Raw genomic sequence first — 43,093 nt, 5'->3', positions numbered from 1 at the left:
TTTATTGAGAGGTAGTTATGACAAAATATGTATTGGCAAACTGGAAGGCCCATAAATCCATGTCCGAAGCTGAAGCATGGCTTGAAAAGTTCTGTCAGTTGTATCGTCCCAATCCCCAGGTAGAAGTAATCATCGCCCCACCTGCATTATACCTTATCCCCATGCAACAGGAATTACAGAAATATACAACTGAGCATCTAACCTTGGCAGCTCAGGATCTGTCGCCATTCCCCCTGGGCGCTTATACCGGGGCAATGGCCGCTGAAATGGCACGAGACCTGGTTGAGTTTGCTATTCTCGGTCATTCTGAGCGGCGTCGTTATTTTTATGAAACCAACCAGGATGTTGCTAACAAAGTCAGCGAGGCCAGGGCTGCCGATATAAAACCCATCGTCTGTGTCGACAAAACCTATGCAAGGTCTCAGATAGCGGCCCTGAACGAAGCAGATCTTGAGGATTTGATTATCGGCTATGGACCTGTTGATGCCATAGGTATTAATGTTCCCCAATCTCTTGAAAAGATAAAAGAGGTGATAGGGGAGATCAGGATAATCGCACCTGACAAACCGATCCTTTATGGTGGCTCAATTAATGAGGATAATGCTGGCGATTACCTGGCGATAGCGGGTTTGTCCGGGTTAATGGTAGGGACGGCAAGCCTGGACCCGGTGGCGTTCGCACGTATTTGCGAGAAGGCCTCCTGTGATGACTATGACAGTTAATCGTACGGGGAATCGAGCGGGCCAAAATTTTCAGGACCGATTCCGATCGTGATGATTTTTTAAACCGGTTTGGAAAGCTTATAATCGAAACCAAAAGCAGTTGTTTAGAATGGGCGCTATTATCAAATCATTTTCATTTACTGGTAAAAACCGGTGGTGTTCCGGTGTCAACTTTGATGAGGCGGCTGCTTACCGGATATGCAGTTTCATTTAACCGGAGATATAATTGATCCGGGCATCTCTTTCAGAACCGCTATAAATCCATTTTATGCCAGGAGGATGCTTATCTGCTTGAGCTGGTCCGTTACATTCATCTAAATTCCATCAGGGCAAAGCTTGCTGAAAATATGGGATTATCCTTATTCCGGGCATAGCAGCATCTGAGAAGATGAAATTCTTGATAATTCTAAAATAAAAGTTCTGGCAGATACTGTTTCAAAAAATGTGGATATAGATAAAATACGTTTACTTTCCGAAATGGATATAAAACAAACTGATTTGTTTTTATCCTCATTCACTAAGTTATCCAATCATATCCCATGTGCGGATGCCTCCCCTATAGTACTGTTATGAAATCAGGCCTTCAGTCACTTGGATTCAGTCACTTGGATACACCGAAGTAAAGCCTCTAAAGGATTTTCTTTTTTTAAAACAGGATACTCCGATACGAGGTCACTGTTTTCACTATTCACAAATGATAAGCAATGATAAAAACCTAATGGAAAATATTTATTCAGGAAATCCTAAAGAAAAAGCCAAAGGGGTTTCGCGTAAGAAATACTTTGGCGTCATATGTACATTTACACCTTTCTGCTTGTATAGAATAATAATAAAAACAGTATTATATAGTTTTTTGTTATCCCGGGCTTGACCCTAAATCCATAAAAGTAACAGATATTGCAACCTAGATACCGGATCGAAGTCCGGTACGACAGGATGAAAAAGCGCCCATTAAATATAATTATGACACAGTCTCCGAAGCGAGCAATCTTATTGGATATAGAACATGTACAAGATATTTCCATCCGGAGAACTTACCTTCATCTACTTTTTACTTTGATTATTTCCGGTTTTTTGATATAGTTACACAAATTCTTTGTTGAAATGCTGGCTGGCTTACATGAATCTAAGGTTTTAAAAATGAAAACCACACAATATTTTGATTATACGAGGAAACGCCCGGATCGTGCTCAAATCAGAGAAGATTGGATAAAATCAGTTATTGATAAACCTGATAAGACAGAAATTCAATCTGATGGCAGGATCAGAAAATGGGCCAAAATATCAGAAACAGGGAAATATTTGAGAGTTATTTTACTCGAAGATGGCGAAACGGTTCATAATGCGTTTTTCGATAGATCATACAAGGAGTGATAATCATGAAAGTGAAATATTTTTCCGATACGGATACTGCTCACGTCGAATTCACCGATAAAGAAGTAAATGAGACTAAAGAAATAAGTGAAAATATCTATGTTGACATCGATGCTAAAGGCAATATCGTTAGTATGACTATTGAGCATGCAAAAGATAATGCCGGACTTTGGGAATTTTCATATCAAGAGATGTCGCATCAAACTGAAAAGGAGTATAGAGCATCAATTTGATAACAGATCATTTGCCTGAATAAAAAACTTTCAGATAGATATTGGACAATGGGGTCTGCTTATGGATTTTGCTTTTATGTTATACTTCTCTTTGTGATTTGCGGGATCACTAATCTCCATATACTTCAAATTCTATCTATCATAACTTCTATGTCATGCAGCTTCAAGGGCTTAATTTGAGATAGTTCTTTGTGAAACCGCTGTTCGGAATCCCATAAATCCCAGGCATGTTGGGCATTCAGCCAAAATTCGGGGGAATTCCCGAAAAGACGGGATAATCTCAATGCCATGGCAGGTGTTATGGCCCGTCGTTCTCTTAAAATTTCATTAATAGTCTGGCGTGATACACCCAAAGCCATAGCCATTGAAGTAGCGTTCAGATCAAAATCCGGCATGAAATCTTCTCTGAGCATCTCGCCGGGATGTGTTGGGGGGCATTCTCTTTTTGCAGTGTTTGTAGTAGTCATGTTTCTATCCCTCAATGGTAATCAGTTATTTCAACATCGTAGGCATCGCCTTCAACGAAACTAAAACAGATTCGCCATTGTTGGTCATTGATCGATATTGAATATTGTCCTTTCCTATCTTCTTTTAGTGCGTGTAACCGGTTGATTGGAGGCATCATGAGATCATTTAAGGTTAATGCATAATGTATATATTCTAAGCGCCTTATGGTCCGTTTGATTAATTCAGGGGGCAGACGTTTTGATTTGCCTGTTATAAAAAGTTGTTTCGTTTCTTTATCGGCAAAAGATTTTATCATGAGCCTATTGTAAGCTGTCACGTTACAGTTGTCAATATTCAAACTCATTTTTTTGAGAATAGACATTGTTTGTGGTATCCGCTTCAGAATTTTGTCAGTTTACATTGATAATCTTGTAATAAATCCATAAACCGCCATTCCTCCTTCATCATATTTAAAAGAGAACGAAAACTGCCTGTTACAATTAATTTCTTCTTTGCTAATATATAGTTTTATGTTATAGCCACTTTAATTCGATTTATTTAAAATGAGTTGTTTGTGTAACTTTCAGGATTTAAAGAGGAAAAAGCCAAAGCTTGAAATTATGTTTTCAGATATTTTTAGCATTTGGAGTTATTCTGTTAATAGAGTAATTAATCGCTTTTGAGTGATATGCTGATCCATTATGGTGACAGTATTATTGAACGGGTTTAAAAAGCAGCTACAGGCAGTAAATTAGGGAAAGAGATTCAAACTTTAAAAGAAAAAGTAATTAAAGGTCAAATAAAGACTTGACCCAATTTGTTCTTCTTTTATTCAAATATAGCAATTTAGAGGTTCCTTTCTCCCTCTGAAACGAGAGGATATGGAAAACAAGAATTCATCAAAATCGGATCAAGAACAAAGAAGTATCTTATATCGTATTTTTGATCCTAGGCGCGAAGATGAGGTTGTAGTAAGAATATTTTTTTGGATATCTATACTCTCATGTGTGTTTCTGCCAAGTATCTTTGAGGTGTTAGCCGACAATAAGATATGGAATGTAATTGCTGTCGCATGGTTTGTGTTGGCCGTTTATATTCGTATTAAGGTTTTGAGAAACCGGTGAATTTAATGAAGGCAGGGGACGTGACCGAAATAATGGGGGTCGCATTGACGGACAACATGGGTGTAAGGCCTACACAGTTGGCAGCTCTGCCCTTTAAAATATTTTACAACCACGCCTTTCACAAAGACTTCGCTTGTGAAGGCGGCGTTCTGATAGTACAGATATCTCCTATCTATCAATCCAGAGATAGTGGAAATATGTGAACCCTGACATGGTGAGACCATGTCAGGAAACATCTTTACTAAGCCCTACTGGATGACAAGTGGGATAATATCGGCAAAGCAACTGAGTTTATGAAAACAAGGGGGAATCTGAAATTTCTGCGCCAGTTCCATGACTTCCTGTAGATTTCGGCATCTCACTATACCCTTGAACAGGAAAGCTCAGAACGGTTGATGCTAAAATATTTTGAGTACCTTCTCAGAGTCAAGGACTTCCTGAAAACCACGTATTCGCTTGATGTCCTTGGAAATCTTGATAAGTTTCCTCTCAACACAGATTCTACTCTTAATGAATATTACGAGAAAATTGCCGACAAAGTAAATCGGCATAGATTCACCGATCCAAAGAATGCAAGAGCCGACAGTTACTATATACAGAAGATCAAGCCGTTTTTTGTAAATCAGAGGATTTACTATGAGGTTACATTCACGCAACTTAATGCTATTGATTTTATCTATTCCAATTATCTGCAAAATAAGAGTAAAAATTCATGAGAAGAAAAGAAAAAGAAATTACTGAAAAATCGGAGATCGAAGCTGTTATTCATAATTCGATTGTCTGTCGTGTCGGATTGGCTGAGGATAATATTCCGTACATTGTGCCCTTATGCTACGGATACCGGGACAATACGATTTATGTCCATGGTTCTTTGGAAGGAAAGAAAATAAATATTTTGCGGAAAAATAATAATGTTTGCTTTGAGTTTGATATAGATGTTGAGGTTTTAAAAGGCAAAAATGCCTGTGAGTGGGGCATGAAATATGAGAGTGTAATTGGCTTTGGTAAAGCATTTTTTATTGATAATCCGGAGCAAAAAAGAAAAGCATTAAATATTATCATGAGCCAATATTCGAAAAACTTATTCCAATTCACAGATAGTACTATCGATAAAACATCTGTGATTAAAATTGAAATAGATAGTATGACCGGCAAACGGTCCGGGTTCCAATAATAAACAATATAATCACTGCTCCATCTATTGGGAGTTTAACTTCACCCCTTCCCACAGATGAAGGCTAAGTTATGAAAAAAGGCTAAAAATGAAAAATATATTTCCAGAACCAATAAGAAATTTGCCGGAAGCTGATATACCAATAGATGGTATCAAGGCGTATTTATCGCAGGCTTCTAATCATCAGTTGATATTTATGCAATTTGAAAAGGATGCTGACCTACCTGAGCACTCTCATGCTGCCCAGGTAGGATTTGTTCTTAGTGGGAAAATTGAATTGATAATAGATGGAGCCAAAAAAGAGTATAGTAAGGGTGATATTTACTTCATTCCTGAAAACACAAAGCATTCGGGAAAAATCTATGCCGGATATGCAGACATTACTTTTTTTAATGAGTCTGATCGCTATAAAGCGAAGTAATTGAGAATTTAAAATACCGCTATAAACTATATTTTCATACGCAACATCTATGTGCTAATTAAATACCGGCCTGAAGTGGGAAAGCCGATTTTCCCCATTCCATATACGCCATGACATCATTGATATCAGCTTTGCGGCCATCTGCAAAAATTGCCTGGCCGTTGATTAAACATGAATATGCATAGCGAACCGTAGTTCCTGTGTGTGATGCTACAGTAAATATGCTTCTTCCTCCCGCTGCAATTTCCAGGTCTACTTTACCATCTTTAGAGTTCAGCTTGAATTCCCATCTGGATGGAACCTGCATCCCTGTAAGCGGATCTATCCACATTTCCATATCCTTTACCGAAATATCTCCCAAGCCGAATGCAAGCTTTTCATCATTGATAGAGATTTGACCTTGCCCTATTTTTTCCTCTCCCGGTAAAACGAAGAAGTATATACGATATTTGTCATTCATGCCCAAAACCCAGTTGTATGGTTTACGCATTGATGTAACCGGGTCATATGTTTTTCCGAATGTTAATCTTTCATGAAGCCCGTAAGCATTTTTTAGAACATGTTTCTTGCCTCCGACAGTAATATCACCTTCAACCCAACAGAAATGGTCATAACCGGCGCGAAGCGTTTTAGGCAAGTCCTCCCAAAGGCCGCCACTTCTTATTGCTTTGCCAATACCTCCAAAAAGCATATTGTACTGAATGCCCATGTGATCGCCCTTAATTTCCCAAAAGGGAGGCCGGGAAATAAATTCCATTTTTTGTGTTTTCCAGACTATCGAATCTCCGACCTGCTTGATTGAAAAATCTGTGTCGACCCAATCTTTGGGGTCTAAGCGGTTGCTGATAAATTCGTTGTTATGCATTTTGCCACGTTTGTTTTTGGGGATCATCATAAAAGTTGTCTGGATCATCAATGCTTTATCCACTTGCCAATAGCCGCTCTTTCCTCCGCCGACATGCCATAAATTAGGTACGAAGCAAAGGTCATAATCCTCTGACTCTGCTATAACAAGTTGAGCAAAATCTTCCATATAGTCACCTTGTGGCATGTCAACATCATGGTTTAAGCCCTCAGACAACTGAACATCGCTCATAGCTTCTCTTTGCATAGTTACCTTCCCCTTTCTATTGCATTTGTTTGGTTCAAAGACATTTAAAAACTGTTGCTCAAAAATCACTTTTATAAAACTATAACTCATATTGTCCTGTTTTTACAAATATTAATTTTTCTATATATGCGATTCTATAATGATATTTTTAATGAATCTGATCGTTAGTGTCCATCCAGAAATGGTAGATTGCGGTTCAGATCAAGGCCGCAGCATTTTTGAAAACGCAGGCGTAATGGTCTTACGTCGAGTATTTCAAAAATGCGAGAACGCAGATATGGGTCGCAAGATGCCGTTTATGGATGGGCACTAGTTATAAAGTGAATTTTGGAAGATAATGGGAAAAGAAAACCGGCATGTTCGGATTAAACTTGTACCGCAAAAACGAGTCCTAATTCCGTTGCTTCAACTGTGAATCTTCAATCTTTACATTTTCATAATTATAAGTAAAATGTACATATAGCTGAGCTACGTTTTTAATGGAATAAACAGAAAGAAAAGGCTAAAATTAAAAAGTTTAGAATTATATCTGCCAGAAAAGCGGATGGCGATGAAGAAAAAGATTATTGGAGATACAGAAAATGAGAGACCATTATGATTTTTCCAAAATGAAGGGCCGTAAAAATCCCTATATAAAACATTTAAAACAACCGGTAACTATTCGGCTTGACCGTGATACCATTTCATATTTCAAGTCTATGTCGGAAGATTTGGGCATTCCTTACCAAAACTTAATAAACCTTTATCTTCGAGATTGCTCTGTTAATCAAAGAAAACTGCAAATGAAATGGCAAACTGAAAATGCCGAACAAAACAGTTGAGTTAGTCCGGGCTATTTATATGGCAATCATACAAGCAAAAATTACTGATGCAGAAGAAGTCTTGAGATTGCAGAAGTTGGCTTATCAAATTGAGGCCAAACGCTACAATGATTATAATATACCTCCACTTAAACAGACAATTGCTGAAATAAAAGAACAATTCAAAACATATATAATATTAAAAGCTGTTTCTGAAAAACAAATTATCGGCACTGTGAGAGCATATGAAGAAGATGGGACTTGTTTTGTCGGCAAGCTGGCAGTTCTTCCTGATATGCAAAATCAAGGCATCGGAGCAGCTTTGATGAAAGAAATTGAAAAGCATTTTACCCCAAAAAGATTTGAGCTTTTTGTAGGTTCTAAAAGCGATAATAATATACATCTTTATAAAAAATTAGGTTATAATATCTATAAAACGGGTGGTTATGATTGTGACCATATAGAAATTATATATATGGAAAAGGTTAATAAGAAATGAGAGAACATTTTGATGTCGGATCTTCAGTGATTATAGCGATTACTTTTGTGCTTTTTGTATTGGCATTGTTTACCAAAGGTCTTACTCACGATCTGCTTTTAGAAGCAGGTGTGTTTCTTGTTTCTGTAAAATTGATTATAATGGCGTATAAAAATAACATAACCACAAAAAAGTTATTAAAAGAGTTGCAAGATATTAAAGATGCCTTGGTAAAAAGAAAAGAATAAAATGTCGGGAGATGTAGAGATGAAAAAAATATTATATACAAAATTTTCATCCGCCTTGACCTTGACCAAACTGAAACGTTTTGAAAGTGGCTCTTTAAGCCTGAATTTATGTGGATTGCCTTTTAGTGAGAGATGATAATATGGATATATGTCCTTTAAAAACAAATGCAAAGCGAGTTGAATCGTCTGGCCAAAGCGGTATGAGCATTGTTACTTTAATATTATTTATCGCTCTTGTTGTATTGGCGGTAATTGCCTACCCGTTACTACGGAAGCATCCGGCCGAACAAGAATCAGTTTCTGCTGTAATTCAAAATACACCTGCTGCAAGTAAAAATGAACTTGCTAATATTCAGAAAACCGCAAATCAGCTTGCCATTGGCGACTTTGCATCAGAAGAAGAAATAGATATAAATCTGAATTCTGTTATGGATCTGGATTTTATGTCCAAATCGGAAGTGTACGATCTTAGGACAGATGCCGTTTATCAATATCCGGAACTCATTGAAGGCGACTATATTCCTTCACGGACAGTTTTTGGTCAGATTGAAGATGGCAGACCATGGTGGGGAACTATGGGAGCTTCCTATGGCCGTGGTAATGACAGTATTGAAGGCCCTTCAATGCAGTCAGTTTCCATACTTAATCCATATCTTCTGGCAGTACCTGACTTAATAATATCATGGAATATGGCGGTTGTGCCCGAAGAAGAACTGGGAAGCGATAAATTTCCGGTTTATTGTGAACCTTATGATCTGCGATGGTATCCTGCGCTTAAGAAAGCGGAAGTACACTATAGTAAAGAATGCGCTCAACTTAGCTATAAACAAAAATTCAGCTTTTTATTTTACAATGCCAGGGACTTTAACCTCAAATACGTATATGTGTCATATGATAATTCAACTAATATCTCAAAAGACATCCAACCCAATGCGCCTGTTGCTATAAAACATTATATACACAGAGGAGGCAGTTGTGGGTATCCGGGAGGATGCAATAATGTTAGTCCAAGCACCCCGCCAACAGATGATATCAGTATCACTGGCTGGCCGGCCAAGGCTGTTGTCTGGTTCTGGAAAGACAAACCTGCTTCATATAATAAAACGCCGGATATGGAATTTATTATTTATTTCGAATAGAATAAAAAAGAAAGATTTTACATCCGTTTCATATCCGGGTCATTTTGAGGAGGGTGGGTTTTTCTGTATTCGTGTTCTTTATCAAGGTGCATAAGATATTCCAGAAAATTCCATGTTCGGGCTGTTTCTGTGATCATAGCAATAATCACATCCTGCGGATCGGGCAACACCTGTTTATAACTTCTTAGGATCTGTATTACTTGCTCTTTATCTTCAGAATTTATCAGTACCATACGGTAATTGCCGGATGCGGGAGTTTTGCGGTTGCAATCGGCAGAAGGCTTTGCTGCTTTGTTTTCAGTTAATGTCTTAACCTTTTCTTCGATCACATCGCCTACAGTTTTGGTAAACAAATCTTCTGTGACAGGAATTACTTCCAGTGCATTTGATCCCTGTGCCATTTCAGCAAAGGCCGCCATTCCGGCCTGTATATCCGTTTGTGATAATCCAAGGGTAAAACATATTATACTGTCATCCATTAGCAGCAGGCCTCCTCAATGTTGCCATCAGTTTTGTAACTATCTATTAAGCGAGATTAGAATTGACAAAATCCCAGTTGATAAAGTTTTCGATGAATGCGTCAAGGTATTCATTACGTTTGTTTTGATAATCAAGATAATAAGCATGTTCCCATACGTCCACCGTCAATAATGGCTTTAAACCGTGAGCTATAGGAGTATCAGCGTTTGATGTTTTCATAACCTCCAACTTGTTATCTTTCAAGACCAGCCATGCCCATCCGCTGCCAAATTGTGTAAGACCGGCATTCTTTAGCTCTTTAATAAAGTTGTCGTAGCTTCCAAAATCGGAGTTGATTTTTTCTGCGATCTTTCCTGTAGGTAAGCCACCACAATCCGGTTTCATGGATTGCCAGTAAAAGGTATGGTTTAAGACCTGAGCGGCATTGTTAAAAATACCGATTTTGTCACTAGTATTTGCAGTTGTTTTAATGATATCCTCTAATGTCTTGCCGGCCAGATCAGTACCCTCAATAAGCTTGTTGAGGTTTGTAACATAAGCATTATGGTGTTTTCCATAATGAAAATCCAAAGTTTCCGAACTGATATATGGTTCAAGCGCATCTTTTTTGTAAGGAAGATCGGGTAGCATAATAGACATAATATTCTCCTTTTATTTTACGATTTAAGTTTAGTGCCGCTTTTAGCGAGTAGCGACACAATTAACCCTAATATAAAACCTCCTGCAGCCGTAAGAAACAGCAGTAGTATTACCGGCATTTCTGTGGTAAACCAAAGGAATCGAGCCTGGATGGGAGCTGTGTTTTGCACAGCCACCAGCACCAAGGCAATACTGATTGTCAAAACAAGAACTTGTTTTATTGTCTTCATAGTAGGTATGACCTCCTCTGCATCATTTGGTTCAATTTAGCCGCAATGCGGCAGTTAACCAGGCTTCCAGGGTGTTTTGCTTGCCCGTCAACAGCCAAGATGAGACGTTTTGTAAATGGCTCAGGTAATTTCTTTAACCCGTCCTACTATACCGCTTTCAAGGCGTACCTTTATCCCATGCGGATGGGTACCTGATTTTGTAAGAATATTCTTCACAATACCTTCAGTCAGATTGCCTGTACGCTGATCCTGTTTTTGCACAACTTTTACATGCGCACCCACTTTTATATTAGCGCGGTTATTTCCGTTCATACAACATTTCCTCTATTTCCTAAAAATATAATTTGTACAATACTATCATAAAAAATCTATTTATTGCAAGAGAGCCCGTTTCAAATTGAATGCTCCCCGACATCTTTTCTCAACGCATTCCTTGAAGCTTTATCCACAAGTGTAAAAAGCCTGTCTGTATCATCTTTTTTATTTGATGCCTGATGTCCATGCACTTTAACAAATTTACAATTTATTTGATCAGTCATTCTATAAAATTTCTGATAAAGCTCATAATTATTTATACGCCTGTTTTTCTTTGAACAATAATTGTTTTTTTCTAAGCGCTCACGCCTTCCCGGCAAACCCATGATGTTTTGGGAATCCGTATATATAATTACCTTGTTCCCCATTACCTGAATATCGTTTAGCGCCCATAATAGAGTTTGTAATTCAAGATTCGTTGAAGAAGTATGATCAAAGCGCTTCACTTTCACTTGCTTTCTCAAAGCATCCAACGAAAGTCCAGGTTCAGATACAGCGAGGTAAGCCCCATATCCAATCTTTGACTTAGTATTCACACTTCCATCTGTAAATATAATCAGCTCATCCACAAGCATATTATCAAACTTTTCGGTTTTAATGTCTATACAAATGTCTATATGGTTTGGAGTATTATGGTAAATACATATATCAGCTTGTTCCGATTAATTAAATCTCAAATTCCTTGACGAGCAATTACTTATTTTATATACAAATATTGTATAAAAAGATTTTTATATTTGTGGTTTAGCCGATTATTCATTTAAAAATCTATAAGGAGAATCAGATGGTCTCCAAAAAGCCCTCAAAAAGAGAAACCCATACACCCATGTTAGTTGTGCCGGATAGTATAGCAGAAGAAGACCGGATCGGACATCAGGAACATTGTGATGGGTTGGTCCAGATGATACGTTCCGTAGAATCCAGTGGTTCTTTTACAATTGGTGTCTATGGTCAATGGGGTTCGGGGAAAACCAGTATGTTAAAGCTGATCGAAAAGGCTTTGTGCGCTGATGCCACTGACAGTGAATGCCGGATACTGACCGTCTGGTTTAATCCCTGGCAGTTTGCAGGTGAGGAGCACCTGATTATTCCGTTTTTTCATACCTTGGCCGCTTCATTAAAACGGGTTCATGAAAGACAAAAAGGTGATAAAGGGGAATTTTCTAAAAAAGTCTCAGTTTTTTTAAAAAAACTCACAAAGGTGCCAATTGCCCTTGCCTATGGCTTAGAAGGTGAAATCAAAATTCCGTTGCTTCTTAAGTCGAAGTTTAAATTTAAAGATATGATTGATGAATCGCGAAGAGCTGAAAAGGAAATTGATAATAAAGAGAAAGAAGCCGGTATTTTGGATTCTGTTCAGGAATACGAGAGTCTTTATTATAATCTTCTTCAGGAACTACAGAAAGCTGCTGAGGAGTTCGGTACAAAGATCGTAGTATTTATCGATGATCTGGATCGTTGTCTGCCCGAAAAGGCTGTCCAGTTGCTTGAGGGCTTAAAGGTGCTTTTGGATTTACCGAATTTTGTATTTGTGATCGGTGTTGCCAGGGAAGTAATAGAACGGGGTATTCGCGTGCGTTACAGGGAACTATACCTTACAAACCGCGAAGATTTGCCGGATATAGAAAAAGACTATCTGGATAAGATAGTTCAGTTTCCTGTTGCGATGCCACCGGCAGATCCAAAACACCTTTTAAGTCATATCACATCTTTAATGAATGACTTAAAAGATGCACAACCATTTATTAAAACGATACTTGAGACACTTGGCAATAATCCCCGAACTTTAAAACGATTCATAAATGCCATTTCCTTTTCCATGTGGGTGGCGGACCGCAAGCAAGTAGAGGATTGTGAACCTTTTCTCCCGGAACTCCTCATAAAAATGAGTTTGATTGCATTTTTGCTTCCAAATCTTTATCGTCAACTTGAAAATTACCCGCATCACCTTATAAAGCTTCAGAAAATAATCCGGCAACTTGTAGAAACAAAAAAAGAGAAAATTGAAGAGAGCAGGGAACAGCCTTATAAGCCGACCAAAACCGATATCCCGATAGTTGATCGATGGTTGGAAGAGCGGCACTTTTCAAAACTTGAAGTCATCTTAAGATGTGAGGAAAGGGGTACGTTTCATGATAAAGGGTTTGAGAATCAGGAGGAAGTAACTCGATATGTGTTTATGCTTGCGCCTGCCTTAAATCCGGAAACAAGGGCAAAGGCTATAAATTATGAGGCACAGGAAACTTCTTTAAAAGATGAATTAAATGGAAGAATGGTAAAGATTCCAGGTGGTACATTTACTATGGGCGATGAAAAAGAAGGGGAAGTCGAAACAACTGTGAGTGATTTTGAAATAGACAAGTATCCTGTAACACAGTTATTGTATTATAAAGTGACCGGTAAAAACCCCAGTCATTTTAGGGGGGTTGATAAACCAGTGGAGAGTTTATCATGGTTTGATGCTGTGGAATTTTGTAACAGTCTTTCCGATAAAACAGGATATAAGTCTGCCTATGAAATCAATGGGAAAAGCGTAAAGAGGATTAATGATGCAAACGGTTTTCGTCTACCTACTGAAGCGGAATGGGAATATGCTTGTCGGGTAGGGACTAAAAGGGATAGATATGAAGACAACATAGACAAAATTGCTTGGTATGCTAATAACTCTGAAGATGAAACCCACGGGGTTGGCCAAAAAGATCCTAATAAATTGGGACTGTACGATATGCTTGGTAATGTTTGGGAATGGTGCCAGGACTGGAAAGGTGATTATCCTTCTGATCCTGTGAAAGATCCAATTGGTCATCCAACAGGCTCTAGTCGCGTGGTACGCGGCGGCAGTTGGGGCGACTATGCGCTCCGATGCCGGATGTCTTTTCGTAGCAGCATCCCACCTGACGACCGATACAACGGTATAGGCTTCCGCCTCTCCAGGTCCGTTTCCATTGACACTTGAGCCCTTGGACCCTTGGCAAAATTTTTTAGCGGAGTGCAGAGAGTGAATAGCCGACGAAGCGAAGCCGGCGGCGTATGAATGAACGCAACGGAGTGGAATTTCGGGGATTGGACTTTTTGCTTGCGTAGGGCGGGGTTTCACACCCCGCCAAAATGATGTCTGTGGCGTAACTCAAGATGGTAGTTAGATGATGGAAGTTGCCGTCACATGGCGGCATATAAAATGCCGCCCTACGAGGGTATTGTGTTATGAACAAAGAATCATTAAAATAAATCATATTGGTACGATGCATGATCATACGATGGACACGATACATAATCGTAGGGGCGTATTGCAATACGCCCCTAAACAATATGCCCCACAAAACCCCATAGACTTTTCCGGCATTTGGAAACAGGATATTAACTTTTAGAGAAGAGGTCTTTATGCGAAAAACAATTATTGTGTTGGTGATTATTGCTCTGGTGATTTCAGCCGGGGCCTATTATTACTTCTATAAACCACTTGCCCGGCAAACTGCCATTGAAGCTGTGCTGCCAAAAGATACTTTAGGCATGATCAGGGTGTGCGAACTGAAAAAGCAGATCGAACGATTCAGGAAAGGTCGCATGGGGCAGTCTCTTGGCGGTATTGATTTGCCGCAGCTTATGGCTGCTATGGAGATACCGCCTAAGCAGCGTACAGAGATCACACATGCCGTGGGAAACTTTAAAACCGCTGTTAACAGTACCTGGTTTGATGCCTTTTTTGGTCAGGATGTTTCTTTTGCAATGTTAAATATAAATCTTGACCCCCGGCAACTGGAATCCGTTGATCCTGAAACCCTCCTTGATTCGATAGTATTGGTGGCAAGGCCCAAACAGTCTGTTAAAATTATAGAGAGCTTTGCCAGCATGTTTGGCTCAACACTTTCCGTGAAAACCCAAAAATATCAACAATGGGAGATAAGCGAGTTCTTTCTGAAAAACGGTCGGCCGGTTTACTATGCATTGACTAAAGGACTGATGATAGCCGGTTTTTCAATAGCGCCTGTAAAACGCTGCCTTAAACAGTCATTAGATGATAGTACTTCTTTATTACAGGCCGAGATCTATCAACGCCATTGTGCCGATCTTTATAAGTCAGGCCAGACAGATTTTCTTGCCTTTGCAAATGCCGATCATTTTATTACCTTTTTCCGGGAGGCTGTCAGCCACAAGGCAGATACTGATCCAGGTGCGAGAAAGCTTGTAACCCAGTTTGAGAATTTACAGGGAATTGAGACCATTAATTTTGTACAATATGATGACGGCAGCCCCCTGGTACGTTCAAAAATAATTGCAGGAATTGACAGAACAAAGTTGTCTCACAGGCTAAAAACTATTACCGATATTGATCCTGCTGCCAACCACATTTTAAAGTATATTCCGGTTGATTCATTGATCTATAACTGGCAGAACACCTTTGATCTGAAAGTCTATTGGGATGAGATTCAGCATCATCCGGAAATAACATCTGAAGCCGTGGCAAAGATAAAGCAAAGCTTTGTTAAGGAAACAGGTATGGAAATAGAATCTCTTCTGGATGCTTTCGGTACTCAGGCTGGAATGCTGATCAAAGATATCAATATGGATGGGCCGTTTCCCTATCCTGAACTTGCTTTGTTTATCGAAGTAAAACAACCCGATGTTATCAATCAATTGATCAAACAACAAATCAAGAAATTAAATATGCCTATACAGCATGAGACTTACCGGAAAACCGATGTTAAATACGTCATGCTGCCAACCGGAGCTAATATGAGCCCGGCTTATACTTTTATAGAAGAATATTTTGCCCTGACTATCAACCGCAACCTGCTTAAAAGTATGATAGATGCACCTGATAAAAAAAGTCTTGGCAGCAACTCCAACTTTAAAGCCCTTGGAAAGGAGATGACTGCTGAAAACAACCAGATCTTTTATTTAAACACCGAAGAAATGATTATCAAGACCCGCAAATTAATCTCCTGGGGTATAAGCTGGATGGCTATTGCTCAGAGAGACAAAGTGGAAAAAGCCTCAAAGATAGTCAATTTGGGCATCAACCCCTTGCTGGATGGACTTTCCATGATAAAAGCCATGGGCGGAAGTACATATATCGGAGAAGATTTCATCAAGAGCGATATGCAGGTGCTGATGGATCGTTAAAAATCTAACGGAACTTAATTGTTTACCGAAACTTTGGAGAATACTTATGAGCGATAAAAAACAAACAGATTGGGAATGCATTCAAACTGAGACAGGACCTGACCTGAAGCTTTTTCGTGTAAGATTTGATTGGATGAGAAACCCAAGGAATGCTCATACGGTAAAAGCCACAGTCCTCGAATCTTCTGATTGGGTAAATGTGATAGCGCTGACCCCGGAGAATAAATTAGTGATTGTCTATCAGCATCGTTTTGGAACCGGTGAAACAACAACTGAGCTTCCCGCAGGAATCGTTGAATCAGGAGAAACATCAAAAGAAGCGGCTATCCGAGAGTTGAAAGAAGAAACGGGTTACACGAGTGAAGAATGGGAGTATTTAGGATATGTGGAGCCCAACCCGGCATTTTTGGATAACCGCTGTCATCATTGGGTGGCAAGAAACGTGAAGCAGACAATGCTCCCTGAGCTTGATGATGGTGAGCATGTGGCAGTTGGCGTTATGAGTATAAAGGAGATAGGGCAAGAGATTGCCTTGGGTAGATTTCGTCATTCGCTGGCTTTTACAGCGCTTTGTCATCTATTTGACCTTAGAGGAATACTGATGAAAGCTTGACGGAACTTTAGTACTATACATATCTCAATACAGCGAATACAGTTTTCTTGCCTTTTTATTCTGAAAAAAAGTAATTTCTCCAGGTTTTAGATTGTCTGTTGTTTCCATAAGCATATTTTTTGCGACCTCGAAATTTTTTTGATACTTCTCCGGTAGAGGATGAGAAGGAGGCATCTTCAGCGCAAGAAAATTAACAAACGTTTTGCCATTCTGCAAACGGAAGTCAAGATGAGGGCCGGTAGCAAGACCCGTTGCTCCCACATATCCTATAACCTGGCCTTTTTTTACACGGGAACCCCGTAAAACTCCTTTTGCTATTTTGGACAAATGTCCATACCAGGATTTGTGGTTATTGGGATGCTTTATTATTATCGTTGTGCCAAGCCCATCTCTTCTTCTTCCAGCCGCAGTAATGACACCGTCACCTATGGCAGAAATAGGGGTACCCCTTGGTGCTGCGTAGTCAATCCCAAGATGAGGGCGGTATTTTTTTAATATGGGATGATATCTTTTGCGGGTAAAATAGGAAGATATTCTTCTGTAGTTAAGGGGAGCTTTTAAAAATACCGCTTCAACACTGTCCCCGTTTTCATCATAATAGTTACCGTTTCCATCAGGCGTTTTATAATAAAAGGCATTATGTGTATATCCTGATCTTGTATAGGAAGCAGCCAATATATTTATATCTTTTAAAACAACCCCATCTTTATCAACATAGGAATCCCACAGAATGCTGAATTCGTCATCCGGGCGGCAGTCAGTAAAAAAATCTATTGTAGAAGCAAAAATTTCAGCAAATTGCACAACCATTTCAGGATGAACATTTAAAGAAGTCATGCTTTGATACAATGAATTTTTTATTTTCCCCCGGGTTCCTCTTATTATTTTTTTCGCTTTTATTTCATGTGTTGAAGCAATAAATGTGTTATTATTAATATCCGGTTCCACTACATAAAATTCCATGGGCCCGTCATAATATTCGAATTTATTAAAATTACCTTTACTATCAAGATAAAGTTTCCATTTGTCCCCTACATTACATTTTCTAAGATTAAAAATCTTATTCAACGTATTTGTTATTAAACTAACATCTAATAGCTCTACACCCTGTTTTGCCAGGATATTGCCAAGAACTTCTCCTTCCGAAAGTTGTCCGGCAATAACAGTCAAAACCTTTTCGTCTATCCTGTGAGGAGTTTTTGATTTATTACTAGCAAAGACAAAAATGAGAGAATTAATAATGATGATGAAAGAAACAGCTATTATCGTGATCTTTTTGTTCATAGACATATGCCCTGTTTTTTATTACTTTTCTATTCCAACTCTCGCCTGTACCCCATTATTATAGTAATGTTTGATTTCTTTCATTTCCGTAACAAGGTCGGCTTTTTCAATTACTTTTGGATCGGCTCCCCGGCCTGTTATGACAAGTTCAACATTATCAGGTTTTAATGCTATAATATCAAGGATGTCTTCAACAGATATAACGCCGCATGAAGAAGCTGAATTTGCTTCTTCAAGAACTATAATGTCGTATTTAGATGAATTCATTAAGTTCTTTATTTTTGCAATTCCTTTATGGGCTGCTTCAATATCTTCTTTAGAAGGTTTGCCTTTAATAAATCGCCCAAGTCCGAATTGTTCTACTGTTATCTGACCGGAAAATTTTTCAAGGGCTTTTATTTCGCTGTAAAGGCCCATCTTGATAAATTGAGCAATATAAACCTTCAGGCCGGCTCCCGCAGCTCTAATTGACAGGCCCAATGCCGCTGTTGTCTTTCCTTTCCCGTTTCCGGTATATACCTGGATGTAACCTCTCATATTTTCCCTCCAATGGTTATAGTTCTATCTTTCTTACAAGATCATTTATTTTACATTTATTGTCAAACAGTATGCTTACAATACTTCCGGGCTGGGCAAAATCAAGTTGTTGCCCATTTGTATCCGTTATTCTTCTTATTGTATCATGTTTTGCCGGGCCTTTAATGCACAGTATATCAACCTTGTCGTTTAAAAATAATTTGTTTCGCACTTGAATAATTGCCATATTTCCATTTTCAGATCCAATGACTTTACCTATAAATGTGCGTTTGGTAGCAGGCTTTATATCAAGATAGTTCGGCACAGTTTCTCTCGTATTACCAAAGTAGAATCCTGTGCAGTATCCTCTGTTGCTTATTCTGCCAAGCTCTTTTATCCATTCTTCTTTTACTTCAAATTCTGCCGGAGATTCATACCATGAGTCGATAGCTTCCCTGTAAACCCTGACTGTTGAAGCAAGATAGTTTATTCCCTTCATGCGGCCTTCAATCTTTAAAGAAGATATGCCTGCATCTATCATTTCAGGAATGTGGCCGATCATACACAAATCTTTTGAGTTAAAGATATATGTGCCACGGCTGTCTTCTCCAATTGGCATATATTCGCCGGGTCGTGTCTGTTCAACAACCGCATAGCTAAATCTGCACGGATGGCAGCACATGCCATGATTGCTGTCACGGTTTTCCATAAAATTGCTTAACAAACAGCGCCCCGAATATGATATGCACATTGCACCGTGAACAAAAGCTTCTATTTCAACTTCACCCAATGAAGCTATTTCTTTGATTTCTTTTAAAGAAAGCTCACGGGCCGTATTTATTCTTGTAACACCAATATTTTTCCAGAACAAAGCTGCCTTGTAACTTGTGGTGTTTGCCTGTGTGCTTAAATGTATAGGCATATCAGGCATTATGTTTTTTGCCTCAAGCAATATGCCGGGATCTGCAATAATTACTGCATCAGGTGCAATTTCTGAAAGGCTCTTTAAATAATCTTTTATGGCTTTTTGCTCGTTGTTTCTTGAAAATATATTGCATGCAACATACACTTTTACCCCGGCTTTGCCGGCAAACCGAACAGCTTCGTTTAGTTCATCAATTGTAAAATTTCCTGAAAAATTTCTTAAAGAAAAGTCTTTTCCTGCCAGATAAATCGCATCAGCACCGTAATGGATGGCAATTTCAAGCTTTTCAAAATTCCCGGCCGGGGCAAGGAGTTCAATTTTTTTGTTTACCTTATTAGACATGGGCTTTAGCCGTGGCAGAAAATTCTTTCATGTATTACTGCAAATTATTTTTATTGAGGCTTTCAGGCTTTCCTGCCAGGGTTTCGGAGATATCCCGAATTGCCTTTTAATCAGACTGCAATCAAGAGCAGAATAAGAAGGCCTTTCGGCTTTTACAGGATAATCTTTTGATGCAATCGGTTTTACCATGGTTGTTTTTATTTGCATGTATTGTTTTGCTTCTTCTATTATCTTTTCTGCAAATTCATGCCAGGTGGTTATTCCTGCGCCGCAAAAATTGTAAGTTCCCCAGATATTGCTGTTACCGTTTTTGACCTGAGAAGAAACAGTTAATACAGCATTTGCAAGATCAGTGGCAAAAGTCGGGGAGCCATACTGATCGGATACAACACTGATTACTTCTTTATCTTTTCCAAGTCTTAAAATAGTTTTAACAAAATTATTTCCGTGTATGCCGTAAAGCCATGAAGTTCTTATTATTATATGCTTTTCTATAGTATTTCTTACCAAAATTTCGCCTTCTGCCTTGCTTTTACCATATACACTTATCGGGGATATCTTATCTGTTTCAGTGTAAGGAGTATTTGCGCTTCCATCAAAAACATAATCGGTTGAAATATGAATCAGCGGAATTGAAAGACTATTGCAAACGGCAGCAATGTTTTCCGGACCAAAACAGTTTGCTGCAAAACAGACTTTGCTTTCTTCTTCAGCTTTATCCACATTTGTGTAAGCCGCTGCATTTACAACAATAGTTGGATTAAAATCGTTTATAATTTTTTCTACATCCGATTTGATGCTTATGTCGATTTGCGGAAGATCAAAACCTGTAGCTTCAAAACCGAATGATTTAGCTTCTTTTAACAAATCCCATCCCAGCTGTCCTTGTGACCCTATTACAAGTATTTTCATTTTATTTTACCGAAAACTTTAGAAAAGGAGGGAAGTTGTTTGTCCTTTTCCGATATTATGGGGTTTTTTACAGGCCATTTTATATTTAATATATCATCGCACCAAATTATGCCTCCTTCATCACCAGGGGCATAATACTCAGAGCACTTGTATAAAAGATAAGCTGTATCGCTTAAAACACAGAAACCGTGGGCGAAATCTTCAGGTATAAAAAGGCGGCGGTTGTTTTTGTCCGAAAGAATAAAACTTTCCCATTTGCCGAAAGTTTTTGAATGTGGCCTTAGATCAACAGCTACATCAAATACTTCCCCTTTAATAACCTGAACCAGTTTTGCCTGTTTTTGTTTTATCTGATAGTGCAAACCTCTTAATACATCTTTTGAAGAACAGGAAAGGTTATCCTGCACAAAATTTCTGTCTATACCAAGAGGATCATATACGCTCTTCTTGTATACTTCTGTAAAATACCCTCTGTTGTCTGAAAAAACAGGTGGCTCTATTAAAATAACATCTTCAAGATCAGTTTTAATTATATTCATAAGTCTTTCCCGGAGCTGTTTGCTTGTATTAAGTTCAACTTAAATCTTTAACAATTGCTGAAGCAGGTACAAGGTTTATTTTTTTCTTCATATAAGGAAGCATTTCTGAAATTACCTCATATGTTATAGGATACGGATGTATTATTGCAACAGCTTCGCCATGCCTGTTGGCTATATTAATAAGTTCATGGATCTGTTTTCTTATAAATTCTTTGTCCTGTTTATGATCTATAAATACATCCCTCTCGGCGAAAGATATTTTAAATAGCTTTGCCGATTCTTTGCCATAAGTTTTTGGTGCTGTTCTGCTGTCAATGAAATAAAGCCCCCTTTGTTTAAGAACCGATACAATCTGATACATCTGAGTATCTGAGGCCGTCATTTTTGAGCCCATATGATTATTTACGCCTTTGATAAAAGGAACATCATCAATATCTTTATTAAGCTGGTTTATAAGCTGGTCGGGATTCATGGTTGTAAGCAGAGCGCCGGGACCTGGAGAAATTGCCGGGAATTCTTTCGGCTCCATTGGAAGGTGGAGCATTATTTCCCTTCCTTTTTTTTGTGCTGCTTTAATTATGCTTTTTTTGTGCGGACTGAAAGGTAATACCGAAAAGGTAAAGATAGCATCAAGTTGCAGGAATTTATTTTCAAGATCAGGATGATATCCAACATCATCTATGATTATTGCCACATTAGGCAAATGGCGGTCAGGAATTGCTTTGCCCTTTGGTTTAATTTTTATATATTGTCTTTCTTCTTTCGGGTAAACTTCAAAAACAGGCGGTTTTGATACGGTTTTTTTCTTTTGTATTTTTATTTTCAAAGGAGCCGTTTGTTTTACGGGAATAGGAATAGGCTTATGTCTTGAAATATAGTAATTATATAAAAAACCAACCCCAACCACTAAAAACAGTAAAACAAATAAACCTGCACAAGCTTTTAAAATATTAAATCTTAAATTTTTTACTTTTTTCGATCCCTTTTTTTTCTTTTTTTCTTTTTTTCTTTTAGCCATAATTTAAAACAATGCACCGTACAGTATTTAGACACTATATTATTATATTTAGATTATTCAATCCGCAGTATTATTCAATCTATCCTTGAATATTTCATAACTTAATAAAATCTCAAGCGCATGCATCACCTGATTATCGGACTGGAGACCTTCTATAGTAAGTGGGCCAAGCCTGTAATCAAAGTCGCGCATTTTTGTTTTCTTTCTGCCGTCTTTTTTATCTTTACCCTTTTTCGTTTCCGGGTCTTTATCTTTTATAATATTCGAATCGGATTCTCCATCATTTTTTTCTTCATCAGGATTTGCATTAAGGTGATTTTTTAAATCCTTTTCTTTCAGCATGCCTCCATCATCATAAGTACTTTCATCACCAATTGTTTTATGCCGTAGTACAACATCCGGCTCAATTCCTTTAGCTTGTATAGATCGGCCACTTGGGGTGTAGTATCTGGCTATTGTCAGCTTGAGAGCATAGCCATCTCTTAAAGGTTCAACACTCTGCACAGATCCTTTTCCGAATGAAGTTGTCCCTAATATCAGCGCCCTTTTATGATCCTGTAATGCCCCGGCAACAATTTCAGCAGCACTTGCACTTCCACCATTAACAAGAACAATTATAGGGTAAGTACGCTTTATCTTATCGGCATGAGCTTTAAAAACTCTTGAATTCTTCTTATGTCTTCCCTCGATTGATAAAATCTTTCCTTTTTCAAGAAAAACATCGGAAATATTTAAAGCCTGTTTTAAAAGACCGCCTCCATTATCACGAAGGTCAAGTATAAGACCTTTTAAGGGAACGGAATCCGACTCAAGTTTATCAAGAGCTTTTATAAAATCCTCTGTAGTATTTCCTGTAAAGTTGGTAATCCATATATAGCCATATCCGGGTTTGATTGATATGGATTTGATGCTTTTTACAGGAATTATATCGCGCACAAGGGTAAAATCGATTGGGTCTGTAGCTCCTTCACGAAATATAGTTACAACAACAGATGTGCCTTTCGGGCCTCTCATTTTGCTTACGGCATCCCTTAAATCTTTGGGAGTAACTCCATCTATCTTGATAATTTTATCCTTTGCTTTTATGCCGGCTTTAAAAGCAGGTGTTCCTTCAATGGGGGAAATAACCGTAACAAGATCATTTAAAAGTGTTATATGAATACCTATGCCGGGAAATTCTCCTTCGGAATCAATCTGTAAATCTTCCAGGGCTTCCGGTGGAAGAAGCGAAGAATGCGGATCAAGGCCTCTGATCATACCTTGAATAGCCTTTTGAACCAGTTCTTTTGTATCAACAGTATCAACATAATCATTTTCTATTATTTCAAGAACATCACTGAAAATTTTCAATCCCTTATAGGTTTCTTCATTATTTGCAGAAAGATTACGGTAAAAACCTGCGCCTATGGTTAAAAAACCGACAGCAATTATAACCATAACCCAAAGCCTGATATGGTTGTTTTTTTTCTGGCCCATATTTTCTCCTTTTATTGCTTCTTAAACCATTTTATAGGATTGATTGGTTTCCCATGATGCCTGATTTCGAAATAAAGTCCGGAACCGGCTAAAGAACCGGTGTCACCGGCTGATGCAATTACTTCATCAGCTTCTACCACATCACCTTTTGATTTAAAACTTTCTTCAAGATGTGCATATACAGTATAAAAACTTTTGCCATGATCGACTATAATCATGTTTCCATATCCTTTAAACCATCCGGAGTATATTATTTTACCAGGAATAACCGATCTTATTGGCTCACCTATTTCAGACTCTATATCAATTCCACTCTTAAAATTGGTGGTATTATATTTGTTATTATGGTAAGTGCCAAAACTTGAGACTATTTTACCCTTGACAGGCAGGTTAAGCAACCCTTTAAATGATGCAGGGTCCTTAAAGGAAGCATTTTGCAATAAATTAGTTCCGTTCTTTTCTGCGCTTAGGGTTTGTATAGCATCATCAAGTTGTTTTGCAGCATTCTCAAGAGCGTTTACTGCTGCTATCTCAAGTGTTTTTTTGCTTCGGATTTCATCAAGAAATTGTGCACGTTTTTGTCTTTCAAAAGAGATCTTTGCAATCTCTTCTTCAAGAGATTTTTCCCCTGATTTATAACCGGCATTTTTTTCATTTAAATTGATTTGCAACTGGCATAATCTGTTTCTGTTTTCAAATAATTTATCAATCTCTTTTTTATCGCTGTCAAGGATTCGTTCAAAATACATTTCACGCTGAATGATTTCATAAATGGAATCCACAGATGCAAGAACATGTATCCTGCCAAGCCGGTTTAGTTTATAAAGAGCAACAAGACGCTTTGAAATATAGCGTTCCGATTCTTTGATTTCATTATCGATATTTTCTATTTCACCTTTGATTTTTTCTATTTGTCTGCTTGCAGCTTCGAGTTCTCTTCTTAAAGAAGATATATTCTTTCTTATATTATCAATTGCAATATCCTGTTCATTCAGGTTGTGTAAAACCAGTGATTCTTCCTTTTTTATACTTTCAATTTCAGCTTTGCTTTGCTCGATTTGATTATCAATAAGTATTGCCTTCTGTTGCAGTTTCCCTATGCCTTGGGATAATTTTGTTTTTGAATCCTTTGAAGAAGGCTTATCTTTTGATCCTGTTTTCTTGGGAACAGAACCGCCGTTTACTCCTGCAAGAAAAACAAGAAAAAATATTGCGGCACAAAGAGCAGAAGTTTTAATAAGCGATACTCTATTAAACAACATACCGTATCCAGACTTTTTTTATAGGAAACATAGACCAAAAGCCAAAAAGAAAAGCTTTTGAATTCTTGAGCTGATCCCTGACCGCGGGTCTCTGATATCCTTGTTCTTCTCTAATTTTTCAGAAAATTTTTTAAAGACACAAAACAACCGAGCCATCCTATAAACATGCTGCAGATCAAAATTGTTGACAACGCACTAAAAGAAAAAAAATTTATATTTATAAGATCTGATGTCATGCCCTTGCCAACATTTGAGATAAAAGACGTAAAAATAATATAAAGCAGAACAAGACCGATAATTCCACCTGCAGCTCCTTGTATAATACATTCAATATAAAGCGGAGTTTTAATAAAGCTATCGGATGCTCCGACAAGACGCATAATTTCTATTTCATCGCGTTTTGCATAAAGAACAAGACGTACCGTGTTTGCAACTATGAACACTGAAGCAATAAAGAAAAGGATTCCAAGGGCATATCCTGACAAAGTGAATATATTGATAATACCTGAAAATCGGGCCAGCCACTTTTGTCCGTACTCAACTTCTTCAACCTGTGGTATCAATTCAAGATGGGCAACAAGGCTTTCAATCTTTTCCCATACTTCCGAAGATTCAATCAAATGTATTTCAAATGCATTTGGAAGCGGATTGCCTTTGAGATTTTCAAGCAACGATGGTTGTCTTTTCATCTGTTGCTTAAGTATGTTAAGAGCTTCTTCTTTTGAAATGAATATAGCATCCTTAACGCCATACATTCCTGAAATCTTCTTTTGTATTTCGTGTATAGCCTCATCGGGAGTTTCCGGAGAAAGATAAACCATTACCTTTACTCCTTTTTTCCATATATTAAATATGCCGGTTGTGTTTTTGAAAAAAAGAATAATAGAACTTGTAATAATTACCGCAAAAGCAAGTGTTATAATTGCAACGATATGCAAGAACCTGCTTTTTACAATATCATTGAATGCATGTTTAAAATAAAGAAGTTTCATATCAGCGCTGATTTGATGGTAACCACAAACGGCCTTGTTTTAAATGTATCATTCTGCCGCCTGTTTTTTTTATAAGTTTGGTGTCGTGAGTCGTGATAATTATCGTTGAGCCTCGGGCATGAAATCCTTTAATAAGTTCTATTACCTGTTCTGCAGAATCAGGGTCAAGGCTTCCTGTCGGCTCATCCGCAAGAATTATCTTCGGATCACCCGCCATTGCTCTGGCTATTGCAACACGTTGTTGCTCTCCTCCCGAAAGACTGAGTGGGAAAGAGTTCTGTCTGTCTTCCATACCCACAGCTCTAAGCATGCTGCCCACTTTTTTTTGTATAAACCTGTTTTGTTTTCCGGCTGCTTCCAGAACAAGAGCAATATTTTCAAATACGGTTTTTGCTGGTATTAATTTAAACTCCTGAAATATTATTCCGAATTTTCTTCGAAGAAGCGGCATTTTGTTTTTTGCTATCCTTGCCAGATTAACACCATCTACGATAATTTGACCTTCGGACATTGGCTCTCCAAGGTAAAGAAGTTTAAGAAGAGTCGTCTTTCCGGCGCCACTGGGACCGGTTATATATATGAATTCGTTTTTTCTCACATCCAGGTTAATATCAAAAAGGGCTGTCTTGTTTCCATATCGCCTGTAAACATGAAACATTCTTATTAAATAATTTTCATTGTTTCCATTGCCCATTCAATAAGCTCCATAGTCATAAACCTGAGACTTGTATTGTTTTTTTTCATGAACTCTTGAATCTTATGCAATTATGGTTTTCATTGACCTGATTAAAATTAATTGCTATACAACAAACGAGTCCGAAGGAATGCTTTATTAGAGTTTTCCTTACTCAAAGCCTCTGCCGAGTCCCCATAAAAGCTTCTTCCGTTTCGGCGGGGGCTTTTTTATACCCTGAAGAACAGATTAAAATCAACATTTTATTGATATTTTAATAAGTATTTACCTAAAGCTTCAGCGCGGATGTTATGCATGGGGCTCTAACTTTTAAACATTTTAGAGGATTTTTATTTATTATGAAAAAAGAGCTTATTGACCTTTTGTGCCGTAAATCATTTCAATACACCAAAGAGCCGGTGTTTAAACTTGCATCAGGAAAGATGAGTAATTTTTATATTAACTGCAAGCCTGTTACTCTTAACCCGCGGGGTATGTTTTTAATCGGCAATCTGGTATTTGATGCAATTAAAGATTCAAATATAGCCGGAGTAGGAGGACTTACTTTTGGAGCAGATCCCATAGCCGTTGCAACAGCTTTTGTTTCAGGATTGAAAGAAAATCCGATTAATGCTTTTTCAATAAGAAAAGCAATAAAAGATCATGGTATTATCCGATGGATAGAGTGTGATCTGAAAAAAGGGAGCAGGGTTGTCATAATAGATGATGTTGCCACCACAGGAGGATCAACAGTTACAGCCATTGAACGGGCACGTTCCGAAGGCATGGAAGTTGTTAAAGCAGTAATTCTTGTTGACCGGCAGGAAGGTGGCTTGGATAGCATAAGAGAGCATATTAATAATGTAACAGCAATAGTAAATAGAGATGAGCTGTTAGCTTACTGGAAAACTTTAACGCAGACAGATAAATAATTTCTTGCTTTTGTGAAAAATTATTATAACAGTAACGAGGATAAAAAGATGTTTTGTTATTATGTAAACAGGAAACAGAGAGAAGATAATGAGAAGAGTATTTTTTACAATAATAGTTATTTATCTGTTATTACTATTTCTGCCTTTAAATGGCTTTGCACGGTCTGACGACCAAACCGGCGGGGAAGATAAGAATAACTCTAACGTTTTGTTCGATATAATTGTTAAAGACAGGTTTGCGGTTCAGACTATTGCCGGAGTTTTATATTCTCCGATATACAAAAGAAGCTCCAGGCCGGAAATAAATTATGCCATGGCAAACCTTCGATTTATCTGGGGTTTGAATCCCGAACTGACTGTGAGAAAATTTAACTTGGAAGGAAATTTAGACTTCATCTTTGAACTGACTCATTCTTTTATATTTGAGGGTCCTGGTGATATAATCAGCGGTGTAACGTGCCTGTTCAGATATAATCTTCCTTATAGCACAGACCGCATATTTCCTTACATCCAGGCAGGAGGCGGGATTGTTTATAACGATGCATACAAAGATCGTTCACAGACTTTAATAGGCAATAATATAGAGTATAATCCTCAGGGAAGTATAGGGTTTCGCTATCTGTTTGAAAAGAACTGGTCGATGGATTTTGAAGCCATGTTTCACCATGTTTCCAACGGAGGAAGTGATGAGCGAAATACGAGCGTGAATTCTATTGGTGCTTTAATAGGCGTAACCCGCTATTTCTAGAGCTTTTTTATTTCAAGCGTTTCCATAAATGTATTTATTGTTGTTTTTATCCGTGGCAAATCAAACTCGCGTATGTCGGCATGATTGCCTTCAAAAGCCATTACAGGGATGTCGTTTTCCGCTAAGAAATATCTTATTTCCATCTGTCCCATTGCCGTTCCTTCACAACCCCGGTTAAGATGAATCAGTGCTCCGTCTGCGTTCCATTTTTTTACCAGATCAAGAATGTTTTTATTTTTACCATTGCCGGAAAATCTAAGTGATCTTAAGACGGTATTGGTTTCAAGCAGCCACTTTGCATACCAGGAGCATGCATCTTCTCTTGTTTTCAATTCCACTCCGGCTTCTTTAGGAGGTTTTGCCGGAACCCGTGTATCTTGCTTGCTGTCATATGCCCATCCTCCTGAAACACCGAATGAAAAATTTGAACCTATGCTCACACCTCCGAATTCCTCCATATAACGGTATATTTCAAGAGAGTGCCAGGGTGGCATACCGTCTAATAATAATCTTAACCGTTCATTGCCGAATGCAGCTATGCCTCTTTCTGCCCTGTCTTTAAGCTCGTCTAATAGCTCCTTAAAAAAATCCACCGATGCTTTTTTATGTCTCATAAGAGTTGCTATAACATAAAGAGAATGCATCATCTTCTCATCCATAACAGCGGGGATATTGCGGTTTAACATACAGCAATGCGCCCACAGGCTTGCTGATTCGCATTCATAATTTAACGCATTAATGAATTTTTCATCATCATATTTTTTTCCGCTTACATCCTCCATCCAGTCAATGATATCCAGCATCTGGTCTTTCAGATATTTATGTTTAAGATTTTTGCTATCTTCGCTTTCATTTTCGCTTTCCCATTCAAAAGGTATAAAGTCTATGGCATTATATGGCACGCCTTCAAGTTCGCTCATTGTCTGATACCACTTTCCCTGGGTATCACATATATGGGTTTGGAGATTAAAAGCAGGTTTCGGATATGTTCCTCCGAATGCATAGCTGTTACAAATTAATGATCCGACACTTAGCCGCATGTAAGCACAAAGATCTCTTGGATATTTTGCTGCTTCGGCAGCCTCAAAATACTTCATATATATGCTTGAATCATTTTTACCCATAAAAGCGCAACCGGCGACATACGGTTCCCCGCCGAAAAACTCCATGTCAAAGCCGGCAGGCAGTGAAATAGCGCTTTCGGTCCCCCCGGCAATTATCATTTTGCCTTCATCTCTTGCTTTTGCTATATTATCGTAAAACCCGTTTCTAAGCTCTTTTGCCTTATTCCAGCACTTTAAAGGTTCTGTTTTATATTTTGCCATTATATTTGCACTCCATATTCTAAAATAAATCTTGGGAACCAAGCATCTCTAAAAAAGCCTCAACCCTTATTCTGAAAGGGCCTGCCGGCATTGTAACATCAGCTTCCAGGTTCAATATTGGAAAACCTGCTTCTTCCAAAGCCTTGGAAACGGCAACCTTATCAAGCTCATGGGGATCACAGAATTTTTGCTGAATCTCTATTACTCCTGCGACGTTCCATTTCCTGGCTAAATCGATAATATGAGCCGGACGTTTTCGTGCAGGAAAATCCTTGGTAGGGCAGGGCGGTTTATTAATATATCGTTTGGCTATATCGGTCAGTGCATCTTCTTTTTGTTCAGTAGTATTCCAGAAATAACGGCTGCCGGTACAGTGATCATCGATGACTATAATTGCATCAAGATTTTCCACCATTTCAATAAATTTCACATCGTCATGTTCACTGCCTACCAGCATTAACCTGATTCCCCGATTTTCCTTTGCTTTACGGCCGGGGAGTTCATCCTTTATAACATTTTCCAATATTTTGTTGAATTCTTCCTTGTCTGACATTTGAGCAGCAACAACCATAAGCATGGATTCAAGCCCTGATATGGGTGGTGTTTCAGACTTTCGCATTTCATATATTTGTCTCATTAAGCGTCGGGTTGTATCAACTACTTTAATGCCATGTCTTAAATCATTTTCGCTTATCTTTTTACCGGTCCAGCTTTCAAGCTTTTCCATAAACAGCTTTAGCTGGCCCTTCATATAAGGCAGGGCATGCGGCGTTTGCGAAGTGTTTGGCGTTGGTATATAAAAGCTTTTTATATTTTTATGCAAAACCCAGCTTTCATATGCCTGATAGATATGTTGGCATGTATGAGTAATGCCTATGGCATCAAGATAGTCGTACCTTCCCAAAAGGCCCTGAGCTAAAACATCACGGGAAAAAGGGCAAAACATTCCCATCATATGCTGTTGACTTATATTTTGGGATTCATGTGCCCCAAGTATTCTGATCGGCAAAACATTGGCCGCATAGATTATCTCTTCGGGCATGGATGTGCAGATATATCCCATTATCTTGCGATCAGGGTGTTTTTCTTTCCATTCTCCGACATACTCGTGCCTGGTGTCATAAATCTTCTTAAACTCTTCTATCATTTAACCCACCTCTAAAATCAAATTGCGGCAATAATACGCTTAATTCCTTCGGCCAGCTTTTTTGTTTCCGTTAAACAGGAGATCATAATATGCACTTTTTTATCACAGTCATAAAAATAACCGGGATGAACCAAAACATTTTTACTTTTTAAAAGGTATAATACAACCTTTTCTTCATCTTTCCAGTTTTTTATTTCAGGAAACAGATAATATCCCCCATCCGGTCGGTTTACACTTATATTAGGGTTTTTAGAAAGCAATTCAACGGCAAGATCAATGCCAATGCGGATATGGCTTTGCATTTGTTTAACAAAAGCAAAGCCATCTGAAAAAATAGATGGGAGCATTGACTGTATCATGTAATTTGCTCCAAGATAAGTATCATTTAACAGATCAATCCTTTTTCCAAAATCTTTTAAAGCAGGTCCGCTTAATGCAATCCATCCGAGCTTCAAATCGGGAAGTCCGAACATCTTTGAAATTCCGTTAAGATGAAAAACCGTAAGATCGGGATGCAGTGATCCGAATGGTGGAATATTTGCAGTCATACATGAAAATTCGGCGAAAACCTCGTCACATATTACCGGAAGCCCAAGTTTATTAAGTACAGCAACTGATTCTTTTATAACCGATCCCGTAGGATTATGCGGTGAAACAATTATGATTGCACGTGTCCGGCTGTCATATTCCGAAAGTATGCTGTTTTCATTGATTTGCCAGTTGTTCTTTTCATCCAGCCCATAAGGACGCAGTTCTATATGATGAATGGCTGCCAGATGCTCAAAAAGAGGATAAGTTATTTTCGGTGCAAGTATATTGTCTCCAGGGTCGGCAAGAAGAGAGAACAAAGTACTGTATGATTCACTTGTGCTTGCTGTAATAGTAATATTATCAGTTGTAATTTTAATAGAAGGCATGCGGTTTTTGTAATAATCTGAAACAGCTTGGCGTGCTAAATACAGACCTTTCGGATCAGGATCATATCTTCGTTTTGAAAGATATGATATTGCGGCATTTTTTAAAACTTCAAAAGGAAAGATCAGCCCTTCGTGAGTCGGGTTGCTACCGGTAAGATTTATAAAACCTTTTTTCTTTTCGGCCTTCCTGTATTCCTGTTCGATTGCATTTTCAACAAAATCATAATCAGAAAAAAAACCTGACATTTTAACCCTTGGTCTTATTTTTTGCGTCTTTTGGGTGAAAATAACGCTCTTTATTTATATAGTTATTATTTTTCAATGAGACAATAACCTGTCTTATCAATTATCTTTTCGCCACGTTTCACCGATAAGCTCACGCCTGATAAAGAAAGATCCATCTTCCTCGAAAGCTCTGACATGCTTATCCCAAGTTCACGCACAGCAAAATAACAAAATATGCTGCGTGCAATAACCCGGCTTTGCTCCTTTCCCGGAAGTAATATCTGCGACTTATCAATACCGGTAAGTTCCGATACTCTGGCTGCAACAGTATCAAGATCAAATCCCTTAGACCTTAAATGATATTTCCTTTTCATCTGCTCATTTGATTCAGCAAGTACTGTCTCAACAAATTCTCCATTGCCAAGTATGCGTTCATCCGATTTCTCAAATAACTTTGCCTTGCGCATGGCTTTTACTGCTTCCCAGCCTCCGCTGCTTCTTATCAATCCTCCCCCGATTAAATCGGGACGCTTGCCTTCCGAAATACCTTTTTCAACAAATGCCTTATAACGCCTGCGGGCTGTTCCTGGTTTGCTTCCGAATAGTTCTAAAACATCAATTATATCCTGCCATGGTCTTTTAATCTTACCCATGATATTGCTATGCCCGGAATAAGGATAATGATCCAAAGCCTCCATATTTTTAACAAGCTTTACTCTGATTGGATTTAGATGAATGTAACGGACCAACTCAAGAAGATAAGCATCTTCCTGGCATAAAATGGATTTATAGCGGTTCTGAAAGAGATGTCCGGATCGATTATATCGCCGGTTAAATGAAACTGCATATCCGGTAAGCAACCGCCTCATCAAAGTTGACACCGGAACGCTGCCGGTTTTTACCAGTAAATGGAAATGATTTGATAATAAAGCCCATGCAAAACAACTGCTTTTTGTTTCGGTTATGAGCTTTCCAAACCGGTTCAGAAAATCATCACGATCGGAATCGGTACTGAATATTTTGGTCCGCTCGATTCCCCGTACAATGATATGATGAAGGGCTCCCGGTGCATCTACTCTTGCTTTTCTTGGCATATCATCTATTTAATATAAAATATTTAGGTTGTCAACTATAAATGTAAAGGGCGTCCCCAAACTCACCCAGATAGTATGATAAATAATATGATATCTGGAAAGTTAAAAAATATATTATTGCAAAATTCTTGTCAATAGATTATATGTAGCTCAAATTTAAATCAAAATAAACCTTGGTCATTTTGTAATTGAACTTAAACATTATAGGTTTTTTTCTAAAACTTTGTGTTGATCATACGAAATTACAAGATCACCGGGTCTGGTGAATAACTTGTTATGTGAAATAAAAATATGGAAAAAAAAGCAAGAATAAAACAAGAACGTAAAAATGCCTTGGAGCAGGATTTTACAAAAAATAAAAAAATAAAATCTAATACTCCAATTGTATTTATACCAACGCTTATCTTGTTTACATCTATAGCTTTGATTCACGTCTATGCAGATATTCCGAAGAATCAATATCGCGCATTATTCTTTATTATGTTTGGTTATTTATTTATCGGAACACCCATTGCTCAAATTCGTAGTGGATATCTGTGGAAAAATTTGGCAGATGGCAATCGCGGCAAACACAAGAGCGAAGCTCCATTAAACTTTGCTATATCGAATATAATTTATACAATTATTGGTTTATGCTTTTGGTTTTATAGTGCTACATGTTTATTTTCAAAAAATATAAAATAAAAAACCACATAACAAAGATATTTGTCAGGATGTTTCAGGAAGTAAAACAGGAACTGTAGTGACTAATTTTCTCTAATACTTAGCTATCACAGTGAAGCACACAGCTTCTTCGGTTGGTACGCTCAATGTGCCCATAACCGACAGCTCCGTCAGGCGCGGTGACTTTGACCTGGCATTCAGTAAAGAACATTGGATCGCCTGGAGCATCCCAATAAAACCCATTGATATTGTCGTTTTCGTTAGTAATAGTCATAGGGAAGGTGTGCATGACTTCGACACGGAAGGTTTTCGGTTTGTCACCCTCGGCTTGAAGTATCCAATCATACTGATCATGCATACTAAAGACATCGTTTAATTTAGGCATAGTTGACTGAATGATTTTGAGCGGTTTGCCTTTTATGGGTGAGAACACACCAAAGTGGGCATGGGCCTTGGTAGGCGTCGCATAGACTGTGACCGCATGAATCGTATAGTCCGGCATCACAATATGAGCAAAGTTATGCGAGTGGGATTTGGTCCAGTCGCGTATGCCTGAGGAGTGATCATAGTATGTGACGCCATCTAAAAGATAGCTTTCGTTTCCAACCTGTAATGTGCCCTTGCCTTGTCCCGGTTGCTCAAGATGCGTACCGGACTCCCCCTCCTTGAAAGCAGGCATACCAGCGTACATATCCCACCAAGGTCGACTATCGTCGGCGGTAATGTTGAATCTCGCCGGAATAGAAGGTGCGATACAGCCACGCGGTGCTTTAGATAGAGCCACAGTTGTTGTCAATTCGACGATGCCGTCATAATGAGCAGACCATCCTTTGTTCCTTACTCGAAGATCAAGGCTGGAGGTTTTAACGCCGTCTTCGACCAAGTTACGCACCCAGGAACGCTCTACTGCAATACGATCATCAGGCATGTAGATAATTGTTTGGGCCCACCACCAATCCAGATTACCGCGCAGGCGACCGGCATGCAAATAGAGTCCAACACCTTGCTTGGGATTGTAGCATCCACCCCAGCGGGTTTCGTTCCACATCGGTACTTCATGCTTAGCTTTAAAATTGATGTCCATATTCACCTCTCATTATGTTTTAAGAGTTTCCATCACGCTACCCGACGGCCACATCAGTCGATTGACGACAAAACGCCCGGTTTGATTTGATAAGACATTGCTTTTAGTGGCAATAATTATAAATAGAAAACGATAGTATGTCAAAGGAAGATTGTCAGTATTAAACGTGTCGCCTGCAACAAATTATTGAGACTTGATCATGGTCAGAATCATTTTAAATTTGCTGATTGCCTTTAATGCATGGGGTTTATTTCCAGGCATAATAATCATTTCACCTTCTGATAACCGATACGGTTCTCCTGAAATCTTAATTTCGACTTCTCCCTCAACTACCTGAACCATGGCATCAAATGGAGCGCTATGCTCACTTAAGCCCTGATCTTTGTCAAAGGCAAAAATTGTTACGGTACCGGCTTTTTTCTCAATGAGTGTTTTGCTTACAACCGCATTTGCCTGATAATCTATCATTTCATTAATTTTTGATTTCATTTCTAATTCCTTTCCATGTTTTTACCCCATTCTTTACTTTAAAGCAGTTATTTATGGAGTTTCTTGTTTATTTATACTTAAACACCCAGAGAGGAAAAAGTCTTTGACTTAGGTCAAGAATATCTTCCCTTGGATTGAAATTCTAATTCACGTTAGAGCCAGTTTCAAAACGTTTCGGTTTGGTCAAGATCAAGGCGGGCGAAAAGTTTAACCGCAGGAATACATTGAGTATTTTGAGGTTAAAAATTTGAGCCCAACGCTGAGATCGGTCAAAATGGGGCGTTTTGCAATTGGTTCGTTATTTATCTTACGAATATATTGTATTAAACGGGTCAGTATAACTCATAGCCATGTCGATTTAGCTATGGGTTGTTTTGATATAATATTATGCCGTTCTATCGTATCATTATTATCATAAAATTCATTTTCTCATTTCTTAAGTCTATGTCAAACTTAATTTCCATCGGGGCTTGAAGCAAGGGTGGTAGAGTTTATGGGGGATAGTGGAAGATGACGGAGAACTATAGAATGCCTGATAGCAGAGTCTCAGTTATAAAGAATTATGCTGAAACATTTAAAATTACCTGGTTAGTTGTACAGTATCCTTGCCATCATTCTTTATTGATTTGCCAAGTCCCATTTTGTTTTTTCTTTACATTATAGAAATCAATCTCATCCTTTAACTCAACACGGTATCTGTGCGAAGTATCGGACTCTACAAATATAGTAATATCTGCACTTTCTAATCTCATGTTTGTATCTTGAGATAACTTAGCTTTCAGGATTATGTACGTTGCATTTGAATAATCTTGTACTTGGGAAAAGGTCTGGTATTTCTGACCGGTTATCTTTTCATATATATTTAGAACCATCAACTTTCCGTCACCAGATATTATAGCTACCCCAAGGACCAACAATGCAATTGTGGTTAAAACCAAAAACTTTGCATTCTTTATAAAGCCTGTCAAAGATTGTGGCTTTGCATAATGTATCCTTATTCGTTGGCCATCTTATTTTCCAGCTTCGACCAGAGTTCCATTGATGAATTTGTGGATAATGCTTGATACATAAGTCTGGTAGGGCAGTCCTTCCTTGACAGCCTTTCTTTGCAGCTCTATGAGGTCTCTTTCAGAAATCCTTATATTCAGCCTCTTGTCTTTTCTTAAAGTATTGCGAGCATACTCAGCCAACTCTTTTTTCCTTTTTGAAAGGTCAGCTACAGGAACCCATTCGCCTTTATCGAAGCTATCCAATATTTCTTTCTCTTCTTTTGTCAGTTTAGCCTTCATGTTTTTCTCCAAGATATCTCTGCATGGCCTTTCTGCTTGGAATAATCGTTTTTAAAAATAGCTCTTCCTCATTCTCAACATAAGGTACGAGATATGCATAATTAGCCACACAAATAACCATGATTCGTTGTCCGGGGTATGTCTTCTGGTTGGGATGTAAATAGTCGTCTAATATTTCACCCCTTTCAATAAAGAAAACCACATCCTCGAAACAGATTCCTCGTAACGTTTTGAGTGTCACACTCTTTTCGGTGTTCCAGTTTATGCTTTTCATTTATTAATAAAGTTATCACAATGTGTGCAGTTTGGCAACAGGTTATCACACAGATAATCGCACCTCTCAGCGGTATTTCTTATGGATCGGTATTTATAGAAGAATCTGATAATTTAAGCCACGTTTTGAATTCGCTTTCCGAAAGCCCACTTTTCCAATGACCGGAAATTTCAGAACAATATACTATAACTGTAAAAATTAATATAACACAAAAACCAACATGTGATGTTTTTAAAGAATTTTTAAAAAATACGGTTTTAAGTTCCAATGTTTCTTCAGAAGGACATGTATTCACGCAATCAAGGCAGCAATTGCATTCGGGACTGAATATCTGCTTTTTTTTATTTACCGGAAGGTGAAAAGGACATACCTGCGTGCATTTCTCGCAATTTATGCAAGTGTCAGGATTCCGATGAATACGTGTTGGGCTGAACATGCCGAAAATTCCAAGCAATGCTCCGTATGGGCATGCATATCGGCACCAAAAATTTCTGTATAAAAAGGATAATAAAATTAACGACAATAGAACAGCGGATGTAAAATATGAAATTTCAGTGAAAAAATGAAGCATTTTAACGTCGGCTATTTTATAGTAAGGGCTTTGTAAAAAAGCGGCAATATCTGACGAACTCATTTTGAAAACTATGTAAATAAAAAAGCCCAGAAGGAGATATTTGGAAAGGCGCAGTGGAATATCTATTCCAAGCGGAATTTTAAAATTTTTTTTCAGTACGTATTCGCCCGTTTTCCATATCCATTCTGAAAATGTCCCAACCGGACAAAACCAGCCGCAAAAGGATTTTCTTAACAAAAACGATATAAATACTGCAAATCCGAGAAAAACCATTGCAGCGGGATGGATAATATCCCAATGGCCTGTATTGATAAAGTACTTCCAACCCATTAAGGCGCCGATAGGCAAAAATCCTTCAACCCCGGATGGTCTTGGCACGGTAATAGGGCTGTCTCCAAGAGCCTGTGAAACAAAAATGTAAAATTGAAACCCGACGGCAACAGTAATAATAAAAATGATCAGTTGAACCAGATTACGACTTCCGGCTAATAACTTTCCTTTAATCAAAGTTAACACCTCAACCTGCAATTCCCTCTTAATAAATGGGAACTATTTAAATTCCTACTACTGCATCCTATCGGACATAAAGGTATCGCTGCTGTATCTAAAACCACCCCACTGGACGTGTCCGGCTACCCGTGCTTCAGGATTTAGTTTGATATCTTCAAGCACTTTGTCGCGGAAAACCTGATACCCTGTACGATCAACAATATATCCGATGTGTTCTTTGGGAAGAGTTTTGTCAATGTGTTCATCAATAAACTTGTATGTATTTTTTATCACTTTTATTACAACTTCTTCATCAGCCCACTGGATGAACTGTTCAGCAATGCGGGGGTTCTTCTTTCCTGTGCGGCCCATAATAAGGATATCATAATATTTAGTAGGATTACGTGTCCAGGCGGCTGTTGGGCATTTGAGTATACACTCGCCGCAGCCGATACAACGCCTTGTATCACGTTTCACCTTTCCTTTATGAAGACTAAGCGCTCCTGTAACATTGCTTTTGCAGTTTTTGACACATGCTTCACATCCTATGCAGCGCTGATAATCATATTGTGGTTCAACCATACCCACAATTCCGAAATCATTCATACGCGATTTAATACAGTCATTAGGGCATCCAGTGAGGGCGACTTTTACATGGTAGTTGTTCGGATAGATTTCTTTTTCTATCCTTTGTGCCAGAGCAGTAGTATTATAGTTGGCAAAAGGACACACACGGTTTCCTATACATGCGGCAATATTACGGGTTCCTGCAGACGGATAACCTTTGGAAGCATCTTTGATTGTAACGCCGATATCAATTTCAAGATCCTGTAATAAAGGTTTAATCAGAGTATTAACATTAGAAATACTATTATAATCGATACCTGAAATCTCAAAGCCCTGTCTTGTAGTAAGGTGTACTATTTTGTCTCCATAAACTTCGGCAATTTCTTTAAGCAGGTCGAAATGCTTTGCCTTCAGATATCCTCCGGGAACGCGAATCCGCAATGCTGTTTTTCCTCTTTCCTTGGTAATCCGGTAAGCATTTTTTATAACTGTCTTTGTGTTTATATCAAGAGTCATTATATTCCTCCTGTTAATCTATCATTTTAAAAGCATCTTTATAGCGAAATACCGGGCCATCCAGGCAGATGTAATATTCTCCGATCTTGCAGTGGCCGCATTTGCCAAGTCCGCAGGACATTCGCCGTTCCATGGAAACAATGATTCTTTCCTCGTTGACTCCTCTTTTGATGAATTCTGCGGCAGTATATTTGATCATGACAGGCGGGCCGATTATGATAATATCCATCTTGTTATATTCGGAAAGCTTTATATTTTTCACATATCCTGTGATAAGACCCACACATTCGCCTTCCCAGATACCGCAACCATCATCAACAGTAAGAATTGTTTCAAACTTGTTCTTCCAGCGTTCGATATCTTTTTTAAACATTATGGTATCAGGAGTTTTGAAACCAAACAGCAGGTCAAGTTTTTCAATTTCGTGCGCATTGTGATAGTAATATTCTACTATAGGACGGACAGGAGCTATGCCTGATCCACCTGTAGCAATAACAAGATGTTGTCCTTTCAACTCGTCTAGAGAAAAACCGTTTCCATAGGGACCACGTAAAAAGAATATTGATTCATGATTCATAGAATGAACGGCCTGGCTTACCTTGCCCACATTACGGATCGTCATATCGATCCAGCCATCTCCGATTCCGCTGATGGATATAGGCATTTCGCCGATTCTTGGAATAGATACCATGTAGAACTGCCCCATTACGGGAGGAGTATCCATTTCAATCCGAAATGTCGACTCAAGATCGGTTTCCCGGTTTATTTCAAGTATTCTGTGCGGTTTGGGCGTCAGAGGATTTTTGGTCATAGATTTTCCTCCTGAATTACATTACTGAGTTTGTTTATACAGTTTGAATAAGAAATATATTCCGGGCAATTGTCATCACATCGACCACATCCCACACACATAAGTTCTCCAAAGCGTTTCTTGTAGTCATAAACTTTATGTAAAACCTTAAACCGCATACGGGAACCATTATCTTTCCTGAAAGATATGCCTCCTGCCATATCAGTAAAGCCGTCTATATGACACGATGCCCAGGTACGCCTTCTTTCTCCGGCAAGAGCGTTATCATCATAGAAGATATCATTTGTTGTGTGGCAGCTGCATGTTATGCAGGTTGTGTTGCAGCGTCCGCAGGCTATGCAGCGGCTTTTATATTCGCCCCACATATCATGATCATAAATACCGGAGGGCATATCATCTGCTTCAGGAACATTTACTTTGATTTTGTTTTCGAGAATAAATTCAGGACTGAATTCAACCTGAGGTATATCAGAAGTGATGTAACTGAGAAACTCGTCGTTTTTAACTTCAAGCAAAACTTTATCATCAGTTAAACATACAGCTATATCGTAGTCGGAAGTAATATTGGATTTCATGGATACGCAGAAACAGGTATCAAAGCTTTCCGTACATTCAATCATAGCGAATCTGACACGCTTTCGCAAATTAGCATAATAAGAATCAGGCTCGGGGCCGTTTTTAAGATAAATCGTATCCAGACGGCGGATGCCATTGATATCACAGGGGCGAAGAAAAACAAGAAACTGCTTTTCTTCAGGTTGCGGTTCCCGAAACTCATTTTCTGTAAAATAAAAAAGCGTCTGCGTGATCGGAATGACCGCTTCCTTCGGGGAAAAAGTTGATTTCTCATTCCAGACAATATCATCAGGCTTTTTGACTTCATCATATCGAATAAGGTCAGTATCAGAGAATCGACCGCGCTTAACAAATCGTTTCGGAGCAAGAATCGTGTAATCCTTATTTAGTCTGTCAAACAGATCATTGAAGGTGGCATTTGTAAATTTCCATCCCATGTTTTATCCCTTTCTTTACTAACAAGCAGTTGTTTATTGAGTTTCTTGTTTATGTAATACTTAAACATCCAGAGAGGAAAAAGTCTTTGACTTAAGTCAAGTACATTATCAATATCTTCATAGGTTATACTATCGGGCTAATTGTCAGAGAAACTATTTTAATTGTGCTTTGATATAGAGGGTGGTCATTGCCGCACCTGCTGCTTGCAGCGGGGAGTTTCAATAACTGTATTCAGTAAAAAAGTCCTGGATGATTGTTATGATTACGAAAAAATAATTGAAATTACTGGTAATCTGGGCTATCTTCAAGTACTTTTATTAGCAGGTCGGGTAATGTTGGCAAATCCACATGTATCGTATCCCATATAATCGCGTCGTCAGCTTGGAAATACTCGTGAACCACAATATTGCGCATACCGCGCATGTCGTACCAAGGAACATTAGGGTACTCCAAACAAATATCTTCCGGAATGTGAACAGCGGCTTCTCCAATGATAATCAGGTTTCGGACTACCGCATCTACAGTTCTCCGATCCTCAGTGAAACTCTTGAATTCTATCCCTTGTGTGTAGTTCTGAATTGCACTGATGGCATCCAATATGTCTTGAATCCTGAACTTCCAGTCTCTATGCGGCACGAACAGCCTCCTTGAGTATTCTGTCTTTCAGTGCTTTGTGCAAGGAGTTAGCGGTCGTCAGATCCACGGGCCTGTCAAGAATTTCAGATAATATCCTCTGTAACCTAGCCAGGCCGAACAAGCCAACATGAGCCTCGGGTTGGAATTCCACGAGAATGTCCACATCACTATCAGGCTTATTTTCTTCGCGAACAACGGAACCGAAAAGATAAAGCGCTTTTACATGATGTTTATTAAGTAATGCACGGTTTTCCTGCAGAAGCACTACTGGTTCCTTTGCTTTCATTGATTTTCTCCTTTATGAATTATTTATGCCGGATGTGCTTTATATGTATCAATCCAGACCAAGTTAAATTATATGAAAATTCCATTAGTTGTCAACCGGTTTATTGTTGTTCAGTAAGCCATTTTCAATTGAGATTTATTTCCGGGGGTGGTCATTGCCGCGCATAAAGGTGATGGCTGCCGCCATCAAGGCCACTCCACATACAAATAACAGACCCATGTCAAATAAACTCAACCAGATGGCAAACAGAGCTATCGGCACATTGATGAAGAAAACAAAATGCCAGCCAAGATGGTCGGTCAGCCAGCCTCCGAGAAATGGCCCTGTGGTAAGGCCGAGATACGTCATTGTTTCCTGCAGATGCAGACATAAATGTTCCAACGCCAACAGCCAATAATACCAGCCACTTTGTTTCGATATGAAGAAATTTTCCGGCCGGGGCGTCTGCTTCTGTTTTGTCCATATATAAGTTTCCGGTTATTGTTTTTGTGATTGTAAAATCATTTTCGCACTTCATAAGCCTATGTCAATCTTAATTTCCGCCGGTGATTTAAACAAGGGTGGTAGGGTTTATGCTATCGGGAATAGCGGAAGTTGCCGGAGAATTTGAGAATGCCTGAAAGTTAAGCTTCAGTTACAAAGAACTATGCTAAGTGGCTTGTTTAATTTGGGGTAGGGCAGGGCAAGTGTATGCTGACGCGGTGGAGACAATAAGAATCCGAAAGTTTCATTGTACAGGGTCTGGAAATTATCTTACCATTTGCTTATTGTATTTTTGTTCACCGCTTTGGATGAAGTAGAGTACCGGAAAGATCTTGCTGTTATTTAAAGCACGGCTTACAGGCCACGAAGTACAAACGGGCTTTTGTATAACTGCATGGTATATGTTTTTTCCTTTCATCGCTGAGTTCACCTACAACTGTTCGGTGATGGGTAATTGCCAGAAATGAGGATTGCAGATTGAAAGAAAGGCCAAAGTTTATTTGTCTTGGTTGCTATGCTCCGCAGGAACGTTTGCTTATGGTTCACATCCCCGCATTATCCGGCGTTTAATTTGCGAGTTAGTTATATGCTTCCGTCAAGTACTTCTTCATGTTATAGGCTTTCTCAGCGTCAGCTTTGGTTTTCCTTCCTTGCAATTCACAAACGCAGACTTCTTGTATAGTCCTGTTATAAGGCTTCCCCTTTTGGAATCACTTTGTGCTTTAAGGAGTTTATAAGAATATGATCGGCAACCCCCCCAGATTTTTATCTGATATTTAGTAAAACTAAAAGCGCATGAATTGCATTGATTATATTAATACGGTATTACATAAAACTGCAATCCGTATTAATCTCCAAAATAAATTGATGGATATTAAGTGCTATTTAAAGCGCTTGAGGTTGTATCTGTATGATATTT

General features: G+C 38.5%; 50 protein-coding genes and 1 pseudogene. 17 read left to right on the top strand and 34 right to left on the bottom strand.

Features of this window, described 5'->3' with window-relative positions:
- Nucleotides 1–17 precede the first annotated feature (17 nt).
- The 4 genes and pseudogenes from KKC46_13080 (at nt 18) to KKC46_13065 (ending at nt 2,329) form a co-directional block, all read left to right on the top strand.
- Nucleotides 18–722, top strand: a complete 705-nt coding sequence (locus KKC46_13080) for a triose-phosphate isomerase (protein MBU1054739.1) — start codon at nt 18–20, stop codon at nt 720–722.
- A gap of 11 nt (nt 723–733) precedes the next feature.
- Nucleotides 734–1,060, top strand: a pseudogene (locus tag KKC46_13075) (transposase).
- Nucleotides 1,061–1,862: 802 nt separating this feature from the next.
- Entirely contained in the window at nt 1,863–2,096 is a 234-nt protein-coding gene (locus KKC46_13070) for a hypothetical protein (GenBank protein MBU1054738.1), read from the top strand.
- Nucleotides 2,097–2,101: 5 nt separating this feature from the next.
- Nucleotides 2,102–2,329, top strand: coding sequence for a DUF2283 domain-containing protein (locus KKC46_13065; GenBank protein MBU1054737.1), 228 nt, complete (start codon nt 2,102–2,104; stop codon nt 2,327–2,329).
- A gap of 125 nt (nt 2,330–2,454) precedes the next feature.
- Here the strand turns inward: KKC46_13065 and KKC46_13060 are convergent, their stop codons facing one another.
- Together KKC46_13060 and KKC46_13055 are read right to left on the bottom strand one after the other, a co-directional pair.
- Nucleotides 2,455–2,796, bottom strand: coding sequence for a HigA family addiction module antidote protein (locus tag KKC46_13060; GenBank protein ID MBU1054736.1), 342 nt, complete (start codon nt 2,794–2,796; stop codon nt 2,455–2,457).
- A gap of 11 nt (nt 2,797–2,807) precedes the next feature.
- Nucleotides 2,808–3,092, bottom strand: coding sequence for a type II toxin-antitoxin system RelE/ParE family toxin (locus KKC46_13055; protein MBU1054735.1), 285 nt, complete (start codon nt 3,090–3,092; stop codon nt 2,808–2,810).
- 1,203 nt (nt 3,093–4,295) lie between these two features.
- Between KKC46_13055 and KKC46_13050 the strand changes: the two genes are divergently transcribed.
- The 3 genes from KKC46_13050 (at nt 4,296) to KKC46_13040 (ending at nt 5,495) form a co-directional block, all read left to right on the top strand.
- Nucleotides 4,296–4,616 carry a hypothetical protein gene (locus KKC46_13050; GenBank protein MBU1054734.1) on the top strand — a complete coding sequence of 107 codons (321 nt, stop codon included), beginning with the start codon at nt 4,296–4,298 and terminating at the stop codon, nt 4,614–4,616.
- Nucleotides 4,613–5,074, top strand: a complete 462-nt coding sequence (locus tag KKC46_13045) for a pyridoxamine 5'-phosphate oxidase family protein (protein ID MBU1054733.1) — start codon at nt 4,613–4,615, stop codon at nt 5,072–5,074. The genes KKC46_13050 and KKC46_13045 overlap by 4 nt, the downstream gene beginning before the upstream one ends.
- An 88-nt stretch (nt 5,075–5,162) precedes the next feature.
- Nucleotides 5,163–5,495 (top strand): cupin domain-containing protein, encoded by a 333-nt coding sequence (locus tag KKC46_13040; GenBank protein ID MBU1054732.1) that lies wholly within the window; start codon nt 5,163–5,165, stop codon nt 5,493–5,495.
- 58 nt (nt 5,496–5,553) lie between these two features.
- Here KKC46_13040 and KKC46_13035 read toward each other — a convergent pair whose 3' ends face one another.
- The gene (locus tag KKC46_13035) at nt 5,554–6,606 is read right to left on the bottom strand and encodes a hypothetical protein (GenBank protein ID MBU1054731.1); all 1,053 of its coding nucleotides are present in this window, start codon (nt 6,604–6,606) and stop codon (nt 5,554–5,556) included.
- 581 nt (nt 6,607–7,187) lie between these two features.
- On the opposite strand from KKC46_13035, the gene KKC46_13030 reads away from it, so the two are divergent.
- The 4 genes from KKC46_13030 to KKC46_13015 all read left to right on the top strand — a co-directional run bounded on the left by KKC46_13030 (nt 7,188) and on the right by KKC46_13015 (nt 9,271).
- Entirely contained in the window at nt 7,188–7,427 is a 240-nt protein-coding gene (locus KKC46_13030) for a BrnA antitoxin family protein (protein ID MBU1054730.1), read from the top strand.
- Nucleotides 7,428–7,446: 19 nt separating this feature from the next.
- Complete coding sequence (locus tag KKC46_13025; GenBank protein ID MBU1054729.1) at nt 7,447–7,905, top strand: GNAT family N-acetyltransferase; 459 nt, start codon at nt 7,447–7,449, stop codon at nt 7,903–7,905.
- The gene (locus KKC46_13020) at nt 7,902–8,132 is read left to right on the top strand and encodes a hypothetical protein (protein MBU1054728.1); all 231 of its coding nucleotides are present in this window, start codon (nt 7,902–7,904) and stop codon (nt 8,130–8,132) included. Before KKC46_13025 ends, KKC46_13020 begins: the two co-directional genes overlap by 4 nt.
- A 125-nt stretch (nt 8,133–8,257) precedes the next feature.
- On the top strand, nt 8,258–9,271 hold the full coding sequence (locus KKC46_13015) for a hypothetical protein (protein ID MBU1054727.1): 1,014 nt from the start codon (nt 8,258–8,260) through the stop codon (nt 9,269–9,271).
- A 17-nt stretch (nt 9,272–9,288) separates the two neighbouring features.
- On the opposite strand, the gene KKC46_13010 is transcribed toward KKC46_13015, so the two are convergent.
- The 5 genes from KKC46_13010 to KKC46_12990 form a co-directional block, all read right to left on the bottom strand.
- On the bottom strand, nt 9,289–9,750 hold the full coding sequence (locus KKC46_13010) for a DUF3783 domain-containing protein (protein MBU1054726.1): 462 nt from the start codon (nt 9,748–9,750) through the stop codon (nt 9,289–9,291).
- A gap of 46 nt (nt 9,751–9,796) precedes the next feature.
- On the bottom strand, nt 9,797–10,390 hold the full coding sequence (locus KKC46_13005) for a superoxide dismutase (protein MBU1054725.1): 594 nt from the start codon (nt 10,388–10,390) through the stop codon (nt 9,797–9,799).
- Nucleotides 10,391–10,407: 17 nt separating this feature from the next.
- The gene (locus tag KKC46_13000; protein ID MBU1054724.1) at nt 10,408–10,620 is read right to left on the bottom strand and encodes a LapA family protein; all 213 of its coding nucleotides are present in this window, start codon (nt 10,618–10,620) and stop codon (nt 10,408–10,410) included.
- A 120-nt stretch (nt 10,621–10,740) separates the two neighbouring features.
- Nucleotides 10,741–10,932, bottom strand: coding sequence for a YwbE family protein (locus tag KKC46_12995; GenBank protein MBU1054723.1), 192 nt, complete (start codon nt 10,930–10,932; stop codon nt 10,741–10,743).
- Nucleotides 10,933–11,012: 80 nt separating this feature from the next.
- Complete coding sequence (locus KKC46_12990; protein ID MBU1054722.1) at nt 11,013–11,504, bottom strand: ribonuclease H; 492 nt, start codon at nt 11,502–11,504, stop codon at nt 11,013–11,015.
- A 215-nt stretch (nt 11,505–11,719) separates the two neighbouring features.
- Between KKC46_12990 and KKC46_12985 the strand changes: the two genes are divergently transcribed.
- The 3 genes from KKC46_12985 to KKC46_12975 all read left to right on the top strand — a co-directional run bounded on the left by KKC46_12985 (nt 11,720) and on the right by KKC46_12975 (nt 16,672).
- Nucleotides 11,720–13,891 (top strand): SUMF1/EgtB/PvdO family nonheme iron enzyme, encoded by a 2,172-nt coding sequence (locus KKC46_12985; protein MBU1054721.1) that lies wholly within the window; start codon nt 11,720–11,722, stop codon nt 13,889–13,891.
- A gap of 425 nt (nt 13,892–14,316) precedes the next feature.
- A complete protein-coding gene (locus KKC46_12980; protein ID MBU1054720.1) occupies nt 14,317–16,059 on the top strand; it encodes a DUF3352 domain-containing protein in 1,743 nt (580 codons plus the stop codon).
- 46 nt (nt 16,060–16,105) lie between these two features.
- A complete protein-coding gene (locus tag KKC46_12975) occupies nt 16,106–16,672 on the top strand; it encodes an NUDIX hydrolase (protein MBU1054719.1) in 567 nt (188 codons plus the stop codon).
- Between the two features lie 24 nt (nt 16,673–16,696).
- Here KKC46_12975 and KKC46_12970 read toward each other — a convergent pair whose 3' ends face one another.
- The 10 genes from KKC46_12970 to ftsE all read right to left on the bottom strand — a co-directional run bounded on the left by KKC46_12970 (nt 16,697) and on the right by ftsE (nt 26,632).
- Nucleotides 16,697–17,956 (bottom strand): M23 family metallopeptidase, encoded by a 1,260-nt coding sequence (locus tag KKC46_12970; protein ID MBU1054718.1) that lies wholly within the window; start codon nt 17,954–17,956, stop codon nt 16,697–16,699.
- 21 nt (nt 17,957–17,977) lie between these two features.
- Complete coding sequence (locus KKC46_12965) at nt 17,978–18,493, bottom strand: cob(I)yrinic acid a,c-diamide adenosyltransferase (GenBank protein ID MBU1054717.1); 516 nt, start codon at nt 18,491–18,493, stop codon at nt 17,978–17,980.
- A gap of 16 nt (nt 18,494–18,509) precedes the next feature.
- Nucleotides 18,510–19,739, bottom strand: a complete 1,230-nt coding sequence (locus tag KKC46_12960) for a U32 family peptidase (protein MBU1054716.1) — start codon at nt 19,737–19,739, stop codon at nt 18,510–18,512.
- Between the two features lie 27 nt (nt 19,740–19,766).
- Nucleotides 19,767–20,651, bottom strand: coding sequence for a dTDP-4-dehydrorhamnose reductase (rfbD, locus tag KKC46_12955; GenBank protein ID MBU1054715.1), 885 nt, complete (start codon nt 20,649–20,651; stop codon nt 19,767–19,769).
- Nucleotides 20,648–21,190, bottom strand: a complete 543-nt coding sequence (gene rfbC / locus KKC46_12950; GenBank protein ID MBU1054714.1) for a dTDP-4-dehydrorhamnose 3,5-epimerase — start codon at nt 21,188–21,190, stop codon at nt 20,648–20,650. The genes rfbD and rfbC overlap by 4 nt, the downstream gene beginning before the upstream one ends.
- Before the next feature lie 34 nt (nt 21,191–21,224).
- Entirely contained in the window at nt 21,225–22,208 is a 984-nt protein-coding gene (locus KKC46_12945; protein ID MBU1054713.1) for a divergent polysaccharide deacetylase family protein, read from the bottom strand.
- 57 nt (nt 22,209–22,265) lie between these two features.
- Nucleotides 22,266–23,684 (bottom strand): S41 family peptidase, encoded by a 1,419-nt coding sequence (locus KKC46_12940; protein ID MBU1054712.1) that lies wholly within the window; start codon nt 23,682–23,684, stop codon nt 22,266–22,268.
- An 11-nt stretch (nt 23,685–23,695) separates the two neighbouring features.
- Complete coding sequence (locus KKC46_12935; GenBank protein MBU1054711.1) at nt 23,696–24,946, bottom strand: peptidoglycan DD-metalloendopeptidase family protein; 1,251 nt, start codon at nt 24,944–24,946, stop codon at nt 23,696–23,698.
- A 110-nt stretch (nt 24,947–25,056) separates the two neighbouring features.
- Nucleotides 25,057–25,938 carry an ABC transporter permease gene (locus KKC46_12930; GenBank protein MBU1054710.1) on the bottom strand — a complete coding sequence of 294 codons (882 nt, stop codon included), beginning with the start codon at nt 25,936–25,938 and terminating at the stop codon, nt 25,057–25,059.
- Between the two features lies 1 nt (nt 25,939).
- Nucleotides 25,940–26,632 (bottom strand): cell division ATP-binding protein FtsE, encoded by a 693-nt coding sequence (gene ftsE / locus KKC46_12925; GenBank protein ID MBU1054709.1) that lies wholly within the window; start codon nt 26,630–26,632, stop codon nt 25,940–25,942.
- A 338-nt stretch (nt 26,633–26,970) separates the two neighbouring features.
- Here ftsE and pyrE point away from each other — a divergent pair, with 338 nt between their 5' ends.
- Together pyrE and KKC46_12915 are read left to right on the top strand one after the other, a co-directional pair.
- Complete coding sequence (gene pyrE, locus KKC46_12920) at nt 26,971–27,543, top strand: orotate phosphoribosyltransferase (protein MBU1054708.1); 573 nt, start codon at nt 26,971–26,973, stop codon at nt 27,541–27,543.
- 88 nt (nt 27,544–27,631) lie between these two features.
- Nucleotides 27,632–28,291 carry an acyloxyacyl hydrolase gene (locus KKC46_12915; protein ID MBU1054707.1) on the top strand — a complete coding sequence of 220 codons (660 nt, stop codon included), beginning with the start codon at nt 27,632–27,634 and terminating at the stop codon, nt 28,289–28,291.
- On the opposite strand, the gene KKC46_12910 is transcribed toward KKC46_12915, so the two are convergent.
- The 4 genes from KKC46_12910 to KKC46_12895 form a co-directional block, all read right to left on the bottom strand.
- Complete coding sequence (locus KKC46_12910; protein ID MBU1054706.1) at nt 28,288–29,616, bottom strand: 2-hydroxyacyl-CoA dehydratase; 1,329 nt, start codon at nt 29,614–29,616, stop codon at nt 28,288–28,290. The two genes, KKC46_12915 and KKC46_12910, sit on opposite strands and share 4 nt — an antisense overlap.
- 19 nt (nt 29,617–29,635) lie before the next feature.
- Nucleotides 29,636–30,760 carry a 2-hydroxyacyl-CoA dehydratase gene (locus tag KKC46_12905; GenBank protein ID MBU1054705.1) on the bottom strand — a complete coding sequence of 375 codons (1,125 nt, stop codon included), beginning with the start codon at nt 30,758–30,760 and terminating at the stop codon, nt 29,636–29,638.
- 20 nt (nt 30,761–30,780) lie between these two features.
- The gene (locus KKC46_12900) at nt 30,781–31,926 is read right to left on the bottom strand and encodes a pyridoxal phosphate-dependent aminotransferase (GenBank protein ID MBU1054704.1); all 1,146 of its coding nucleotides are present in this window, start codon (nt 31,924–31,926) and stop codon (nt 30,781–30,783) included.
- 65 nt (nt 31,927–31,991) lie between these two features.
- On the bottom strand, nt 31,992–32,999 hold the full coding sequence (locus KKC46_12895) for a transposase (protein ID MBU1054703.1): 1,008 nt from the start codon (nt 32,997–32,999) through the stop codon (nt 31,992–31,994).
- A gap of 291 nt (nt 33,000–33,290) precedes the next feature.
- Between KKC46_12895 and KKC46_12890 the strand changes: the two genes are divergently transcribed.
- Complete coding sequence (locus KKC46_12890) at nt 33,291–33,683, top strand: hypothetical protein (GenBank protein MBU1054702.1); 393 nt, start codon at nt 33,291–33,293, stop codon at nt 33,681–33,683.
- 79 nt (nt 33,684–33,762) lie between these two features.
- Here KKC46_12890 and KKC46_12885 read toward each other — a convergent pair whose 3' ends face one another.
- From KKC46_12885 to KKC46_12830, 12 genes are all read right to left on the bottom strand, one after another.
- A complete protein-coding gene (locus tag KKC46_12885) occupies nt 33,763–34,746 on the bottom strand; it encodes a hypothetical protein (protein MBU1054701.1) in 984 nt (327 codons plus the stop codon).
- Nucleotides 34,747–34,929: 183 nt separating this feature from the next.
- Nucleotides 34,930–35,235, bottom strand: coding sequence for a cupin domain-containing protein (locus KKC46_12880; GenBank protein ID MBU1054700.1), 306 nt, complete (start codon nt 35,233–35,235; stop codon nt 34,930–34,932).
- Between the two features lie 611 nt (nt 35,236–35,846).
- Nucleotides 35,847–36,203, bottom strand: coding sequence for a hypothetical protein (locus tag KKC46_12875; protein ID MBU1054699.1), 357 nt, complete (start codon nt 36,201–36,203; stop codon nt 35,847–35,849).
- A gap of 42 nt (nt 36,204–36,245) precedes the next feature.
- Nucleotides 36,246–36,524, bottom strand: coding sequence for an antitoxin (locus KKC46_12870; GenBank protein MBU1054698.1), 279 nt, complete (start codon nt 36,522–36,524; stop codon nt 36,246–36,248).
- Nucleotides 36,514–36,798, bottom strand: a complete 285-nt coding sequence (locus KKC46_12865; protein ID MBU1054697.1) for a toxin — start codon at nt 36,796–36,798, stop codon at nt 36,514–36,516. Before KKC46_12865 ends, KKC46_12870 begins: the two co-directional genes overlap by 11 nt.
- 79 nt (nt 36,799–36,877) lie before the next feature.
- Nucleotides 36,878–37,879, bottom strand: coding sequence for a 4Fe-4S binding protein (locus tag KKC46_12860; GenBank protein MBU1054696.1), 1,002 nt, complete (start codon nt 37,877–37,879; stop codon nt 36,878–36,880).
- A gap of 57 nt (nt 37,880–37,936) precedes the next feature.
- A complete protein-coding gene (asrC, locus tag KKC46_12855) occupies nt 37,937–38,944 on the bottom strand; it encodes a sulfite reductase subunit C (protein MBU1054695.1) in 1,008 nt (335 codons plus the stop codon).
- A 13-nt stretch (nt 38,945–38,957) separates the two neighbouring features.
- Complete coding sequence (asrB, locus tag KKC46_12850) at nt 38,958–39,755, bottom strand: anaerobic sulfite reductase subunit AsrB (GenBank protein ID MBU1054694.1); 798 nt, start codon at nt 39,753–39,755, stop codon at nt 38,958–38,960.
- Nucleotides 39,752–40,768 carry an anaerobic sulfite reductase subunit AsrA gene (gene asrA, locus KKC46_12845; protein ID MBU1054693.1) on the bottom strand — a complete coding sequence of 339 codons (1,017 nt, stop codon included), beginning with the start codon at nt 40,766–40,768 and terminating at the stop codon, nt 39,752–39,754. The genes asrB and asrA overlap by 4 nt, the downstream gene beginning before the upstream one ends.
- 283 nt (nt 40,769–41,051) lie before the next feature.
- The gene (locus KKC46_12840) at nt 41,052–41,405 is read right to left on the bottom strand and encodes a DUF86 domain-containing protein (GenBank protein MBU1054692.1); all 354 of its coding nucleotides are present in this window, start codon (nt 41,403–41,405) and stop codon (nt 41,052–41,054) included.
- Entirely contained in the window at nt 41,395–41,691 is a 297-nt protein-coding gene (locus tag KKC46_12835) for a nucleotidyltransferase family protein (GenBank protein MBU1054691.1), read from the bottom strand. The genes KKC46_12840 and KKC46_12835 overlap by 11 nt, the downstream gene beginning before the upstream one ends.
- Before the next feature lie 135 nt (nt 41,692–41,826).
- On the bottom strand, nt 41,827–42,039 hold the full coding sequence (locus KKC46_12830; GenBank protein ID MBU1054690.1) for a hypothetical protein: 213 nt from the start codon (nt 42,037–42,039) through the stop codon (nt 41,827–41,829).
- Nucleotides 42,040–43,093 lie beyond the last annotated feature (1,054 nt).

It is taken from the genome of Pseudomonadota bacterium (assembly GCA_018817425.1).
Taxonomy (GTDB): Bacteria; Desulfobacterota; Desulfobacteria; order Desulfobacterales; family RPRI01; genus RPRI01.
This window is presented reverse-complemented; position numbering and strand designations above follow the sequence as displayed.

Coding starts and splice junctions, on each gene's coding strand:
- KKC46_12890 (MBU1054702.1), top strand. CDS start 33,291: ATGGAAAAAAAAGCAAGAATAAAACAAGAACGTAAAAATGCCTTGGAG.
- KKC46_12895 (MBU1054703.1), bottom strand. CDS start 32,999: ATGCCAAGAAAAGCAAGAGTAGATGCACCGGGAGCCCTTCATCATATC.
- KKC46_12865 (MBU1054697.1), bottom strand. CDS start 36,798: ATGAAAAGCATAAACTGGAACACCGAAAAGAGTGTGACACTCAAAACG.
- KKC46_12940 (MBU1054712.1), bottom strand. CDS start 23,684: ATGGGCCAGAAAAAAAACAACCATATCAGGCTTTGGGTTATGGTTATA.
- KKC46_12980 (MBU1054720.1), top strand. CDS start 14,317: ATGCGAAAAACAATTATTGTGTTGGTGATTATTGCTCTGGTGATTTCA.
- KKC46_13065 (MBU1054737.1), top strand. CDS start 2,102: ATGAAAGTGAAATATTTTTCCGATACGGATACTGCTCACGTCGAATTC.
- KKC46_13020 (MBU1054728.1), top strand. CDS start 7,902: ATGAGAGAACATTTTGATGTCGGATCTTCAGTGATTATAGCGATTACT.
- KKC46_12835 (MBU1054691.1), bottom strand. CDS start 41,691: ATGAAAGCAAAGGAACCAGTAGTGCTTCTGCAGGAAAACCGTGCATTA.
- asrC (MBU1054695.1), bottom strand. CDS start 38,944: ATGACTCTTGATATAAACACAAAGACAGTTATAAAAAATGCTTACCGG.
- asrB (MBU1054694.1), bottom strand. CDS start 39,755: ATGACCAAAAATCCTCTGACGCCCAAACCGCACAGAATACTTGAAATA.
- KKC46_13055 (MBU1054735.1), bottom strand. CDS start 3,092: ATGATAAAATCTTTTGCCGATAAAGAAACGAAACAACTTTTTATAACA.
- KKC46_12900 (MBU1054704.1), bottom strand. CDS start 31,926: ATGTCAGGTTTTTTTTCTGATTATGATTTTGTTGAAAATGCAATCGAA.
- ftsE (MBU1054709.1), bottom strand. CDS start 26,632: ATGGGCAATGGAAACAATGAAAATTATTTAATAAGAATGTTTCATGTT.
- KKC46_12880 (MBU1054700.1), bottom strand. CDS start 35,235: ATGAAATCAAAAATTAATGAAATGATAGATTATCAGGCAAATGCGGTT.
- KKC46_13040 (MBU1054732.1), top strand. CDS start 5,163: ATGAAAAATATATTTCCAGAACCAATAAGAAATTTGCCGGAAGCTGAT.
- KKC46_13050 (MBU1054734.1), top strand. CDS start 4,296: ATGCTAAAATATTTTGAGTACCTTCTCAGAGTCAAGGACTTCCTGAAA.
- KKC46_13025 (MBU1054729.1), top strand. CDS start 7,447: ATGGCAATCATACAAGCAAAAATTACTGATGCAGAAGAAGTCTTGAGA.
- KKC46_12975 (MBU1054719.1), top strand. CDS start 16,106: ATGAGCGATAAAAAACAAACAGATTGGGAATGCATTCAAACTGAGACA.
- KKC46_13030 (MBU1054730.1), top strand. CDS start 7,188: ATGAGAGACCATTATGATTTTTCCAAAATGAAGGGCCGTAAAAATCCC.
- KKC46_12885 (MBU1054701.1), bottom strand. CDS start 34,746: ATGGACATCAATTTTAAAGCTAAGCATGAAGTACCGATGTGGAACGAA.
- KKC46_12970 (MBU1054718.1), bottom strand. CDS start 17,956: ATGAACAAAAAGATCACGATAATAGCTGTTTCTTTCATCATCATTATT.
- KKC46_12910 (MBU1054706.1), bottom strand. CDS start 29,616: ATGGCAAAATATAAAACAGAACCTTTAAAGTGCTGGAATAAGGCAAAA.
- KKC46_13080 (MBU1054739.1), top strand. CDS start 18: ATGACAAAATATGTATTGGCAAACTGGAAGGCCCATAAATCCATGTCC.
- KKC46_12965 (MBU1054717.1), bottom strand. CDS start 18,493: ATGAGAGGTTACATCCAGGTATATACCGGAAACGGGAAAGGAAAGACA.
- KKC46_13060 (MBU1054736.1), bottom strand. CDS start 2,796: ATGACTACTACAAACACTGCAAAAAGAGAATGCCCCCCAACACATCCC.
- KKC46_13035 (MBU1054731.1), bottom strand. CDS start 6,606: ATGCAAAGAGAAGCTATGAGCGATGTTCAGTTGTCTGAGGGCTTAAAC.
- KKC46_12915 (MBU1054707.1), top strand. CDS start 27,632: ATGAGAAGAGTATTTTTTACAATAATAGTTATTTATCTGTTATTACTA.
- KKC46_13045 (MBU1054733.1), top strand. CDS start 4,613: ATGAGAAGAAAAGAAAAAGAAATTACTGAAAAATCGGAGATCGAAGCT.
- KKC46_12985 (MBU1054721.1), top strand. CDS start 11,720: ATGGTCTCCAAAAAGCCCTCAAAAAGAGAAACCCATACACCCATGTTA.
- rfbD (MBU1054715.1), bottom strand. CDS start 20,651: ATGAAAATACTTGTAATAGGGTCACAAGGACAGCTGGGATGGGATTTG.
- KKC46_12930 (MBU1054710.1), bottom strand. CDS start 25,938: ATGAAACTTCTTTATTTTAAACATGCATTCAATGATATTGTAAAAAGC.
- rfbC (MBU1054714.1), bottom strand. CDS start 21,190: ATGAATATAATTAAAACTGATCTTGAAGATGTTATTTTAATAGAGCCA.
- asrA (MBU1054693.1), bottom strand. CDS start 40,768: ATGGGATGGAAATTTACAAATGCCACCTTCAATGATCTGTTTGACAGA.
- KKC46_12935 (MBU1054711.1), bottom strand. CDS start 24,946: ATGTTGTTTAATAGAGTATCGCTTATTAAAACTTCTGCTCTTTGTGCC.
- pyrE (MBU1054708.1), top strand. CDS start 26,971: ATGAAAAAAGAGCTTATTGACCTTTTGTGCCGTAAATCATTTCAATAC.
- KKC46_12945 (MBU1054713.1), bottom strand. CDS start 22,208: ATGGCTAAAAGAAAAAAAGAAAAAAAGAAAAAAAAGGGATCGAAAAAA.
- KKC46_12960 (MBU1054716.1), bottom strand. CDS start 19,739: ATGTCTAATAAGGTAAACAAAAAAATTGAACTCCTTGCCCCGGCCGGG.
- KKC46_12830 (MBU1054690.1), bottom strand. CDS start 42,039: ATGACGTATCTCGGCCTTACCACAGGGCCATTTCTCGGAGGCTGGCTG.
- KKC46_12870 (MBU1054698.1), bottom strand. CDS start 36,524: ATGAAGGCTAAACTGACAAAAGAAGAGAAAGAAATATTGGATAGCTTC.
- KKC46_13005 (MBU1054725.1), bottom strand. CDS start 10,390: ATGTCTATTATGCTACCCGATCTTCCTTACAAAAAAGATGCGCTTGAA.
- KKC46_13000 (MBU1054724.1), bottom strand. CDS start 10,620: ATGAAGACAATAAAACAAGTTCTTGTTTTGACAATCAGTATTGCCTTG.
- KKC46_13070 (MBU1054738.1), top strand. CDS start 1,863: ATGAAAACCACACAATATTTTGATTATACGAGGAAACGCCCGGATCGT.
- KKC46_12995 (MBU1054723.1), bottom strand. CDS start 10,932: ATGAACGGAAATAACCGCGCTAATATAAAAGTGGGTGCGCATGTAAAA.
- KKC46_13010 (MBU1054726.1), bottom strand. CDS start 9,750: ATGGATGACAGTATAATATGTTTTACCCTTGGATTATCACAAACGGAT.